Raw genomic sequence first — 57,671 nt, 5'->3', positions numbered from 1 at the left:
ATCCGCGCCAACGCGGTCGCGCCGGGCACCGTGCGCACGCAGGCATGGGAGGCGCGCGCCGCCACCAATCCCCAGGTCTTCGAGGAAGCCAAACACTGGTATCCGCTGCAGCGTATCGTCAGACCCGAGGATGTGGCCAATGCGGTTGCCTTTCTGGCCGGTCCGCAGGCCGGGGCCATCAGCGGCGTATGCCTGCCGGTCGACTGCGGGTTGACGGCGGGGCAGGCGCCGCTGGCCCGGACTTTTTCGCAATCCGAACATTACTGACCGAAACCCTCTGACGGGTTCAATGCGCAATAAGGGGAGCATCATGGCGCTCGCACACTATCGTCTCGAAAATTCATGGCATCCGCTCGCAGAGTCCGCATCCGGCGGCTTCACCTTCACGCTGGTCAATCTTTCCCGCGAACCGCTAAAGGATTTTCGCATCGTCTATACGTCGCTGACACGAACAGTGGACAAACCGGTGTGCGGCAATGCCATCTATCTGCGCCGCAACGCCAATTTCCATGAATTTGCCCCTCCGTCCGGTTTCGTGCTGGAGCCGGGCAAATCCTGGCGCTTCACCGTCGATGGCCTGTTGAGACCCGCCCGGCATCGCACGGATGGCGCGAAATCCGCCTATGTCAGCCTTGCCGATGGCACACATCGCGCCGTGGATGTGGGTGACCTGATGCTGGATGGGCGCCACAGCGAGCCGGCGCCGGTGCTGCTTCCCGAAGGCAAGCTCGATCTGCCCTTCGCCATCCAGCCCTGGCCCGCTGAAATCGATGCTGAGCCGGGCGAGGGCTTTCCCGTCGCACTTTTCCCGACGGAAGACGCCAGGGCGGAGGAAGTGCTTGCGGTGGAAACAGTGCTGTCGCTGTTCCGCAGGCTCTTTGCCGTCGGGCATATGCCTTTCAGCCTTGCACCGGTGCATGAGGGAAAACCGTTGCATTTCAAGCAGCATAGCGGGCTGGAAGCGGAAGGTTATCGCATCACCTTCTCCAACAACGCTGTCACCGTGGAATATTCGGCCGCTGCCGGCCTACAATATGGCCTGACGGTTCTGGCGCAGCTGCTGCATGGCGTACGTATCGATCCGAAGTTCCGTTTCCCGGCCTCCGGCACGATCAGCGATGCGCCGCGTTACAGCTGGCGCGGCTGCCATCTGGATGTTTCGCGGCAATTTTATCCAACCGATGATGTGCTGCGGCTGATCGATATTCTCGCATGGCTGCGCATGAACCGCTTCCATTGGCACCTGACGGATGATGAGGCGTGGCGTCTCGAAATCAAGGCCTATCCGCTGCTGACCACCGTTGGCGCGACGCGCGGGCCGGATGCGCCGCTTCTGCCGCAGCTCGGTAATGGTGCGGAACCGGTTTCCGGCTATTACACGCAGGATGATGTGCGTCTGGTCGTGGCGCATGCGGCGGCGTTGAATGTCGAAATCGTGCCGGAGGTGGATATTCCCGGTCACAGCACCGCGGCTCTTGTTGCCTATCCGGAGTTGACGGACGGGCAGGAAGCACCGGACAGCTATCGTTCGGTGCAGGGATATCCCAATAATGCGCTCAACCCGGCCATCGAGCCGACCTATGAATTCCTCGGCAAGATCTTCGATGAGATGGTGGAGCTGTTCCCGTCGCGGCTCATCCATATCGGCGGCGACGAGGTTGCAGATGGCTCGTGGCTCGCCTCGCCCCTCGCCAAGGCGCTGATGGACAAGGAAGGGCTGGACGGCACCTTCGGCATTCAGTCCTATTTCATGAAACGTATTCAGACGATGCTGCATGAGCGCGGCCGCCAGCTTGCCGGCTGGGATGAGGTTTCCCATGGTGGCGGTGTCGATCCGGCCGGAACATTGCTGATGGCATGGCAGAAGCCGGAAGTCGGGCTTGAGCTTGCTAAGCAGGGTTATGATGTGGTGATGACGCCGGGTCAGGCCTATTATCTCGACATGGTGCAGGACGAAGCTTGGCAGGAGCCCGGCGCAAGCTGGGCCGGCACGGTTCCGCCGTCGCACACCTATGCTTATGAAGCTGTCGGTGACTTTCCAGAAGAATTGAAGGAGCGGATGAAGGGCGTTCAGGCCTGCATCTGGTCTGAACATTTCCTCAACCGCGCCTATTTCAACCATCTGGTTTTCCCGAGGCTGCCGGCCATTGCCGAGGCGGCGTGGACGCCAAAGGCCCAGAAGGACTGGCTGCGCTTTTCCGCCATCGTTCCCCTTAGCCCGGTTTATTGAGGGGAGGGCGACATGCGTATTGCCGTTGGCGGAATTCATACCGAATGCAGCACCTATTCCCCTGTTCTGATGGAGCAGGAGGATTTTCGCGTCTTTCGCGGTGCGGAGCTTCTGGAGGCCGAATATTTTAACTTCCTCGGCGAAGGCGGGGCGGACGTATTGCCGCTTCTGCATGCGCGGGCGGTGCCGGGCGGCCCGGTGTCGCGCGTGACCTATGAGGCGTTCAAGGCTGAGTTTCTCGAACGCCTTACGGCGTGTCTGCCGCTCGACGGACTTTACCTTGCCATGCATGGCGCGATGAATGTCGAAGGTATGGACGATGCTGAAGGGGACTGGATTTCCAGTGCCCGCGCCGTGGTCGGAACGGATGTCGTGGTCTCTGCGAGCTATGATCTGCATGGCAATGTCAGCCAGACGATCATCGATCAGCTGGATATATTTGCCGGCTATCGAACGGCGCCGCATATCGACGTGCGCGAGACGATGGTGCGGGCGTGGACGATGTTGTTGAGAGCCCTGAAAACCGGTGAAAAGCCGGGCGTGGCCTGGGCGAAAATTCCCGTTCTGCTGCCGGGTGAAAAGACGTCAACGGAAGATGAACCGGCCCAAAGTCTCTATGCGGTTCTGCCTGACTATGATGCCCGACCCGGCATATGGGATGCGAATTTCATGATCGGTTACGTCTGGGCGGACGAGCCACGCGCAACGGCCTGCGCCGTGGTGACGGGAACGGATAAAGCGGCAGCGCAAGCTGTCGCGACCAAGATCGCACAATCCTACTGGAATGCCCGGCGGGATTTTCGTTTCGGCCCCGTGACCGAGCCGCTTGAGGTCATTCTGGATATTGCGGAAAAAACCGCAAGCCGGCCGGTCATCCTTGCCGACTCGGGCGACAATCCGACGGGAGGCGGGGTTGGAGATCGCGCCGATGTTTTGGCTGCACTGATTGCGCGCAACTGGCAGGGTGCGCTGCTGGGCGGCATCACCGACAAGCCGGCGGTCGAAGCCTGTTTTGCAGCCGGCGAAGGTGCGAGCCTTTCCCTGAAGATCGGCGGCAGTCTCGATCCGCAGAGCCCTTCCGTCACCGTCGAAGCCAAGGTTCTGAAACTGGACGATCCAGGTGCGGCCGCTCAGCGGCAGGCGGTGGTCTCCACCGGCGGCATCACGGTCATTCTGGCGGCGCGGCGCAGGCCTTATCACATGATTTCCGATTTCACCCGTCTCGGCTTTAATCCAAAGGACGTGCGGCTGCTGGTCGTCAAGTCAGGTTATCTTTCACCGGAGCTTGCGCCGATCGCCAATCCCAACCTCATGGCGCTGACGGAAGGGGTCATCAATCAGGATATCGAAAACCTTCCAAATCGCCGCCGGGACGGCGATTTTTACCCCTGGAAGCCGCATTTCGACTATAGCCCCAAACCTATCCTTTCGGCCCGCTGGCGATGACGGCGGTCCGGTAGCTCCTATCCAGCGATCCGGCGGTGCCGGATCATCTCAGGCGAATATCCATGCCGTCGGCTCTTTCCATCGTCATCAACAATCCGTCGATCCGCATCGGGGCGCTCGCCATCCTGTTCTTCGGATTTTCGAATGCGGCGACCGCGCCCTATCAGGCGGTCATCGGCATTCGTGAAATCGGTCTCAGCAACAGCGTCTATTCCCTGCTGATGCTGTTTGCCGCCGTCATCAATGTCAGCGCCAGTGTCTTGATGGGCATCGTCGCCGACAGGCTGGGTGAATATCGCAAGCCGATGCTCTATATCGCGCTCTTCGGTGTCAGCGGTTATATGCTGGTCTATCTGGCCGGCAACGCTACCGCCTTTGTCGCCGCAAAGCTCGTGCTCCTGCCGATTTTCGGGGCGATGAATTCGTTGATCTTCGCGCATGTGCGTGCCGATGCGCGCAACCTTTCAACGGGCGACATGATCGCGGTGAATTCGATCATGCGGGCGACGATCTCGCTTTCCTGGGTGCTGGTGCCGGGCATTGTCGGTATTTTTCTGGTGAATTCCGGCAATATGCTGATGGCATTCCTGTTTTCGGGCATCTGCGCGCTCGTCTGCTTTCTGCTCGTCGCCTTCTGCCTGCCACGGGCCGCCACGCCGGCATCTGCGAAGACCGAAGCGCGTTTCGGCCTGCGTGCCTCGCTTGCGGAAATCGGATCGCGGCGGGTGCTGCTCAGGGTCATCGCCATTGCGCTCATCTGTTCGATGCTGCACCTCAACGATTCCGTGCGCTCGCTCATCATAACCGGACAGGCAAAGGGCACTGTGGCGGATATCGGTATTGTTGCGGGTATCGTCGCTGCGCTGGAAATCGTCTTCATTCTTCTATGGGGCTGGATCGAGAAGAAGGTTCCGCAGACACTGACACTTGCGGCGGGAGCGGGGCTTTATGCCATCTATCTCATCCTGCAGGGGCTTGCTTCCGCGCCGTGGCATATCTACGCGCAGACGGTCATCAGTGCGCTGGGTGCCGCGGCGATCATCAGCATTCCCATTACCTATCTGCAGGAACTGATCGCGGACCGGCCGGGACTGGGAAGCTCGCTGATTGCCGTCAATATCTTCCTCGGCGCTGGTCTGGGTGCGTTGATTTTTGCCGTTGGAACCCTGGTCTCCACCTATTCGGGGACTTCAATATTGGGAGCGATCGTGGGGCTTGGCGGCGTTTATATGCTTTACGCGCTTGATGGAAAGGGCCGCCGCAGGTAACGGCCACCCAAATGAAAGAGGTTACGATGATTCTCGAAATTTGCGTGGACGACGTCGCCGGTCTGGAAGCGGCGGTCAATGGCGGCGCCGACCGCATCGAGCTCTGCGCGGCGCTGTCGGGCGGCGGTGTCACGCCATCGGCGGGTTTCATGCAACGGGCGGCGTCCTGTGGGCTGCCGGTGAGCGTCATGATCAGGCCGCGGGCGGGTGATTTCGTGTTCACGCGCGACGAAGCGGATGTGATGAAACGCGATATCGACACGGCACGGGCCGCCGGCCTTTCCGGCGTGGTGCTCGGCGCATCGCGTGGCGATGGTTCGCTCGATATCGGCTTGCTTGAAGAACTGCTCAGTCATGCCGACGGGCTGGATGTGACCTTGCACCGGGCGTTCGATGTCGTACCCGACATGGAAGAGGCCCTGGAAGCCGCCATCGCGTTGGGGTTCCCAAGAATTCTCACCTCCGGTGGTGCGCGTTCGGCGTTTGAGGGGATGGAGGCTCTGGCACGCCTGTCGGAGATTGCCGAAGGGCGGATCGTCATCATGCCCGGTGCCGGTGTGCGTCCGCAGAGCGTCCAGACCTTGCTGGATCGCTTTCCGATCACGGAGATTCACGCATCCTGCTCCGCCGTTCCATCCTACGATCCGGATAGCAGGGTGGCGAAGCTCGGTTTCACCGGCGCGGGGCGCAAGGTTACCGATGAGGCGGCGGTTCGCGACTTGAAGACAATTCTCACCGCTCATCAAAAAGGCGGCGCAGAACTCTAGCCGTTCCGGCCGCGCCGTCGAGATCGAGCGTGATCTTGCCGGGTGCCGGCAAGGCCAGCGCCGTCTTGATGGCATCGGCCATCGGCTGCGCCGAAATGTCCTTCTCCTCCAGCACATTCGCCAGCCCCAGCCGCGTCAGGCGTTCGGCGCGGGCGCTTTGCTCTGTTTCGCCACCGGCTGCGAAGGGAACTAGAAGCGAGCGGCATCTGGCCTGAAGAATATCGCAGACTGTATTGTAACCCGCCTGTGACACCGAAAGCCGTGCGCCGGCGAGCAGACTTGCGAAATCCTTGCGGAAACGGAAGACGGATACATTGTCCGGCGCCTCTGCCGAGATCGCATCGAAATCCGCCTGCGGCATGTTTGGACCGGTCACGAGGCACCAGTTCCTGATGCCATCAAGGAGAGGGGCCGCCTCAAGAGCAGCCCGAATGAGTGCGGCACCGACGGCGCCCCCGCCTGCGGAAACCACGATATCGAATTTTTCCGCCGGTTCCGGCGGCGGAAGGGGAGCGACGAGGCCGGTATAGACGATGCGCTGGCTGATCTCGCCGGCAAGCGGAAACGTGTCTTCCAGCCGGGCGAAATCGGGATCGCCGTGCACGAGCACTGCGTCGAAATGTTTCTTCACCAGGGACACGGTCTCTTCGTCCCTGCCGGGCTTGGTCTTTTCCTGCAGGATATCACGCAATGATGTCATCACGAGCGGGCGCGGTTCGCTATCCTCGATCTCATCGAGAAGCGGCAACAATTCGAAGCGCACCTGCCTGCGGCCGAAAGGAAAAGCCTCGATGATAACGATATCGGGTTTGGCACCGTGATAGGCGCCGATCAGCATATCGGTCCTAAGCCTCCTGAAGTCGTCATCCACCGGTTTGCCGGAACTGTCGACCAGACCGGCAAAGCTGCCGTCGCTGACGGCAATGGGCGGCAATTCGACATGGCGGATGCCCTCGCCCGGAAAGCCCGGAACCGGCGTGCCGCCGGTCACCAGCACGACATCGAAACCGTCCGCCTGAAGGGCGCTGGCAATACGGCTGGCGCGGGCGATATGGCCGATGCCGAGAAGATGCTGGACGTAGAAGAAGACGCAGGGGCGTTTTTCCGGATCGGTCATGGCGTTTTTTCCCACTCGGTCTCGAACAGGGCCTTCAACTCGGCAATGCTGGTGCGATGGTCGAAAGCCGTTCGGACGCGGTCTTCGGCGGCAGCGCCCAGACGCTGGCGCAATTGCGGATCGGTGATCGCGGCGCGAAGTGCTTCTGCAAAGGCGGCCGGATTTTCCGGCTCGGTCAGCAGGCCGTTTTCACCACTGACGAAGAATTCCGGAATGCCTGAGATATTGGTGGAGATGCAGGTCAGCGCCTGGCTCGCGGCCTCGACCAGCACATTGGGAAGGCCGTCCCGGTCGCCATCGCTGGTGATGCGGCAGGCAAGGGCGAAGAGGTCCGCTTCCCGGTAGTTCTCCAGCACCTGTTTCTGGTCCATGGCCCCGGTCCAGACGATCCTGTCGGCAATGCCGAGTTCGTCCGCGAGTTTCTTCAGCGCAACCAGTTCGTCACCGCCGCCGATATGGGTGAAACGCCAATGGATATCCTGCGGCAGCGAGGCGAGCGCGCGCAGGAGAATATCGATGCCCTTTTTCTTGACCGCCCGGCCGACGCTTAAAATCCTCACCGGATCATCGGCATCTGAACCATCTCTTGCCGGGCGCGGCGTGTCGAAATGCGGGAAACGGGTGAGATCGAGGCCATGATAGCTCAGATGCACATTCTGTCTGGCCCCGGAAAGGCTCTGCAGATGCCGAAAGCCGCCAGCGGTGCAGGTCACGGCCCAGCGCGCGCTTTGCAGCTTTGCGGCAAGGTCGCGGTCGCTGGAGGTCCAGATATCCTTGGCATGGGCCGAAATCGTCCAGGGCGTGCCTGTCATGAGGTGGGTATAGGCGGCGACCGAGGCCGGTGTGTGGATGAAATGGACATGCAGCCATTCGGCATCTTCAGGCCATTCATGCGCGAGCACCGCCGCCTGGCCAAAACGGCGGAAGCGGTTGCGGCTGAGATCATGCGGCAGATCGCTGAAAAACTGGCGAAGCGCTTTGGTGAAGCCCGGCTTTTTGCGGCAGGCCCAGAGCGCCTTCAAAACCCGCAACGGCTCCTCGTGCAGATATTCCGGCAGGTATGTGACGGGCGCGCGGATTTCATCGTGAACGGGATGGCGTTTTTTATCCGTCGGCCGGCGCATCGACATGAGTTCGAGTTTCAGCCCGGCCTTTTCCAGCCCCAGAAGCTCCTGGGCGATGAAAGTCTCGGACAGGCGCGGATAGCCCTTGAGGAGCACCACGATTTTTTTTGTATCGGTCACGTTGCGCGTGTCTCTTTTGAAGCGGTGTTTGTCGGGGCGCCTGTCACGCGGTCAGCGTGATCGGCGCCTTGTCGCCCTCGGGCGGCAGCCATTCGGCGATCCGGCGCGATATGTTTTCCAGACCGTCGAGCTTCAGCCCGCGCGCATTGACGGAAGGCGGAGCGCGGTTCGGCAGCGCTTTCAGAGCTGCCGCCATTTTTGCCGGGTTTTCGGCATCTTCCGGCAGAAGCATGTCGAAAAGGCCAAGCTCCGAAGCGCGGCTGGCGCGGATGAGCTGCTCTTCCCGCGGCACCGTGCGGGGCACGACGAGGGCGGGCTTGTCGAAGGACAATATCTCGCAGACGGTGTTGTATCCGCCCATGGAGACGACGGCCTGCGCGCCGGCGACGAGATCTTCCATGCGGTTGTCGAATTCAATGATCTCGATATGGGGAATATCGGCAACGCTGCTCATGAAGCGCTGACGCTGATCGGCGGGCATATAGGGGCCGAGCACGACAAGCGCCTTGTGCGTCAGTTCCGGATCATGGCGATAGGCATTGATGACATCGTCGATAAGTTCACTGCCATCGCCGCCGCCGCCGGTGGTGATGAGAAGATAATCGCCTTCCGGCCGATGCGCCACGGTTTCGGCCTGCGTTTTGGATCGTTGCAGAAAGCCCACGAAATCCATCTTGTCGCGCACGGTCTGCGGAACGTCGAGCCCCGTCAGTGGATCGTGGAAATCCGGCGGGCCGTAGACCCAGACATGGTCATAGAACTGGCCGATCTTGGTCATGACATTGTTGCGCTTCCACTCGGCCTCGAGCAGCTGCGGCGCATCCATGACGTCGCGCAGGCCTATGACGAGCTTGGTGCCCTGTCCCTTGAGATAGGCGAGCGTTTCCTCCACCTCGCCGCGCAGGCCCATGGGCTCCTTGTCGACGATGAAGATGTCAGGCTGGAAGCTTTCGGCTGTGTGGTAGATGATGGAGCGGCGCATCTTCAGCGTTTCCTGAAGATCGATATGCCTGTCCATGGACGTATATTCGCCGTTGCGCAGCTTGATGACGCTCGGGATTTTCACGAAATCGACGCGGGCGCGGTAATCGAAAGCGCCGGCAATCGTCGCGCCTGAAATGATGAGGACGTTGAGGCCGCGATAATCCTCCACCAGAGCATGCGCGATGGTGCGACACCGCCGCAGATGCCCGAGCCCGAAGGAATCATGGCTGTACATGAGGATACGCGCGTCGTTCAAACGGGAGGTCATGGGCCACACCTCTTTTTGCCTTTCACAAAAAAGGCGATGGCGGAAGGGCAGTTTATCAAAGGGTGTTCCATTTTATCTGAAGGGATCCGCAGCATCACGTAGTCCGTCACCGAAGAAATTAAAGGCCAGAATGACGAGAACGACCGGGATCGTCGGGATGAGAAGCCATGGATATAGCGCAATGACGCTGACGCTGCGCGCCTCCGTGAGCAGAATTCCCCAACTTGTGATCGGTGGCCTGAGACCGAGGCCAAGGAAGCTCAGTGCGGTTTCGCCGAGAATCATGCCGGGTATCGTCAGGGTGGCCGAGGCGATGAGATGCGACATGAAGCCGGGAATAAGGTGCCTGCCGATGATGCGCGGCGTGCCGGCACCCATCAATTGTGCAGATAAAACATAGTCTTCTTCGCGAAGCGCCAGAAGTTTTGAGCGCACGGCGCGCGCAAGGCCCGTCCAGTCCAGCATGCCGAGAATGATGGTGATGCCGAGATAGACGAGGATGGGGCTCCAGGTCACCGGCATGATTGCCGCAAGCGCCAGCCATAACGGAATGCTCGGGATGGATTGCAGCACCTCGATGATGCGCTGGACGATCAGGTCGAAGGTGCCGCCGCGATAACCCGCCAGACCGCCGATCACAATGCCGAGAACGAAGCTCATGGCGACGCCGAGGAGGCCGATGGTCAGCGAAATGCGCGCGCCATAGATGATGCGAGACAGCACGTCACGGCCGAGACGATCCGTGCCGAGCAGGAACAATTCACCGCCCTCCGCCGGGCAGACGAGATGGGTTCTGCCCTCGAACATGCCCCAGAAACGATAGGTATCGCCCTTGCAGAAGAAACGCAGCGGCTGGATATCCGTCGGCACATCCCGATAGACGCGCCGCAGATTGTCCATGTCGAGCGTCATTTCCCGGCCATAAACGAAGGGGCCGACAAATTTTCCGTCATTGAACAGGTGAATGGCCTGCGGCGGGGCGTAGATATGTTCGATATTGCGGGTGTGGAGATTATAGGGCGCGAGAAACTCGCTGATCAGGATCGAAAGATAAAGCACCACCAGAAAGGCGCCGGACCATACCGCGATCTTGTGCTGACGGAACTGCCACCACATGAGGCGGAGCTGTGAGGCCTTGCTGAAGGCCGCCATTCCCGACGTGTTGGGTTCGATCAGCGACGGGTCGAACGGTGCGGTGGAGACATAATGTGGCAGCGCTTCGCCGGGTTTCGGAATGGATGAAGTCATTTGACGTTACCACCTCCGAAGCGGATGCGCGGATCGAGTATGGCAAGGGCGATATCCGACACCAGAACGCCGATCACCGTCAGGAATGCGAGGAACATCAGGAACGAACCGGCCAGATACATATCCTGGCTCTGTAACGCCCGGATGAGCATGGGGCCGGTGGTTTCGAGCGACAGGACGACGGCGGTGATTTCCGCGCCTGATATGATGGCGGGCAGGATCGAGCCGATGTCCGAGATGAAGAAATTCAGCGCCATGCGCAGCGGATATTTGGTGAGCACCTTGAAGGGGTGCAGCCCTTTGGCGCGGGCTGTGACGACATATTGTTTCTGCAATTCATCCAGTAGATTGGCGCGCAGGCGGCGGATCATGCCGGCGGTGCCCGCCGTTCCGATGATGAGAACGGGAATCCAGATATGTTCGAGGATCGATTTGAACTTTGCCCAGCTCATCGCCTGGTTCAGATATTCCCGGTCCATCAGATGGCCGATGGAGATGCCGAACCAGATATTGGCGAAATACATCAGGATCAGCGCCAGCATGAAGTTGGGAATGGCGATGCCGAGCAGGCCGAGAAAGGTGAGCCCGTAGTCACCCCAGCTGTATTTATGCGTGGCGGAATAGATGCCGATCGGAAAGGCAAGGATCCAGGTGACGATGATGGTGACGAAGGAGACAAGAACCGTCAGCCAGAGGCGGTCTCCCACCACATCGCTGACCGGCAGCTGATATTCGAAGGAATAACCGAAGTCACCGACCAGCATGCCGGTCGCCCAGCGGAAATAACGGATCGGGGCCGGCTGGTCGAAACCGTAGCGGACGCGCAGTTCCTCGATTTCGGCAAGGTTCGCCGTTTCGCCCATGGCGCGCAGCTCGGCGACGTAACTTTCGAAATAATCGCCTGGTGGTAGCTCGATGATGGTGAAAACAAGCATCGAGATCAGGATCAGCGTGGGGATCATTACGAGGATGCGCTTTACAATATACCGCAGCATATCAGGCGTCTCCGTCATACCAGAAGCTATCCGGCATATAGACGCCGAGATAGGATGTGGGCTCGTAACCGAAAAGCGCCTTGTCCGGCACGTTTCGCATGCGTTTGACATGGACGACGGGTTGCAGCGCGCCATTGACGATGCCGATCGAAAATACCTGCTGCGTGTAAATACCGAGCATTTCCAGCCAGATGGCTTCGCGCTCCTGTTCGGTGACGCTTCTGCGCCATTTTTTTAGGAGATCGAGCAGATGCGCCGCCTCCGGCAGATCGGGCTCCTTGCCCTCGCGTCCGCCGGAAAGATAATGCACGCCCCAGACCGGCCATTGCAGCTGGTCATCACCGGTGGGCGCGAGGCCGGAAGGCAGCATGTCCGGCGTCGGCACGCCATTGTCCATGCCCATCCATACCGACATCAGCACCTCGCCGCCCATGGCGCGTTTGCGGAAGACATCGCGCTGGGTGGGGCGGACGGAAACGGCAATGCCGATATGCCGCCAGTGATCCGTCACCAGTTCCATCACGTCGGTTTCGAGCGTGCTCTCGCCTGTCGTTTCGACGATGATATAGGCCGGACGACCATCCGGCAGGAGCCGAAGGCCGGCATTGTCGCGCTTGTCGAGACCGGCTTCATCAAGCAGCCTGTTGGCTGCCGCCCGGTCGAAGGCGCTCCAGGCGTCCGCAAATTCCTGCCGGTAAAGCGGGCTTTCCGGCAGAACGGTATCGGCGCTTTCCTTTGCCAGCCCGTAAAAGCAGACCATGTTGATTTCGTGCCGGTTTATCGCGAGCGACAGCGCCCGGCGCACGCGGACATCCTGGAAAGCGCTGCGCCAGACCGGGTCGGCGCAATTGAGGTTGGGCAGCAGCGCAATGCGCGACCCCTGAGAGCGCTTGTAGAGGTTCACCTTCAGGGGAAAGCGCTTTTCGGCATCCTTCAAAAAGGTGTAATCGGCGAAATCGAGGCCGAAATATTGCAGATCGCTGTCGCCGGACGCCGTCTTGGCCGAGATGATGTCGGACGAGGTGACGTTGAGCAGGAAACGATCGAGATAGGGCAGTTGCAGGCCGTTTTCGTCGACCCGGTGATAATAGGGGTTACGCTCGAAGACGAATTGTTCGGCCGGCGGCGCGGTGGTGTTGCGCCAGGCATCCAGCGTCGGCAGGTCGGGATTTTCAGGACGCACCTGCCGCGACATCTTGATATGCAGCCCGCTCCAGTCATCCGTCTTGTTTTTCTTGATCAGCTTGGCAAGCTTTTCCGGCGTCTGATATTTGACGTGGAACTGTTTCATATAGGCGGCGGGCAAAAATAGGCGCGCCGGCGAAGCGGCGGCGAGTTTCGCCAGAAAATCCGGGTTCGGACCATCCCAGGTGTAGCGCACCGTCAACGGGTCAACGACCTCGATCAGCGGCGGCTTGCTGTTGACCAGAAGTTCGATCGGCGGGCCGCCCTTGTGGATTTCCCTGTTGAGGGCGACGTCCTCCCAGAAATAGCGAAAATCCTCGGAGGTGAAATCGCTGCCGTCGGACCATTTGTGGCCTTCGCGCAGCTTGAAGGTGAAGATGCGTTCTTCCTCTACGTCGTAGCTTTCGAGAATATCCGGATGAAGCTCGAATTTCTCGTCATAGCCGACAAGGCGGGCATAGCTGCTGATCGGCATGAGCCTGATATCGCGCTGGCCGCCAATGAGCATGCGTACCGAGCCGCCATGGTTTCCCGGCTCCCGACCAAGCGCTTTCATGTCGATGACGCGCGGGTTTTTCGGCAGGCGTTCGGCCACGTCGGGCAACTCGCCCTTTTCGCGTTTTTCCTTGAAATAGGTGGGGTCGGTATAGGCGGCGCGGGCATAGGCCGGCAGGAAGACGGAGGCCAGGAGGGCAAGGGTGGTGCGACGCGTGATCAAGGGCGAAGCTCCCGGATATCGGCGTTGCCGTTTGCAAGGACGAAATGGCCTTCGCCGAGATCGGCGGAAATCATGTCGCCATCACCCTCGTCGCGAAACTGTTTGCCCCAGTCGAATTTGCCCGTCGCGCTGATCTTGCCGATGGTGCGGAAATCGAGCGGACGGTCGAGATCTGGGAAAGGCACGGCCGCCAGCAAGGATTTGGTATAGGGGTGAACCGGAGAACGCATCAGGATTTCGCGCGGCGCCAGTTCCACGATACGGCCCTCGCACATCACGGCCACGCGGTCGGCCATATAGTCCACCACCGCGAGATTGTGCGAAATGAAGAGATAGGTGAGCCCGAGGTCCTGCTGCAAATCCTTCAGCAGATTGAGGATTTGCGCCTGCACGGAGACGTCGAGAGCGGAAACGGGTTCGTCGCAGATGACAAGCTCGGGACCGAGCGCCAATGCCCTGGCAATGCCGATACGCTGCCTCTGGCCGCCCGAAAAACTGTGCGGGTAACGGTTCAGCGCGCTTTCTCCAAGCCCGATGGCCCTAACGAGATTGCGCACTTTCTCCGCGCGGTATTTCGCATCGCCCCGTCCGTGGATTTCCAGCGGCTCGCTCAGGATGTTGCCCACGGTCATGCGTGGAGACAGCGACGATATCGGGTCCTGAAAGACCATCTGTATCTTCGACCGCAGCTCCTTGAGGTCTCCGTCCCTGGCATTGAGGACGTCGATGTCGCCCTCAGGCCGGTGAAAGGTCACCGAGCCTTCATCCGGGCGAACGGCGCGCATGAGGATTTTGCTGACGGTGGTCTTGCCGCTGCCGCTTTCGCCCACCAGCCCGAGGCATTCGCCGCGGCGAATTTCAAAACTGACGCTGTTGACCGCCTTGGTGGCGTTGGCGTCACCTTTGCGAAACCAGCTGGACTTTCGGGTCGTGAAGGTCTTGCTGATATTGTCCACGGTCAGAAGCGGGCCGGGGGTCTTGTTCACGGCTGCGGTTTTCTTGCCAACGAGGCTTTCGTGGTCAATGTTGATTTCGCGCAGCGCCTTCAGCCTTTCGCCGGGCTTCATGTCGAAATGCGGCACGGCGGCCATCAGGCCCTTGAGATAGGGGTGGCTCGGCGACTTGAAGATGTCGTCGACCGTGCCGGCCTCCATGATTTCGCCCTGATAGATCACGGCTACCTCGTCGGCGATGTTGGCCACCACGCCGAGATCGTGGGTGATGAGCAGCATGCTCATGTTCAGGCGGCTCTGGAGATCGCGCAAGAGCTTGAGGATTTGCGCCTGTATGGTCACATCCAGCGCCGTCGTCGGCTCGTCGGCGATCAGAAGTGCTGGACGACAGATCAGCGCCATGGCGATCATGGCGCGCTGGCGCATGCCGCCCGACAATTCGAAGGGATACATGTTCACGACCTTCCTGGGTTTGGAAAACCCCACGAGGTCGAGCGTTTCATACATTTTTTCCGCACGTTCGGCAGGCGACAGGATGCTGTGAATCCTGAGCGCCTCGTCGATCTGGTTGCCGACGGTGTGCAGCGGCGAGAAAGATGTCATCGGCTCCTGAAAAATCAGGCCGATGCGGTTTCCGCGTATCGAACGGATTTCCCGGCCGTCCTTCGGCAGTTGCAGCAGATCGACGGGGCGGGCTGCGGCATTTTCCGGATCGGTAAACAGCACGCGACCGTTCACGCGCGCCGTCTTGGGATGAATGCCCATGATGGTCTGGCCGATGACGGATTTTCCGGAGCCGGACTCGCCGACGAGAGCCGTGACTTTTCCCGGAAGAATGCGAAGGCTGGTGCCCCTGACGGCATCGATGGTGCCGCCCATGAGAGAAAACGAGACCCGCAGATTTTCAATACGGAGCAAATCTGCGCCTGCGCTCATGCCAAAGGGTTCCTTGCCGTCTCTTTATCGTTGCCTTGTGACAATTTGTTCAGGAGGGCTTAAATTCACGTTATCGCAGGGTTTGTTGTCTGTCTATGCCTCTGAAACATCGAATTGTTTAGCAAATTCAAAGCCGGCTTCCGAAACACGATGGCTTGCCTGACGCCTTTTGTTTGGCGATATGTTAACGAGCGTTTCTGGATGAGGATCCATGTCCGACAAGAAATATTATGATGCCCAGCTGGATAAAGCCCGGCAGTTGCAAAATGGCGGCCAATATGCGGAAGCCAATGCGCTTCTCTTATCGCTGGTTGCAGCAAAGGACGGCCACCTGATGGGTGAGCGAACGGTGCTCGGCCTGCCGCGCCGGCTGCATGCGGCACGGCTGCGCCTCGCCAAGGCCGAGGGCGATATGGTCGCCAAGATCGGTTATCAATATACGCTTGTTCCACCCCCGCAGGTGCTGGAGAAATATGCGCGGTTTTCCAAGGAAGAACGTCGCACGATCAGCCTCAAGAGTCGTGAGGATGTGCCAAGGCTCATCCACCAGATATGGATCGGGGAAAAAGCCCCGCCGGTGTCGGTTGAGGCATGGGCCGCCCACGCTTCGAAGCATGGTTACGACTATCGGCTCTGGCGGGAGGCCGATCTTGAGCGGGAAGGGGTGTTTTCGAACGGCGTCTTCAAAACCATGCTGGACAAGGGCGATTATCCGGGTGCGGTGGATGTGGCCCGTTATATCCTGCTGGAGCGGTTTGGCGGCATCTATCTCGACTGCGACTGGTATCCGGCGCGGGACGATGCGAGCTTCGATACATTCCTGCCTCTGGCGGGGTTGACGGCGTTTGACGAAAAGACGCCGCGGGACACGGGGCAGGGCAGCATGCTGCTTGCCAATTCCTTCATCGCTGCGCCTGCCGGGCATCCGGTTTTCAGCAGGATGCTGGAAGCCTTTCCCGGGATTATCGAAGACATGCCGCGTGCGCCCGCCTGGTGGTCGACCGGTCCTTTGATCTTCACCATCGTCGCCCGGGCTGGCAGCATCAGCCTCGCGCCGGCGGGGTTCGTTGCCGCGTCCCTTCCCGACCGCGCCCCCTTTGAGACGGTAGAAGCGGTCAGGCGGAAACTTTCCACTGAGGCGAGCGGGCTGCTGATTGCCTGGAAATCATGGTGAGATGTCCTCGACCAGGTCTTTCGAAGAACGCCAGCGAGCGGCCGGATGCTTGGCGGTCACCTCGAAAAGTCGTCCCAGAAAGCGCCAGACATTGTCGTCATGCACGAGATGGTGGGTGAGGATGCCGGTCGTGCCGCCGTTTTCGGCGGCGCTCAGGATGCGGGTGGCGGTTTCGGCGAAAAGCACGTTGTCGTCGCGGCCGCCGCGGCTGCCGTGCCAGTCTATCACATCGACATGGGTGTTCAGGCAGGGCGGCAGGGTGGTTTTCTCCGGTCCGAAAACGGAGAGGGCGCGATATCCAAGGCCCGCCAGTGCCTTCACGATACCGGCATCTATGCGGTTCCACGGCGGCACGAGCATTGGCACCAAACGTCCGCCATGTAAGTCATGGAGTTTATCCAGTCCGGATTGCAATTCATCGAGAACGACGGCCGGATCGCGATGCGATCCGAGTTCCTGTTTCTTTTCCTTCTCGCCGGCATAATTCGTATGGGACCAGCCATGGACGGCGACCTGGGCGATATCAGACTCATCCAGATGCTGCGCGAGCCTGCCTGTCGTTGTCTCGGGAATGACCGCGAGCGTGACCGGAACGGAAAAGCCGCCGCAAAGATCGAGCAGCGTGTCGAGCGCTGGTGTCGGCTCCACGGCATCGTCGTCCCGGAGCCAGAGATCGGCGGATATGCCGCGCCGCCCGCAGTCGTCCAGTGCCGCAACGAGTTTTTCCAGACTCATGATGTTCGCGCCTTTGCTTGCAGCAGGATATGGTTCAGTTCTTTCGCGGCGTTTTCCAGAGACCGTTCGTTCCTGACGAATTGCCGGGCCGCCCGTGCCAGTTCTTCGCGCTGTCTGTCGTTGCCGAGCAGGGTGTTAATCGCATCGGCATAGGCGGCTCTATCATTTTCTGGTGTCAGTAATCCTGTGGCGCCGGATTTTACCACTTCGGGGACGCCGGCCACTTCTTCGGCCACGACGGGCAGGCCGGCGGCCTGCGCTTCGAGATAGGCGAGACCATAGGCCTCGCCATGGCCCGGCCAGACATAGAGAGAGGCTTTTGAAAGAAGCATTGCGATCTCGGCCGCGGTTTTTTCCCCGTGCCAGACGAGACGGTGATTGGGAAACACGCCGAACATGGCCTGCACGGCCGCGCGTTCCGGTCCGTCACCGACGATATCGAGCGCCCAGTCGAGATTCTGCGGCAACAGGGTGAGCGCTTCAGAAAGGGCGCGATAGCTGTCGAGCTTGTCACCCGGCCGCATCATGGCGACGGTGATGAGCCTTGCAGGTGTCGGTCGGGGTGTGTTTCTGAGAAAGGCCTCGGCGTCGATGAAGGGCCGCAACATCGCCCAACGAAGGGCGGGAGAGGCACGCACCAGCCCTTCACGATCCCGCGCGGTGAAGCAGATATTGATGGCGGCGGCGTTCAATGCGGCCAGCAAACCGTCCTGAACCGCCTGCCAGCCCATCCCATTCCGCTTGGGCGAATAGGACGCTTCGGCGGTGACATAGGGGATGCCGAAACGTCTGCCCAGTTCCGGTCCGAGCAAATCCGGGGCCTTGTAGTAGGGGTGGTAACAAAACCAGAGATCCGGCACGCCGTCGCGTCGCCAGCGCCGCGTGATGGTCTCGATTTCGCGCTCGGCCTCATCGGCGAGCAAGGCCCTTGCCGGGTCACCCGCCTGTTTCAGAAAACTGCGCAGTTGCGAGGCGACGGAAACATCGTGACCGCCCATCGTCATCGCTTTCATCAACAGGCGGGCCATCAGCCGGTCACCGGAGGGAACGGGATGGTTGGGCGATTTGAGCGGCGAATAAAAGGCGATCTTCATGGCGATGGTTGTGCGTCGCCGGTGGCGCGGGCGTCAACCGGAATTTGAAAGGGCCGAGCCTTGACAGGTCCGTCATTCTTGCCCAACTGAAAGGCATCTTTTGCACATGCGCGGAGCGTGACACGCTTTGACTTCCTCAGACATTTCCAAAACCCTGCTTTCCAGCATCGAAAACAAAAGCGCCAAAGCGGGGGTGATTGGCCTCGGCTATGTCGGTCTGCCGCTTGCCATGACAATCGCCAAAGGCGGTTTCAAGGTTGTCGGCTTCGATATCGATCCCGGTAAAATTACCGCTATCGAGGCCGGGCGCAGCTACATCGAGGCCGTCTCGGATGAGGTGTTGGCAAGTGTGAGACAGGATGACGGCTTTGTCGCCACCTCGGATTTCTCCAGGCTTGCCGAATGCGATGTCATTGCCATCTGCGTGCCCACGCCCCTGACGAAATATCGCGAGCCGGACCTGTCTTATGTCGAAAAGACCTGTCGCGATATTGCCGCCCATCTGCGCAAGGGACAACTCGTGGTTCTGGAATCGACCACCTATCCCGGCACGACGGACGGGGTGGTGAAGACCATTCTGGAAAGCACCGGGCTCGTCTCCGGTGTCGATTTCTTCATCGGCTTTTCGCCCGAACGGGAAGATCCCGGCAATCGCGATTTTGAGACCTCGACCATTCCGAAGGTCGTTGCCGGCGATGGCGAGGCGGCAGGTAAGCTGATGGCGGCCTTTTACGGTTCGGTGGTCAAAAAGATTGTTCCGGTTTCGACCAATGCCACGGCCGAGGCGGTGAAAATCACCGAAAACGTCTTCCGCGCCGTCAATATCGCGCTGGTCAACGAACTCAAGGTCGTTTACGAGGCCATGGGTATCGATATATGGGAAGTGATCGATGCGGCGAAGACCAAGCCGTTCGGTTTCATGCCGTTTTATCCCGGCCCGGGTCTTGGCGGCCATTGCATACCGATCGACCCTTTCTACCTCACCTGGAAATCACGCGAATATGAATTGCCGACGCGGTTCATCGAACTCGCCGGTGAAATCAATACCGGCATGCCGCGCCATGTCGTCGGGCGGGTCGCAGAGGCGCTCGATATTCATTCCGGCAAGGCGCTCAGCCGTTCGAAGGTGCTGGTCGTCGGTCTCGCCTATAAAAAGAATGTGCCTGACATTCGCGAAAGCCCCTCGCTGAAGCTCATCGAGCTTATTCAGGAGCGTGGCGGCGAAGCGGCCTATTTCGATCCCCACGTGGCCGAAATCCCGAAAACCCGGGAATATAGCCACCTGATGGGGATGAAATCCGTATCATGGGACAGACAGGCGATCGGCGCCTTCGACGCCGTTCTCGTTGCCACCGACCATGACAATGTCGATTATGCTGCTCTAAGCGAATGGGCGCCGCTTATCATCGACACACGCAATGTCTTCGCGCGTCGGGATATTTCCGCAAAACACATCATCAAGGCCTGATAACATGAGCCGACTCGATAGTTTCATTCGCCGTCTGACCGCGCAGCGGGATATTCTCAACCATGTCGCAACCGATCTCGATCTGCCGGGCGAAGGGGCGCTTATGGAAATCGGCCTTGGAAACGGGCGCACTTTCAATCACCTGCGGGAGCTGTTCCCCAACCGCCGCATCATCGCTTTCGACAGGGCCATGGGTGCCCATGCCTCCTCCGTTCCGGCGCAGGAGGATCTGGTGATCGGCGAAATATCGCAAACCGCTCCGGCTTTCGTCGGCACGGAAGCGGCGTTCGTGCATGCCGATATCGGCACGGGCTATCCGGAAAAGGATGCGGTCACCCTCACATGGCTGCCCGATCTTGCTGCGGGTATGCTGGCGAAAGGCGGCATCGCGGTCAGCGGCCTGCCTCTGGATCATTCCATGCTGAAACCGCTGCCGGTGCCGGCAAGCGTACCGACGGACCGCTATTTTCTCTATTGCAAGATTTGAAGTCGGTTGCTTCGCCAGGATTGTCGGAGCGATCTCATAAATAGCGCTCGCTCTCTTCTTTCGAGAGCAGGAAGACCTTCATTTGCGAGTTGCGCCCGCGAATGGCGATTTGTTCGCTTCTGAGGTCGGCAATCTCCTGTCCCGCCTGAATGATGGCCGGTTCTGAAACAACGATGGCGGCGCCGAACTCCTTGGCCTTGGATTCGAGCCTGCTTGCCACGTTGACGGTATCGCCTATCGCCGTCAGGGTTTTCGCGGCGCCATATCCCATGACGCCGACGATGGTCGGACCAGAGTGAATTCCAACCACCACTTCCAGCCGGACTGCGAATTGTTTCTCCAGCCCTTCGTTCAGGATCGAAAGCTCCCGCAATATGATTGCGGCTGCTTTCATGGCGTTGCGGCAGGCATTTTCCGCGTCATCGCCCAGTCCGAAAAGGGCCATGGCGCCATCGCCGATAAATTTGTCGAGATGGCCGCCGGCCTGCTCGACGGCCTGGCCGACAATGGTGAAATAGCGGTTGAGGAGAAACACGACGTCGTAAGGCAGCTTGGCCTCGGAAAGCGTAGTGAAGTTGCGCAGATCGCAGAAGAGGATGGCGATTTCCTCTTCCTTGCCGGGCCGGGCCGCCTGTGCATCCGTGGGCAGGTCGCTCTGCTGCGGTGGCGAGACCAGAAGCGCGATCTGGACATCGTGCACAGGGCGCAACTGACAGCCGAGTCGCACGTCCGAATCGGCATGGATGCGTCGCAACGTGGTTTGCTCGATGTCTCCGGGAGGCGGAAGCGGCCCTTTGCTGCCGAGAACCCTCACCCGGCAGGTGGAACAGCGTCCCTTGCCGCCACAGACGGAATAATGCGGAATGCCGGCCAGCCTGCTGGCCTCAAGGATGCTCAGTCCGGCCGGAACGCGCGCCTGTACACCATGTTCATAACGGATTTCGATGGCCGTCGATCTCTGCCGCCAGCTTCGCACGCCGCGCAACACGAAGACGAGCATCACGGCACCGGCGAAAAGCGCCTCTGTCGCGCCGGTGATGAACTGGATCTGCGTTTCCATCTCCCGCTGCAGCGGAATCTCGTCCCTTTGCACGGTTGTATCGGTAAGCCCCGGGGGGAGCGCATATTTTTTATCGACTTCTTCCAGCCAGCGGCCCGCATCGCTGAAGCCCAGCAGCGCCAGAAGTGGCAGCATCACCGCTACCGTCATGAATAGTCCGGCAATTCTCGGATACCAGTCCCGGTATCGCAGCCAGAAATACAGGCCGATACAGCCGTGAACCCATATGACGATCAGGGCGAGGCTTTGCCACGCTCCTCCCACGGGGTTGTTGATCCAGAGCCGGCGAACAACTGAGTAATAGCCGATGTCGATGCCGTAAAGCATGCGCGATACGCGGATATTGACGGCATGACCGATGATCAGAAACGGGATCGACAGGCCGAAGATGACCTGAAGCGCTTCGCGAAGCGGCATGCGCAGCGTTCTGCGCTGATAGAGCGAGCGTAGAACGAGGCAGACGTGCACGACAACCGAGCCATAAAAAAGCAGGCTGCTGACGGGGTTGAGCCAGATCAGGCTGAACCATTTTCGCGCCCGTTCGGCGGTGTCGATGGAGATGAGCGCGAGGGAATGATTGAAAAGATGGGAAAATACGAAAGCCAATATGATGAGGCCGGATAAAATCCGGGCGCGTCTCAAATTGGTCTCCGAAAAGAAACGGATCATGCAAATCCCATCATGTGGTCATTCGGCGCAGAATCATCATGTCGTACGTGATGGCATCCTTGTGCAGGGTGTCTCGTGGCAATATCGTGGAGCAATTGATCGGAAACGGTCAATTGTGCGTGTTCGAATACCCGCATGGCAAAAGATGTTGAATCAGGACTTTAAAAAAACGGTCGAACAGGCCAAACCTTCGCGGGAGCCAATTGCGATCAGAGTTCGATGATCTGGCCGTCCATGGCCGCAAATGCACCGCTGAACAGGGCTTTCGCCTGTTTTTCGATACTATCCAGTTCCTCGTCGCTGCGGCTTGGGGCGTGGTGGATGAAGCCGACATTTTTTGCACCGGCAAGTTTGGCGAGCCGGATTGCCTGTTGCCAGGAGGAGTGGCCGTAACCGCGATAGAGGCCCATTTCGTCATCGGTGAACATGGCGTCGTAAAGGAAAAGATCGACGTCCCTGATCAGGTCGAGCACGGTTTCGTCGATGCTGCCCGGCTCATGTTCGGTATCGGTGATGATGGCCAGCGACTTTCCTTCCCAGTCAAGCCGGTATCCGACGGCGTTGCCAGGGTGATTGAGCATTCCGGTTCTGATTGAAAGGCCAGGATGCACATCGAGTACATCGCCCGCCTTGAAGTCCCGCGTTGCGATCCTGGCGCAGCAAATCTCCAAGGGAACGGGAAACCAGGGCGGGCTCATGAAGTCCTTGAGCATTTCCCGGGTCGTCATGGTGCCGGCGAGGTGCCCCGACCAGATGGCGACATCGTTGGAGCTGTTATAAAAGGGTTTGAAATAGGGAAAGCCGACAATGTGGTCATAATGACAATGCGAGAAAAACAGGTTGACGTCGGTAATGCCTTCCGCCCGCAAGGCAAGGCCAGCCGGATGCAAGCCCGAACCCGCATCGAACAAAAGAACGTGATCACCGCATCTTACCTCGATGCAGATGGTATTCCCGCCGTATTTTCGGAAGTTTTCACCTGAAACGGGAAGCGTTCCCCGCGCACCCCAGATCTTTACCCGAAAATTTCTATTACTTTCCCGACTTCTCGTGTCGGAATCGAACGCCATGGCACACCCCAATAACAACGGAATCTTGCACGCTTTCCTCCCATGAAAGCCCGTTGTTTCTATAGATTCTTATATCCGCACATTTTCAGCGGACGTCTTTACCCCTTATTCAGTCAGCATTTCATTTATATTGCAATAGTACGACATTTATTTTTCCAATATCGCCATTCAAGGTAGCAAGGAATTGTCGTTTATGTCTTTACGCCTGCGCGTGCTTTGCTCAGCTCCGCCGTCGTCTGGGTCAGGCGTTCGGCGAGAACGCGCATGACCTTGATGGTGATGTCGGGGAAGTCGGACATGAGCTTGAAGAACTGTTCCTTGCCGATGCGCAGGGCTTCCACATTGGTGGAGGCGCGGATGGTTGCGGTTCTGACGCTGTCACAGAGGATGGCGATTTCACCGACGATGGCGTTGCCGGTCATCTCGGCCACTTTCAACGTGCCCGATGGGGAATCGACCAGAACATCCACTTTTCCGGTCAGGAGAACATAGGCCGCATCGCCGACATCTCCCTGTCGGAAGAGTATATCCCCGGCGTGATAGGACACCCGGTCGGATGCGAATGCGAGCAGCTTGAGTTTGGACGGTTCCATTTCCGAGAAAAACGGGACCCTTTTCAACATCTGAATTTCGTCTTTAAACAGCATTGCCTTACCCTGTTCTTGCTCCACCTCGGTCACGTTCTTGGACTTATGTTGCGACCATGTCCTTGAATGTACCGTTTTCCTCGGCGAGAGTCTCGTAACTTCCGTCAGCCGTGACCAGGCCCTGATGAACGACGATCACCCTCTCGAACATGCGTGAGAGGTGCGCATTCGACAGGACCCACACGATCGAGGGGTTATTGTTGTTCTGTTTCAGGAGTGTGATGACCCGTTCGACAATTTCCTCCTGCTGTCGAGGGTCGAGACCGGGAAGGGGGCGGTTGAAGACGTAATAATCGGATTTGCGGATCAGCGCCCGCGCGAGATTGAGCTTCTGGCGCTGAAGCGGGCCAAGCCGCTTGCCGCCGGCACCCAGGTTGAAATCCAGCCCCACCGCCAGCACGCGCTCGTAAACGCCCTGCTTGCGCATGACATCCGCGACGATGCGGGTAATGCGTCGCGAGGCGTCGGTATAGCGATGGCTCACCTTGCCGAAGAGAATATTGTCCAGAAGGCTGGTGGCGCTCATATATTTGGTCGGATCGTAGATTTCGATCACGTTTTTCAGGCTGTCAGGCAGGTTCTCGTGGAACATGTGCCGGACTTCGACGATCCGGTCCATGATTTCCGGCGACAGCAGGCCGAAACGCTGGCGGGGCTCGACATAGAAGAAGCTCAGCCGCAGCATCGCGCGTTTTTCGCTCTCATTGGCCTCGTCGAAACTTTTTCCCTGAAGCCGCTGCAGCATCTGTTGATAGACCGGAATGTCATCGGGCGTCATGAAGGTGAGTTGCTGGAAGAAAGGGTGGTCTCCCGGCAGGTCGGCGAAGATTTCCACGATGTTTTCGGCAATCGTATACCCCATTTCGAACAGGGTTTTGACGAGGCCGGTCTCGCGCATCAGCGAACGGAAATAGTCGCTCTCGATGACGACCCTGATCGTCTGGGAGGAGTCCCGCATGGTGCCGAACAGTAGGTTTTCACCGACCGTCGCCTCGCTGTTATAGCTTTCCAGCTCGAAGGGCGCGATGAGGCCGCTCAGATTTTCCTTTTCCAGTTCGGCGCGCAGCACATGTCGCAGTTCCACGATACGGGCGGCCAAGTGCAGGTCGCTCAGAGGATCGATCGTTGAGCGCAGGGCAAATTCCAGAATATCCTGCGATAGTTCCACGCTGTCGAGGACGGCCAGAATGGCCTGGATGAGGTTCTCCGGTTTGCCGTCCCCGGCCGGGCTGGAGGCGTAATCGATCCACTGGCTGTTGATGTCGATCAGCGGATTTCCCGCCATCTTGGCCTCGCGGATTTCCCATTTGCGATGCTCCAGCGCAGCACCCTCGTAGTTCTTGTCTGCGAGTGGTGCGTGTTTGAGACCGTAAAGCAGATTGTCCTTCAGGCTGGCGTGGAAAAAATAACTGTCCGAGGAGACGTAGGAAATGCGCCGTCCGGTCAGCGATTCCGGCAGTTCCAATATGTCGACATCGTTGATGCTGACCTTGCCCGAGGTTGGCCAGAGCGTGCGGCCGATTGCGTCCGCCAGCGCCTCGGCTCCCGAGCCGCCGACGATGGCAATCACCTCGCCCGGCTCGATCTTCAGCGATGCCTGCTCCAGAAGCCGGCTGCCGCTATCGTCTTCGAGCGTCAGATTGGCGATGACGAGCGGCGCGGCGATGGCCGCGACGGTTCCGGGGGATAGTTTCTGCACCTTGTCGTCGATCATGTTCGGCGTATTGAACTGTTCGAAGACCTGCTCATATTTTACCTGGACATCCTGTCGCGCCTGATCCCAGTCGATCAGTTCCTTCAGCGGTCCTGGCAGTTCCTTATAGGCGTTGATGACGGCGACCAGCTGCCCTACATCGAGGCTGCCCTTAAGGGTCAGATAACCGCCGAGCGCATAAAAGAAGAAGGGCGTGAGCTGCGCGAGGAAGTTGTTGATGAATTTGACCAGAAACTTCCACTGGTAGAGATCGTAACGAATCTTGAAGATATCGCCGAGCCGGTGCGAAGCGTCAGCGCGTTCGTAATTGGAGGTATCATAGGCGTGGATGGTGCCGATGCCGTCGACCATCTCGCCGATACGTCCGGCAAGCTGGCGCGCGCTCAACTGCCGCTGGCGGCCGAGTTCGATGAGGCGGCGGCGCATTTTGGGGATGATGCCGACCTGTATGGCGGCCATGAAAGCCGCGATCAGACCGAGCCATAAATTCTGCACGAGAATGAAGAAGAGCGCGGAGAGCGCCTGACCGCCGAGAAGCGCCGGCTGCACGAAGGCGTCGCCGGTAAAACCGCCGAGCGGTTCCACCTCGTCCTTCACCATGCTGGAGATTTCAGCGCCCTTCACCCGCTTGAAATGAGAGGGCGGGAACCGCAGGATCTTGTCGATCAGTTCAAAGCGGATACGCCGCAGAAGCCGTTCGCCAAGGCGGCCCTTGTAGGTATTGATGTAATATTTGAAGAGCCCGTTGATGATGACAAGCGCAAGGAACGTCAGACTGAGTGCCATCAGCATCGACATGCGGTTGAGTTCGAGCCCGGGGAATAAAGTCACGGTGCCCCAATAGGGAATATCGACCGTGATATGCATGAAAAGCTGCGTCGCATTCGCCCCTTCGAAACCATCCCCCTGAATTGGGCCGTTGACGATCTGCTTGGGCAGATCGAAGGCGAGGAAATAGGGGATCATCGACAGGGCCACGATCAGCAGAATGAAAAGCTGCTGCCGCCTCGTGTGCGACCAGATATAACGCGTAAGGCTTTGTTCCATATAAAACTTCTATGACCTGCCGGGCGAGGCTCGGCGTGTTGGTTTGCGCGGTGTCTAGACGATCCGGTGGCCGGGTGGCGCAACCTCCTCCTGCAAATAGGTATGGGACTCGCTATTTATCAGTATATTCAAGCGGTTTCGAGCAAAATAGCGGCCCCGCCGAGACTTGTCCGCCATCCCGACGCCTGTTTTTACAACGTGTGGGTGGCAGGCGATATAAATGCGACTATATTTTTAGACTTCTCTAATGTTGTTGTTTTTATTGTGGAACAGGCGTTAAGACGCTTCGATATAATGATCCCGTAGCGGTTGAGCCAGACACTGGCGTAATGATGGCAAGGTCGATGGCGATAGATATTTCAGAGCGTAAAGGCAGCGATCCGTCTCTTGATGCATTGTCGCTTTCCGGCATTGCCCTAAATGGGGCAGTTGCGCATCCGGTCTCTTTTGACGGGCTCACGGGGATTTTCCATCCGGCGCGCGAAGACGTCAGACAGCGCCATGCCGTTCTTTTCGTCAGCCCATGGGGCATGGAGGAGCTGTGCAGCCGCAAGTTTCAACGCATATTGGCCGAGCGGTTGGCCGCTTGCGGCGTCGCCAGCCTGCGATTTGACTATCTTGGCGCGGGTGATGCCCTTGATCCTGATGATGTGGGCCGTGCGGCGGACTGGGTTTTTGACGCGCGTGCAGCGCTCAACGGTTTGAAGCGTCTTTCAGGCTGCGCTGAGGTGGTTGTTGTCGCTCAGGGCGTCGGCTGCCTGATCGCGGTACAGGCGTTTGCCGATGTCGCCGAAGCGGGTTCCATGGCGCTTCTGGCGCCTGTCGTTTCCGGCCGCGCGTACCTGCGCGAGCTGGCTATGTGGTCGTCCATGATCGATGATGGCCTTGGCCTTCGGCCCGCGCAGCGCATGACGGAGGCGGGATCGATTGCCGGCATGGCCCTGCCTGCGGGTGTTGCGGATGCGATCAGGAAGGCCAATCTTTCAAATCTGACGGCCGCTCCGGCGCGCAGCATTCTGGCTCTTTCCCGACCGGGCCGCGTGACCGATGCCGATTTCGCCAAGCATCTCGCCGCGATTGGCGGTGAGGTGGAGGAGGCGGAGTTTTCAGGCTATGACGATCTCGTCTCTAGCCCTACGCTCTCGAAAATATCCGACGATGTGGTCAACCGGCTGGTCGATTGGATCCTCTCCCGAACCCAGGCCGAGAATTCGGTGACCCCTGAGGAGGATTTCACCCTCAATGCCCCGCAGCGTGGGCGCGGTTTTGTCGAGCAGCCGGTGCAATTTGGAGAAGGCGGACGGCTTTTCGGTATTTTTTGCGGACCGGACGGCCGGCAGGCGGTTTCCTCAGTTCTTCTGCTGGGCGCCGCCTATGATCGACATGCGGGCTGGGGCAGGCTTGCCGTAAAGATGGCCCGTATATTGGCGCGCGAGGGTGTGGCGTCGCTTCGCTTCGACGCGGCCAACATTGCCGACAGCCCTCCGGTCAAGAACGTGCCTGAGCAGGTTCTTTACGATGCCGCGCAGAATGACGACGTGGCTGCCGCACTCGATTTTCTCGGCAAGCGCGGCAAGGGGCCTTTCATTGCGGCGGGCCGGTGCAGCGGCGCGTATCTCGCCTTCAATGGCGCAATCGCCGATGAGCGGATCAGTGCCGTGGTTGCGGTCAATCCGGTTGTCTTCCACTGGCGCAAAGGCCGCTCGGTGGATGAGGCGCTGCATAAACGTCCGCGTTCCTTCGGGGAATACAGCCAGCGCTTTCGACAGGGCGCGACATTCAAGCGTCTCATCAGCGGCGATGTCGATGTGGCAAGTGCGGGGCTGAACATCGTCAAGGCGACGATCAAGAGGCTTTCGACAAAAACAGCAAAGCTGTTTCGCAGGGGCAGTGAAGAGGGGCGCGCCGTTTACGGCGCGTTCGACACATTAAAAGCGAATGATACCGCCGTTCATCTGCTCTACAGCGACAATGACGATGGCCTGGAGCACTTCCAATATTACTTTGACGCCAATGGCGAAGGACTAACCGCCTACAAGAACGTGTCGCTGACCATTATCCCCGATGCCGATCACAATCTTTCAACGCCGGAAGCCAAACAAATCTATATCGACGCGGTGAAGCGGCTGGCTCTCGAGCATTTGCAGTAAAAATGCTGGGCCGCCGTGCCCTAGAAGGAAAATCGCCGGCTGGAACCCAGTGACACGACCTCTCCGGAAGGCGGGGCTTCTGTCGCCGGGGTCTCCGGCAGGAGGCTGATTTTTCTGGTTTCGCCGGGGCCGAGATGGAACCAGTTTTCTGAGGCGTAGTAGCCCTGCACTTCGACATGGACGGATTGCGCCAGCCGGTCCGTGCCGATTTCAAGAGACCAGTTGCCGCTCGTTTCGCTGATCGTGGCCTGAAGGTTGGCGGCGTGCAGCGCCTTTTTCCGGCCGAGAGGGAAATGAAACGCGTCGGCGATCACATGTCCGGTCGCAACGTCGCGAAGCCGGGCGACCGTTACATCATGGGACGGAGGGCCGAAACGATAGGCATAGGTCGTATCGAAAAAGGCGCCGAACAAATCTGTTGCGGCAATGGTCTGGCTCTGTCGCTGCAAAAGCGTGAGCGGTCGTTTGGCGTGGACAACGGGTTGCACGCCTTCGCGCAGGCAGGTCAGTTCCAGCATGGCTTCGAGGCCGCCGCCGGTCTCGTTGACGAGATGGATATCCAGCCCGTTCGTGCCCTCATCGGAAAAAGTAACCTGGATAGGGCGGAACGCCCTTTTCAACGCGTGCCAGACAGATTTGGGCCGGCCAGTGGCATCGATGATACCCCAGCCCGCGCCGGGAACGATATCCTGCAGGGTCCAGACCAGAGCGCCCTGACAGGAGGAACCGCTGCGCCGCCATTCAGCGAAAGTCGCCTCCATGACCTCGGCCGTCGCGGCGCGGGACATGTCCAGATAAAGGCCGCCGTCTTCCCGCCGCAGCACATCCGGTTCGACGTCGTATAGCAGCTTCAGATAATGATCGCGAACATCCTCGAAATCCCAGGACGCGCCGCGATCGCGTGGTGCGCGGGCCTTCCATCGCGGATCGTGCACGGCCAGTCCGGGAAGATATCTGTCCAGCGTTTCCTGTTCGGGAATATTGGCGAAGGCCAGACACTCGGCGGCAAAGCGCAGATCGGCGCGACGCGCATCTTCCAGCGGGCGGCAATAGGCACCCACGCCGTAATAATGGCCGACCCCGGCATTGGGAAAGAACGGTAATGCGCCGCCTGAAGGAGAATTGGCGACATAGGCTGCATCCGGCCGCTTCTCGGCGACGAGTTCCGGCAGGACTGCCTCGGTGAGCGTTCCCTTCCATATCTGTTCCGGCAGGCCGAGCATCGCACCCTGCTGGTACATTTCACTGCCGCCGCAGAAAACGGCGAGCGACGGAGAAAGCTCGGTGGCCTCAAGGAACTGCGAGATTTCCGTGACGATATGCTGGCGCAGGCTCTCATCCTTTGCCGGGTAATCGAAATTGGCGAGCATGGCGTCCTGCCACACCAGAATGCCGAGTTCATCGCAAAGCGCGAAGAATTCCGGCGTCTCATAGGCCATGGTGCCGCCGATGCGGATCATGTTCATACCGGCTTGCGCGGCTTTCCGCAGCCATGGCTCATAGTCCGGTCTCGTTCCCGGCAAGCGCACAATGTCGGCCGTCGTCCAGACCGCGCCGCGGCAAAAGACGGGCTGGCCGTTCACCTTCAGGCCGAAACCATTGCCGTCGTCGCCGTGATCGATCTCAACCCTGCGGAAACCGGTGCGTCCCAGCCTCTGCTGCGAGCCGTCCAGTTCCAGAACTACGGCGTGCAGCGCCGGTCTGCCATGGGTGTGAGGCCACCATGTTTCGACATCGGGTATGCGGAGTTCGCCGGAAAACTTGCCATTCTCAACCTTGGAAAGATCGGCGCTGTAACCCGCGCAGCTCAACCGTACCGACGTTACAGGCCGGTTGGTTTCCAGTGCGATGCCGACTGTCCCCGTCCCTGCCTCGTCCAGTGAAGATCGGAGCGTGCACAGAACCCCGTCCTGCCTTATCAGGCTGATGGGGCGCCATGGGCCGGCGGCGTGGATTTCCGGGCACCAGCCGGGCATATAGCCGAGTGCGGTGGTGCGGATCAGCCGCAACCCCTGTGTATTCATCATCTGCGGCCGCCAGCGGGCGCGGGGGCCGGTTTTTTCAAGTCTCGGCGCAAGCGCCCGGAAGCAGATCGAAAGCTCGTCCGCGCCTGTGAGTTCGACGGGCACTTCCAGCCTTTCGAACATGCTCTGGCTGGCGGCGATCAGCTCGCCGTTGAAGAAGATTTCCGCAATGGTGGAAAGACCATCGAAGCGCAGGGTGGCACGCTCACTGGCATCGGAAATCATCGTCAGCCGGTACCAGGCATCCCTGTCATTGAGGGGCGCCGGGGCAAGGCGGTCGAATTTTCCGGCGGTTTCCAGCGCCTGCGCCACGGTGCCGGGAACGGAGACGTGGAAGCTTTCGAGCGATGCCGGAATATCGGATGGCGTCTCACAGGCATCGGCGGGCGTCAGCGTCAGCGTCCAGCCTTCACTCAGCAATTCCTCGCTTTCGCCGGGAAGATAGATCCTCACGCGGCCTCGCTGGCATCGGTGAGTTTAGCCGCAAGCGCTTTCATCACGCCGTCCCACGCATCCGCTGCTGGATTGAGCACGGTGGCCAGCGCTTCAAATTTGCGGCGGGTGACGGCGCGGGCGAGCTGGAACTGAACGGTTTTGGCAACCTCGGAAATCCTGAGCGCCTGGTCTCTCGCTTCAGAGAAACCGTCCGCGTCCAGCCATTCGAAATGGCTTGCCGCCAGTTCGAAATTGGCGCCGAGCTGGCGCAGCGTGTTGAAGGCATATTTGTGGAAGAAGCCAAAGGGCCTGTCGGCGACCTTTTCCACCTGCGCCGGAAAAACGCTGGCAAAAGCACGGACCGGGTTGGCGGAAGGTCGCCGCGAAAAATGAAATCTCAGCAGCCGTTCGGCCGTCTTGCGAATATGTGCGGGCGAGGAATTGCCGTCCGCGAATTTTGCAAATTCCGTATAGGGCAGGAAAGGCGGGTCGGTCTCGGCCAGGTGATGCTGGAACAGCCCGTCGAAATCCTCGCCGGAGAGATGGAAGAAGCCGGCATTGTGGAAATAATCGAGTTCCCGCTTTTCGAGATCGAGCCGGTTGATGGCGATGGTGGTCTTGCCGTGTTCCTTCCGGTATCCCACCCCATGGGTGTCGGGCATATAGAAGCTGTCCATCTCGATCAGGCAGATGCGGCCGCGCTCAAGCTGTGCCTCGATATGGTTTTCCACCTTATCGAAGATCGCAAGTTCGGTGGCGCGAACGCCATAAAGCGCTTCGAGGTCTTCCAGCGGCACCTTGAAGAAGGTGAACTGGTCGCCTTCGAAATCCTGCGTGAGCGTGAAACCGAACATGGCTTCCGGCGGCAGTCCTTTCGAGGCTAGTACCTCGATCCACAAATCGATGTAGCAATTGGTCTCCGGCCACATTCTTTCAGAGGAATGAAGCGGATGCTGCACATAGTTTTGGGGATCGAGACCCGGAAAAATCTGCCGCATGGATAATCAGCCCCAGAGGGTTTCCACGACCTTTGCAGGCCATTTTTTCACGTCGAGACCGTGATGGGCAAACAGTGCGAGTGCGATGCGCTCGAGGCCAAAACCGACGCAGGCGGTGTGGGCGACATCGCCATTTGCAAGATTGAGGCCCCATTTCTGGCCAAAGGCATCCTGATGGTAATTGAAGCTCATGCAGGCCGTCGGGCTGGTCGCTGACGTGACCGGGATCAAGAGCTCGAATTTCAGGTTCTGGTCGCGCTGGTTGTTGGCCAGCATCTTGCCGGCGCGGCCGAAGAAGGGATCATTGGCGATATCGATGGTGACGTCGAGCCCGACTGCCTTCATCATCTCGACGCCGCGATCCATCCAGGTCTGGCGGAATTCGGTGACGTCGGACTCGGTGCCCATGCAGACATATTCGCGCATGCGGAAAAGCTGCTGGCGGGCCGGATCCTTGGAAGGCTCATGGCGGAAGCAATAGGACTGGATGTCATAGAGACCGCCGCCGGCAGGCAAGGCGCCACGCTTGGCAATCGTCGGATAAAGCGGATAGCAGGCCGCCGGCGTCAGCACGATGTCGGTGGCTTTCTGGTCCTTCGTCCAGTCGCCGCCCTCATCCATGGTCTTCAGCAGGCTGACATGGTCGAGTTCGCAGCCGCAGAAGGAATGGACCGTGCCGGCGAGCTGCGGGAAGCTCTTCATGTAACCGCTCTTTTCGAAATAGGCGCGGTTGATGCCGGGTGGAAAGCGGATCGCTTCGGCGCCATCGGCGCCACCGGTGCGGTCGATCAGCCGCTCGAATGCGGCAATCACATCCTCGAACTGGCCGCTGCGTCCATAAAGACCGTCCACACCCGTTTCAATCAGCAGGCCTTCTTCGAACAGTCGATCGAGAAACGATGTTTGCATGTCCATGGTCTTATCCCAAGAGGCTGGTGTCCTGCCTGTGAACCAGCAGGAGATTGGCGGAATTGCCGAGAATGCGGTCGTTGGAAATCATCAGCCGGGCGGAATGCGCGTCGCGCAGGTGCCGGCCGAGGCTATAGGGCGTGCCGTTCTTGTAACCCATGATGCCGCAGACCAGCATGGCGTGGTCGATGATCTCGAGAATGGTTTCCGAAGAGCAGATCTTCACATTGTTCATGGCAACGGCAAAGGCCATGGACATCAGTTTTTCCGGATCGCTCTTGGTGTCCTCGTAAGCCTTGATGCCGGCGATGATGTTGGATTTGACCACCTGCAGCTTGGTGGAAACCTCGGCAAGACGGATCGCGCCCGGAGGGGCGGTGCCGGGCGATTTGCGGGCCGCGGCTCTGACGAAGGATTGCGCGCGCAGCACCGCGTCGGAGGCGATGCCATACCAGACGGCGCTCCACAGGAGATGCGAGCTTGCAAGCATGGATTGCGCGGCGATTTCCGCGAAAGGTTTCGGGAAAATCTGTGCCGCCGGCGCTTCGCCGCGGAACAGGAAGCCGTCCGAACAGGTGCCACGCATGCCGAGCGTATCCCAGACATGGGTCTTTTCGAGCGTATACTGGTTTTTCAGGAATACGGTCATCACCTGATCGGCGGGCGCGGCATCCTTGTGGGCGCGCGAGGTGATGAGTATCGCATCGGCATTGCTGCCGTAGGAAATGACGGTGGCATCCTTTTCCAGCCGGCAGTTATCGCCTTCGACTTCGATCGCGCAGATGGAGTTGCGCAGATTGCCGCCAATGCCGCCCTCGGTGGTGGCGGAGCCGAGGAGCAACTGTTCGCCGGCAACGCGGCGCATGAAGCCCGGATGCCAGCTGCTCTCAACGCCATGTTCCACCAGGCTGGACAGCTTGATGTGGTGCATGGCGAAAATCATCGCGGTCGCTGAACAGGCCTGGCCGAGCCGGGCGCAGATATCGGCGATCTCCTGAACGGAGGCGCCTTCGCCGCCGAGCGAGGAGGGCACCTGAATGCCGAGCAGACGTTCCTGCCGCAAGGCATCGACGGCTTCCTGCGGGAAGCGGCCGGTGACATCCACCTCATCCGCATGCTTTGCGGCAATGATCGCGACACGGCCCGCGCGCGCGGACAGCGTTTCATCCTGCGGCGCCACGGTCACGTTCATCAGGCTGCCTCTTTACCATCCAGAATGAGCTTAACGGTGTCTTCAATCGCCCTGATGCTCGCAAAGGACTTGCGGTTCAGCAGATTGTCCGGGAATTCGATATCGAAAGCTTCTTCAATACCCAGCATCAATTGCACCGACGCAAAGGAAGAAAGGCCCGCTGCATAAAGATCGGCTTCATCTGCAATCGTATCGACAGGGGTGGGAAGCTGGCCGAATTTTGCCAGTATTTCACGAATAGTCGCATTCATTCCGACGTATCTCCAATGAAATCAACACTAGGAAGGTTTGTGCTTATCGTTATGCCGCAAACGATAATATTCACCTAAACCGTTAGGTTAATTACAACTAACGGCAGCATGCGCCATTCCCGCACCTTTGCCAAGCGTTGATCGGCGGCCTTGACAAAAGCCGGGCGGTGTCTTTTGCTGTGGCCATTCACCAGGGGTGTCCCGTCAAGGGGCTGAGATTCTGCTTTCATGCGCAGTGACCCGTTGAACCTGATCCAGTTCATACTGGCGTAGGGACGGTGCAAAGACCTGATGTCGGCTGGCGTGTGCAATACGCTGTCGGCACTTCGGTATTTTCCATCATTCCGGCTCGAACTGGGTCTCCACAGTCAAACTTTGGAGCCTCAAGATGAATATCGCTGCCAAGACTATCCCGCTGTCGGTTACCACCGGACCGCATGCCGCCTCCACGAAAATCCATAAACCGGGAATCCTTCATCCGCATATTCGCGTGCCGATGCGCGAGATCGCGGTGCACCCGACGGCGGGTGAACCGCCGGTAACGGTCTATGATTCCTCCGGCCCCTATACCGATCCGACCCATCCCGTTCTGATTGAAAAGGGTCTGCCGCGACTGCGTCACGACTGGGTCGTGGCGCGCGGCGATGTCGAGGCTTATGAGGGCCGGCACGTCAAACCGGAGGATAACGGCTTTGCCACCGGCGAGCGGCTGACGCCGGAATTTGGCGTGCGCCACCAGCCGCTTAAAGCGACGGCGGGCAAGGCGGTGACGCAGCTTGCCTATGCGCGGGCCGGTATCATCACGCCGGAAATGGAATTCATCGCCATCCGCGAAAATCTCGGACGCGAGGCTGCGAAGGAAAAGCTTGCGCGTGACGGCGAGAGTTTCGGTGCGCATATCCCTGATTATGTCACGGCGGAATTCGTGCGTCAGGAAGTGGCGGCCGGCCGTGCCATCATTCCCGCCAACATCAACCACCCGGAACTTGAGCCGATGATCATTGGCCGCAATTTCCTGGTGAAGATCAACGCCAATATCGGCAATTCCGCCGTCACCTCCTCCATGGCGGAAGAGGTGGAGAAGATGGTCTGGGCGATCCGCTGGGGTGCCGATACCGTCATGGACCTCTCGACCGGGCGCAACATCCACAATATCCGCGAATGGATCATCCGCAATTCGCCGGTGCCGATCGGCACGGTGCCGCTTTATCAGGCGCTGGAGAAGGTCAACGGCATTGCCGAGGACCTCAACTGGGACGTGTTTCGTGATACGCTGATCGAGCAGGCGGAGCAGGGCGTCGACTATTTCACCATTCATGCCGGTGTGCGGCTGCATTATATTCCGCTCACCGTCAACCGCGTCACCGGCATCGTCTCGCGCGGCGGGTCGATCATGGCCAAGTGGTGTCTGCATCACCACAAGGAAAGTTTCCTCTATGAGCATTTCGAGGAGATTTGCGATATCTGCCGCGCTTACGATGTCTCCTTCTCGCTGGGTGACGGCCTGCGGCCCGGTTCGATTGCCGACGCCAATGACGCCGCGCAGTTCGCGGAGCTGGAGACGCTCGGCGAGTTGACGCAGATCGCCTGGGCTAGGGATTGCCAGGTGATGATCGAAGGCCCCGGCCATGTGCCGATGCACAAGATCAAGGAGAATATGGACAAGCAGCTGAAGACCTGCGGCGAGGCGCCCTTCTACACGCTTGGGCCGCTCACGACAGATATCGCGCCCGGTTACGACCATATCACCTCAGGCATCGGGGCGGCGATGATCGGCTGGTTCGGCACGGCCATGCTCTGCTACGTCACGCCGAAGGAACATCTTGGCCTGCCGGATCGTAACGACGTGAAGGTCGGCGTTATCACCTACAAGATCGCCGCGCATGCCGCCGATCTTGCCAAGGGCCATCCGGCTGCGCAGGTGCGGGACGATGCGCTGTCACGCGCAAGGTTCGAGTTCCGCTGGGAAGACCAGTTCAACCTGTCGCTGGACCCGGATACGGCGCGGTCCTTCCATGACGAGACCCTGCCGAAGGAGGCGCACAAGGTCGCGCATTTCTGCTCCATGTGCGGGCCGAAATTCTGCTCGATGCGGATTTCCCACGATATCCGCGCCGAGGCGCAGAAGGAGGGGCTGGAGGCCATGGCCGCACGCTTCAAGGAAGGCGGCGAGCTTTACATGCCGCTTTCGACGCCCGCGAGTGCCGAATAACATGCGTGTTCTCATCAAGGGAACGGGGGTCGCCGGCTTGACGGCGGCCTTCGAACTGGCGCGGAACGGCATTAGCGTCGAGGTTTGCGAGCGCAATGCCGAACCCTCTCGCGGCGCATCCTGGTATGCGGGCGGCATGCTGGCGCCCTGGTGCGAGCGCGAAAATGCGGAAGCGGCGGTTCTGACGCTCGGCCAGGCGGCGCTCGACTGGTGGGATACAGCGGTCCCCGGCCTTGTGGTCCGCAATGGCACGCTGGTCGTCGCACCCGCCCGTGACAAGGCGGAGCTATCCCGTTTCGCCTCGCGGACCAGCGGTTATCGCTGGATGGATGAGGGCGAAATCGCCGGTCTGGAGCCCGATCTTGCCGGCCGCTTCAGGTCCGGACTTTATTTCCCCGACGAAGGGCATCTCGATCCGCGCCTCGCGCTGCAATCGCTATATGAGCGGCTTTGCCTCATGGGTGTGCGGTTCCACATGGGTACTCCGCTGGACGAACAGCCGTTCGACCGGGTCGTGGATTGCACCGGGCCTGCGGCGGTGGGAACGATTTCCAGCCTTCGCGGTGTGCGGGGGGAGATGCTCTATCTCGGCACGCGGGAGGTTTCTCTTTCTCGTCCCGTCCGGCTGCTGCATCCGCGCATTCCGCTTTACATCGTGCCGCGCGAGCCCGGTCGTTTCATGGTGGGCGCAACGATGATCGAAACCGAGGATGCGGGCGCCATTTCCGCCCGCTCGATGATGGAATTCCTGAATGCCGCCTATGCCGTGCATCCGGCCTTTGCGGAAGCGGAAGTCATCGAGACGGGCACCGGCGTGCGCCCAGCCTATCCGGATAATCTGCCTGATGTCACGCAGGATGGCAGGACCATTTTCATCAACGGCGCGCACCGGCACGGCTTTCTGCTCTCGCCGGCGATGGCGCGGCAGGCGGCTGAAATCGTCTGCCAAACACTCTCTAAAAAGGAAAAGGATCATGAAACTTCTGGTGAATGGCGACGAGCTTGATCTCGCCGCCGAGACGCTGGCCGGCCTGCTCGCCAGCCTCGAATACGAGGGTGAGTGGCTGGCGACGGCGGTAAACGGCGATCTGGTGCATTCGGAAGAGCGTGCCGATTATAAGCTGAAGGCTTTCGACCGTATCGAAATCCTTTCGCCGATGCAGGGAGGCTGAAACCATGCTGACGCTTTATGGCCGTGAGGTCTCGTCCCGTCTTCTCCTCGGCACGGCGCGCTATCCATCTCCCGCCGTGCTTGCCGATGCGGTGCGGGCGAGCAACACGGATATTCTGACGATTTCGCTGCGCCGGGAAACGGCGGGCGGCAAGAAAGGCGGTCAGTTTTTCGAACTGATCCGCGAGCTGGATCGCCACATTCTGCCCAATACCGCCGGTTGCCACACGGTCAAGGAAGCGGTGCTGACGGCAAAGATGGCCCGTGAGGTGTTCCGCACCGACTGGATCAAGCTGGAGGTCATCGGCCACCATGACACGTTGCAGCCTGACGTCTTCGCACTTGTCGAAGCGGCGAAAATTCTCTGTGACGATGGTTTCGAAGTCTTTCCCTATACGACCGACGATCTGGTCGTCGCCGAAAAGCTGCTGGAGGCGGGTTGCAGGGTATTAATGCCCTGGTGCGCGCCGATCGGCAGCGCCATGGGACCGCTCAATCTGACGGCGCTGAAATCCATGCGGGCGCGTTTTCCGGATGCGCCCTTGATTGTCGACGCCGGTATCGGCCGCCCGTCGCATGCGGTCACGGTGATGGAACTCGGATACGATGCTGTTCTGCTCAACACGGCGGTGGCGGGCGCGGGAGACCCGGTCGGCATGGCGGAGGCCTTTGCCCGGGCCATAGAGGCTGGCCACCAGGCATATCTCTCCGGGCCGCTGGAACCGAGGGACATGGCCGTTCCCTCGACGCCCGTGATCGGAACCGCCGTTTTTTCCTGATTACGGCTTGTCGTCGACATCAGGCCCGTCACGTTTTGCGTTGACAGTGCCTGATGGTGGCGGGATACCGGAAAAAAGGGGAAGCGGCATGGCGGCACTCACCAATCTTCTGACGGATATTGACGGCGTTTCGGTCGGCAATGTTACCGATCTCGCCCTTGGCTCCGGTGTTACGGCGATTGTTTTCGAAAAGCCCGCCATTGCCTCCGGCTCTGTTTTGGGCGGCGCACCGGGCGGGCGTGATACCGGGCTGCTCGACCCTGCGATGACGGTGGAAACGGTGGATGCCTTCGTGCTGTCAGGCGGTTCTGCCTTCGGGCTGGATGCGGCTGGCGGCGTTCAGGCCGGGCTGCGCGAAATCGGGCGTGGTCTGCAGGTGGGCTCCACCCGTGTTCCCATCGTGCCGCAGGCGATCCTGATGGATCTGCTGAATGGCGGCGGCAAGGATTGGGGTTTGCATTCGCCCTATCGCGAGATGGGATATGCGGCATTCAAGGCGGCGCGTGCGGCGCCCTTCGCGCTTGGAACGGTCGGGGCCGGAACGGGTGCGACGACCGCCACCTTCAAGGGCGGGCTCGGTTCGGCCAGCGCCGTCAGTTCCGGCGGGTACAAAGTGGCGGCCATCGTTGCCGTCAATGCGCTCGGCTCGGCAACGGTTGGAACGAGTCGCCATTTCTGGTCCGCGCCGTTTGAGGTGCAGGGTGAATACGGCGATTGCGGTTTTCCCGATCGTTTCGAGCCGGATCATACCGCGCTGCGCCTCAAGGGCGTCAATCTCACGGCAACGACCATCGGTGCGGTGGTGACGGATGCCGCGCTCACCAAGGCGCAGGCGCATCGCTTTCCATCATGGCGCATGACGGGCTGGCGCGCGCCGTTCTACCGGCGCATCTGCCGAGTGACGGCGACACCATGTTTGCGGCCGCGACCGGCGAGAAGCCGCTTGAAAGCGGCATTCATTTTGCCGAGCTTTGCCATCTGGCCACCATTGTCATGGCGCGGGCGGTGGCGCGTGGCGTCTATGAGGCAACGGCCTTGCCGGTGGATGGAGCGCAAAAGGCCTATCGCGATCTTCATGGACGGGGCTTTGAACGATGAGTGACGCCTGTTTGCCACTGAAGCCCGTTCTTCGTATCGACTTTCCGCCCGGAGAACGTCTCGGTCATGGCAAGATCGAATTGATGGAGCTGATTGTCGAGACCGGCTCCATCTCCGCCGCCGGGCGGGCGATGGACATGTCCTATCGCCGTGCATGGCTGCTGGTGGATGCGCTGAACCATATGTTCAGGCAACCGGTCATTGAATCGCAGCGCGGCGGCAAACAGGGCGGCGGTGCGGCGCTGACCGCTTTCGGCACTGAGGTGCTGGAGCGTTATCGCGGCATGGAAAAGCGGATGAATGAGGCCTTGCGCGCGGATATCGACTGGCTGGAGACCAACCGCAATCCCGATGCGGCTCTCAATAGGGATCGAGAGCCGCCGACTTTATGATGGCATGCACCGGTTTTCCGGGTTCCAGCTGCAGCCTCTCGCGTGACAGATCGGTGATGCGCGACTGGATGATGTCGCCGCCACAATCCACCTGAACCGTGACCATGCCGTCTTCGCTGGCCGAAACAGTCGCGACCTGTCCCTCAAGAATGTTGAGCGCGCTCAAGCCTTCGGGCTTTACGGTTGCCAGCATCACATCGCGCGCCGGTATGAGCACCCGCGCCGGGCTGCCGGCTGTTCCCCTTTTTGCCGGAACATGGAGCGACAGGGTCTTTAGCCTTACCGTGGCAAGCCCGTGCCGCTCATCAAAGCTTTCAATGTGTCCGGAAAGAATGCTGCCCGCTTCGCGCCGTTCGAGATGCGCGCTGAAATCCGGTCTGGACAGCACCTCGGCCGCTTTTCCCTGCGCTTCCACCTTGCCGTCCTTCATCACCACGATGCGGTCGGCAAGGCGGGCGACCTCCTGAATGGAATGGCTGACATAGACAACGGGGATTTTCGTCTCGTCGCGCAGCCGTTCGAGATAGGGAATGATCTCGGCTTTTCGCTCCTCGTCGAGCGAGGCGAGCGGTTCGTCCATCAGCAGCAGCCTCGGTGATGAGAGGAGCGCGCGGCCGATGGCGACACGCTGTTTTTCGCCGCCGGAAAGCTTGTCCGGCCGGCGCTGCAAGAGATGGCCGATGCCGAGCATGTCGACGATGCGGTCTTCATTCGCGTTCCCGGTTTTGTCCACGGCGAACCATCTGCCGTAACGCAGGTTCTGCGCCACGCTGAGATGCGGGAAGAGCCGGGCCTCCTGAAAGACGTAGCCGAAGCGGCGCTTGTGCGCCGGCAGGAACAGCCTTGTTCCGCTATCGGCCAGAACTTCGCCATCCAGCAAAACCTGTCCTTCATCCGGCCGCAGCAGGCCTGCCATGATGCGGATCATCGAGGTCTTGCCGGAACCGGAGCGTCCGAATAGCGCGGTGACGCCGCCTTCGGAGGTGAATGACGCATCGAGTTCGAAGGAATCGAGGCGGTGGCGGGTGGTGACCGAGAGCGTCATTCCATGCTCACCCGTTTGCCGACGATGCGGGCCAGAAACTCCGAGACGAGCAAGGCGAGCATGGAAATCACGACGGAAACGATGGTCAGGCGCAATGCGCCGGCATCGCCGCCCGGAACCTGGGTGAAGGTATAGATGGCGGCGGACAAAGTCTGGGTCTCGCCGGGAATATTGGACACGAAGGTGATGGTTGCGCCGAATTCGCCCATGGCTTTCGCGAAGGCCAGGATCATGCCGGCGATAATGCCGGGCAATGTCAGGGGAAGCGTGACGGTGAGGAACACCCAGAAGGGGCTTGCGCCCAATGTTCCCGCCGCCTCTTCCAGCTTGCGGTCCACGGCTTCTATGGAAAGGCGAATGGAACGCACCATCAGCGGAAAGGCCATCACCGCGCAGGCAAGCGCCGCTCCCGTCCAGCGGAAGGAAAAGACGATGCCGAACCAGCTATCGAGAAATTGCCCGATAGCGCCCCTGCGGCCGAAGAGGACGAGCAGCAGAAAGCCGGTGACGACGGGCGGCAGAATGAGCGGCAGGTGGACAATGCCATTGAGCAGCGACTTGCCCCAGAAGCGGCCGCGCGCCAGCGCCACGGCAACCGCAATGCCGAAAGGCAGGCTGGCCAGCATGGCGATGGAGGACACCCAAAGGCTGAGCCTGATCGCCGTCCATTCTTCAGCGCTGAGTGTCCACCAATGCAATGCCATATCCTGTAGTCGTCATGTTTCATGGCCCGCCCGGGAGCGGGCCTGAGACAAGCTTATTTCAAAACGGTAAAGCCTTGCTTTTCGAAGAAGGGCGTTGCCTTGGCCGACTTCAGGAAATCCAGATAGGCTTTTGCTGCCGGCGACTTTGCTTCCGAGAGAATGGCGACCGGGTAGATGATCGGCGGGTGGCTGTCTTCCGGGAAGGTGCCGACGATCTTTACGCCCGGATCGGCGGCGGCGTCGGTCTGGTAGACGATGCCATAGGGTGCTTCGCCGCGCGAGACGAGCAGCAGGGCGGCACGCACGCTTTCCGCGCCGGCGACCTTCTTTTCAACCGAAGACCAGGCGCCGAGCTTTTCCAGAGCGGCCTTGCCATATTTGCCGGCGGGAACGGAATCGACCGCGCCCATGGCCAGACGGCCATCACCCACCAGAGCGGCAAGATCGAAGCCCTGCTTGATATCGACCGGCTTCGCCTTATCTGCGGGAGCGACGAGAACGATGCGGTTACCGAGAAGATTGGAACGGCTGTCAGCGTTGATCAGCTTCTTTTCGGCGATATAGTCCATCCATGCAAGGTCGGCGGAAATGAAGATATCCGCCGGCGCGCCCTGCTCGATCTGCTTGGCCAGCGCCGAGCTTGCGGCATAAGAAACGGTCGCCTCATTGCCGCTTTCCTTCGCCCATTCGGTGTTGAGGGCGTCGAGCGCGTTTTTCATGCTCGCTGCGGCAAACACCGTGACCTTTTCGGCGGCATGGGCCGGAACGACCGCAAAGGAGGCCGCCATCCAGAAGGATGTGGCTGCGGCAATGGTTTTGAAGAAGCTGCGACGCAAAAGTCTCATGGTCTGTTACCCCCGGTTCGAGATATTCTGGTGAATATATCGATAGGCCTATAGGGCAATCATTATATTTTCAAGGATATATCGATATGGTGGGGAAAAGAGACTGCTACGGGTGTCTATGTCAGAAGGGTGGTTAAGCTCGAAAAGCTCTCCTCGCCATGCTCGGGCTTGTCCCGAGCATCTGCAACGTCTCCATTTTGTTGCACGTGATTAGACCCTTGCGGCAAACCCAGGATGACATGGTTTCCCTTGAAGCGGCTCTGTGTCCGATCAAAAACGCTCGCCAGCAAGATGGGCGATCTGTGCGCCTGCCGCGTAATAGGCTTCCTTCACCGCCCGGAAAGCCTGCGCTTTCGGCTCGGTCAAAGGCAGGGGCATTTCTGCCTCGGCGATCTCGCCCAGAATATGCTGTGCAATCACCTTGCCAAAGGCTGTGCCCGGTGCGATGCCGCGGCCGTTATAGCCAGAAAAACCGACGACGTTCTCAGCGAATTTGTGAAAGCGCGGCACGGCATTGTCGGTCATGCCGATCTGGCCGTACCATTCACATTCGAATTCCGTATCTCCGAGCTGTGGGAAGAGCCGCTTCAGCGAGCGCTTCGCCCAGGCGCGGTGTATGGCAGCCCCCGTGCCGCGCAGCGCGCCGACACTGCCGAAAACCAGCCGGCCCGCTTTGTCCATGCGGAAGGATGACAGGATTTCCTTCGTATCCCAGCAGCCCTCACGGCCGGGCAGGATGCTCTTTTGCAGGTTGTCGCCAAGCGGTCTGGTCGCGAAGTTGAAATAGGGCAGGTAGATCTGTTCATCGCGAACGATCTGCCACGGTCCGGTGCTGTAGGCTTCCGTGGCCACAACGATCCAGTTGGCGGTTATAGACCCTTGCTGTGTCTTCACCAGCCATTTTCCGTTGCTGCGTTCGGTTGCCACCACGGGGCTTTCGGTGTGCAGGCGCACTCCCGCTTTCTGGGCGGCCGCAGCAAGGCCTCGAACATAAGCGAGCGGCTGTATCGTGCCGGCGCGTGTATCCAGAAGCGCACCGGAATAGCCCGTGCTGCCGGTGCGTCTCGCTGTCTCTTCGGCATCGAGGATGCGGACCGGTGCGCCCCTCGCTGCCCATTGGTCGCAGCGCTCACGGATTTCCGCGAGCCCCTTTTCACCGACGGCGCAATGGAGCGTACCGTTTTTTTCGATCTCACAGGGAATTGTGTGTTTTTCCACCAGTTCGCGCACGAGAAGCGGGGCATTGCCCAGAAGGTGGAGAAGGCGTTCGCCGTAAATCTCGCCCAGAACGCCGGGCAGCTCTTTCGGCATGACCCACATGCCGCCATTGATGAGACCGACGTTACGGCCTGCGCCGCCGAAACCGATTTCCCTTGCTTCGAGAAGAACGACATCCACACCGCGTTCGGCAAGATGAAGGGCGGCGGATTGGCCGGTGAAGCCACCTCCGACGACGACGACATCTGCAATTGTTGCGCCCTGCAAGGCCGGCGTTAAGGGCGGCTGCGGCGCGGTCTTTTCCCAAAGGCCGTGCGAGCGGGGGTCATTATACATCGTTCCACCATGTTCCGGGCTAGTTCATTTGTTCTTAGTATGAGTAGCAAGCCCTTGTTTATAAGACTTTACAAGCGGTCCTGCCTGTTGAATATCGACATATCGTCAAGAGTTCATTCCAGGAGGGAATATGGTCCTGCCGCCACGCCGTTTTCTGCCGTCACTTTCGCTGCTGGCGGCCTTCGAAGCCGCTTCTCGGACGGGCAGCGTCACCGCCGCGGCGCGGGAACTAGGGCTAACGCAGGGTGCGGTCAGCCGTCAAATCCTGGCGCTTGAAGAGCAGCTTGGCGTGGCGCTGTTCCTGCGCGAGCGGCAGACGATCCGGCTGACAAGGGCGGGGGAGGGGTATGCGCGGGAAATTCGCGAAGCCCTGCGGCGCATATCGACGGCCTCGCTTAATCTGCGCGCCAATCCGGATGGCGGCACGCTCAATCTCGGTGTTCTGCCGAGCTTCGGCACGCGTTGGCTGGTGCCGCGTCTTCCCGATTTCATCGCCAGGCACCCGGGCGTTTCGGTCAATCTTCTGACGCGATCATCGCTGTTCGATTTCCGCACCGATACCGTCGATGCGGCGATCCATTTCGGATTGCCGCATTGGCCGGGCACCGAGCTGGTTTTCCTGATGCATGAAAAGGTCATTCCGGTATGCAGCCCGTCATTCAAGGCGCAATACGGACTTTCAAAGCCGGACGATCTGCTGCATGTCCCGTTGCTGCACATGACAACCCGGCCGGATGCCTGGGAGCAATGGTTTCGCAGCCACGACGTTGGTTTCGACAATGTGCACGGCATGCTTTTCGATCAGTTCACGACGATTGCCGAGGCGGCGAGCGCAGGGGTTGGGGCGTCGCTCATTCCTTCTTTCATGATCGAGGAGGAGTTGCGAAGCGGCCGTCTGGTCGCGGCTGTTGCGGGGGAAGTGGAGAGCGAGGAAGCCTATTATCTCGCCTGCATGCCGGATCGCGCCGGTTATGCACCGCTGGAGAGTTTCCGCCGGTGGATTGTTTCCGAGGCTGCAATGGGGGCGAACGGCAGGGCGGAGGAGTTTTCGGCGTAAACCGGTGACCGGTCTTGCAAGACGGACGCAGCTCAGCCAATAGTGCGCCATGACGCCTGGCACGAGCAGCCATGCACCGAAAGTTCCAATACGGGAGATGTCCGTGAAGCCCATTTTTGTTCAGCTTCAATGTGAGCCCGGCAAGACCTATGATGTCGCCGATGCCATCTATAAAACGGAACTGGTTTCCGAGCTTTATTCCACCAGCGGTGAATATGATCTGCTGCTGAAAATCTACCTGCCGCAGGAAGAAGATATCGGCAAGTTCATCAACCAGAACATCGTCAATATTCCGGGAATCGTGCGCTCGCTGACGACGCTGACCTTTACTGCATTTTGAAGCGGATAAGCCTGCATACCCGGTCGATATCATCACCGTGAAGGCGATGATCGGATCTCGGTGTTAAGGGTCATTTCAACTTGATTTGAGACGAATATCTTTGGGGGAGGGCTTTGTCGGGCTTTTCAACCCATCAGATCGGAGTGTCTTGATACACCCTGGACGGGCTGGACCATGGCAGCAGACGAATTGTCATGCAAAATAAAAGCGCGCCATCGGCCCGCGATTTGGGGTCCGATATTGGGCGCGCTTTGGTTTTGACGGTTCCATGAGCGGGCGAAAATTTTCCCGCATCAGGCGACCGCGGCCAGATTCCGGTTGCGCACGAGATCGCGGATCGCAATCCGCACGTCGTCGGCGCTGTCGAACTTCTGTTCGTCCAGGTCGTGAACGTGGAACTTCACCGCGATGAACTTCAACCGGTCATTATCCGGGATGACGATGCCGACGGGCTCGCCAGCGAATTCAATAACTTGCTTCTGCATAGATATACTCCCGCTGTGGCTACTTCACACAGCATGTTGTCGAACTGATTTTCAGGAAATTGAGACCGTTAAGTCACATTCGACAGCAGCGGGAACACGTGGATTTAAATCCAGCGTTCCAGGACTCAAGACCAAGGATTGCGTTGATGCTGATATGTTTTGACATGACACACTCCCTGTATTGGTGTTGGCCCGGAATCAGGAGACTCGTTCTCCAGTTCCACACTGATAATCCAGACCAGCACTAAAATCAATGCTGATTGTTATAGGTAGAATATTTTTCTTTATGATGACAGGAGAGGGGCGGAAATGTGAAATTTTTGTTTTCGTCTGCGGCCGTCTCGAAAAGCCCGGCGTAGCGGGCTTTTTATGTATTTTTTAATCGTCGCCGGTGGTGGGCGGTGGGTAAATATGATCGTTTCCGTTGAAATCAGAAACGGAATAGCAGCCATCGCGGGTCTTTTCGGCCGCATTTCTGCCAATTGCAGCTTTGCCGTGGCCGCCCGGGATGTCGAGAACATAGGTCGGCTGGCAAAGGCCGGAGACATGCCCCCGCAAAGCGGAAACGATTCGCTGGCCCTCTTCTATCGTCAGCCGGAAATGGCTGGTGCCCGGCGCAAGATCGGCATGATGCAGGTAATAGGGCTTGATACGGGTCTCGACAAAGGCGCGCATCAACGCGGCAAGAACAGCCGGATCGTCATTGACGCCCTTCAAGAGTACCGTCTGGCTGACCATGGCTATGCCGGCATCGATGAGGCGCGCCGAAGCCTGCCTTGCGGCTTCGCCGAGCTCCCGGGAATGATTCGCGTGCAGGGCCACATAGGTGGTTTTACCGCTGGCCTTCAGCGCATCGATCAGCGCCGCGTCGATACGGTCGGGATCGACCACCGGCACGCGGGTATGGAAGCGGACGATCTTCACATGCGATATGTCTTTCAGGCGCGTCATCAGGTCGGACAGGCGCCTGGGGGAAAGCACCAGCGGATCGCCACCGGTCAGGATGACCTCCCATATGGCAGGATTGGCCTTTATGTAGTCGAATGCGGCGTCCAGCTCCTCCGGGCTCATCATGCCGTTGCCCTGCGGTCCGACCATTTCGCGGCGGAAACAGAAACGGCAATAGACGGGGCAGACATGCACTGCCTTCAAAAGCACCCGGTCGGGATAACGGTGGACGATGCCATGGACGGGGCTGTGCGCGTCGTCTCCGATGGGATCGTCCCGTTCTTCGGGAAGGTGAACAAGCTCGGCTGGATCCGGTACGAATTGCCGGGCAATGGGATCCTGCGGGTCGTGGCTGTCGATCAGCCCGGCAATCGATGGCGTGATGGCGAGCGCATAACGCTCCGTGACCGCGCGCAGACCGTCGAGCGTGTCGGCCTCGATCAATCCAGCTTCGACAAGTGCTTCAGGTGTCTTGATGGTCTCAAGCCTTGTCATCGTCCATATTCCGGCACTGGAGCCCACATGACGAGATCGATACGGGGCGCGCCGGTCGCCAGCATCACCAGCCGGTCGAAACCGAGTGCTATGCCGCTTGCCGGCGGCATGATTGCCAATGCGGCCAGAAAATCCTCGTCCAGCGGATAGGTCTCGCCGTAAACACGCTGCTTCTCGGCCATTTCCATTTCGAAACGACGCCTCTGCTCGGCGGCGTCGGTCAGTTCCCCGAAGGCATTGGCAAGTTCAACGCCGCAGGCATAGAGCTCGAAACGCTCCGCCACCCGCGCATCCCCGGGGGATTTGCGGGCGAGGGCCGCTTCACAGGTCGGATATTCATCGAGAATTGTTGCCCTGCCGAAACCCAGTTCCGGCTCCACCCGCTCCACGATGACGCGGCTGAACATATCCGCCCAGGTATCGTCATCGGCCACGCGAATGCCGGCATTGGTGAGGTTCGCCGCAAGATGGCGGGCGTCGGTTTCGCCGTTTCGGCTGATGGTGGCCAGCAGGTCTATGCCCGCATAGCGCTCGAAGGCTTCGGCGACGCTTACCCGCTCCGGTTCGAGGAAAGGATCGACGCTGCGGCCGTGATAGGTGAAATTTTTCGTCTTTGTGGTTTCGGCCGCGAGCGCCAGAAGGTTGGCGCTGTCCTTCATCAGGCTCTCATAGGTTTCACCGGCCCTATACCATTCCAGCATGGTGAATTCCGGATGGTGCAGGGGGCCTCGTTCCCGGTTTCTGTAAACATGGGCAAAACAGGCGATGCGTTTTTCACCGGCAGCGAGCAGCTTCTTGCAGGCGAATTCAGGTGAGGTATGGAGATAAAGCGGCACGGCGTCGCCAGCCGGCGTCAGGCCCTGTGTGGCGAAAGCATGCAGATGCGCCTCGTTGCCGGGGGAAATCTGCAACGTCGCGGTGTCGACCTCAAGAAAATCGGCTTTGGCAAAGTGGCCGCGAAAAGCCGACTGGATCGCATTGCGGCCAATGAGGAACGCGCGGCGGTCGGCATGGACGTCGGGCGTCCACCATGGCGACATTGTCTCGTTGCTTGCGCGCATTCTCTGTTCTTTTCCGTCTTCTCTGCGGCGCTCAATTGCGGATAAACGGCCCGCAAAACGCCTTACCGCGTCATTTAAAGCTATTCCGGGCGGAAAACCGCTAGGCACTCTTCCGCGAATTGCTGTAGAAGGCTGGCAATTCGTGCGGATTTAAGGTAGTTGCGCCCCAGAAAAAAGACAAAACGTCTGCCGGGGCCGGTGCTGCCGCGCAGTCCTTTACGACGCATTTCATCGAGTTACAAGGAAGTCATATGGTCAAGGTTATCGCCTCATCCGTCCGCAAGGGCAATGTTCTCGACGTGGACGGCAAGCTTTACGTCGTTCTTACCGCGCAGAACTTTCACCCCGGCAAGGGCACGCCGGTCACGCAGGTGGACATGCGCCGCATCGTTGACGGCGTGAAGGTCTCCGAGCGCTGGCGCACCACCGAGCAGGTCGAGCGCGCTTTCGTCGAAGACCTGAACTTCCAGTTCCTTTATGAAGATGGCGAAGGCTTCCACTTCATGAACCCCGAGAACTACGATCAGGTCGTGGTCGACACTGAGACGATGGGCGATCAGAAGGCCTATCTGCAGGAAGGCATGACCTGCATTCTTTCCATTCATGAAGGCAATCCGCTTGCTGTCGAACTGCCGCGTCATGTCACGCTGGAAATCACGGAAACCGAACCGGTCGTCAAGGGCCAGACGGCGTCTTCGTCCTACAAGCCGGCTATTCTTTCCAACGGCATCCGCACCATGGTGCCGCCGCATATCGATGCCGGCATCCGCGTGGTTATTGCGACGGAAGACAATTCCTACGTCGAGCGCGCCAAGAACTGAGCCTGATTGCCGGCTCGAAAAAAGCACCGGGTGACCGGTGCTTTTTTGTATCCTGAACAGCAAAAAGCCCGCGTCGAGACGCGGGCTTTTTTAATTTCCTTGTGGGCCGTTCTTACATGCCCTTTGCCGCGGCCACGGTCGGGCCGGCAGACTTCTTCGGGGTAGGCTGGCCAACGGCATAGCCGCCGCCGAGCGCCACGTTCAGCGACACAAAGTCCTGCGCGGTCGTTTGGATCGCCGTGGCAAGGTTTGCCTGCGCATCCGAGACCGAGCGCTGAGCATCCAGAACATCGAGCAGAGACGATGCGCCATCACGATAGCTGGCGGTGGAGAGCTGCAGTGCTTCCTGGTAGGAGGCGACGGTCTTTCTCAATGCGTCGACGGTACGCTGGTCGCGATTGATGGCGGCCAGTGCGTTCTCGACTTCTTCCACCGCATTGAGAACGGTCGCCTTCCAGACGAGATATTGCTCGCGTGCCTGTGAGTTAGCGATGTCAACATTGGCGCGGAGTCGGCCACCGTCGAGGATCGGAAGAGTGAGGCTCGGGCCGAAGGACCAGCTATTGGCCGTTCCCCTGCTGCCGCCGCTCAGGAAATTATAGCTCGGGGTGATCGCGCCACCAAGCTCGATGCTCGGATACAGTTGGGCCTCGGTTACACCGATCGTGGCGACCGCAGCGGCGAGATTACGCTCGGCGACGCGGATGTCCGGACGGTTGCGGATCAGGTCGGCCGGGATGCCGGCGCGGGGAATTGCGCGCGCAACAGGCTGGCGTGCGCCCTTCTGCAACTCGGTAATGAGCGATGAGGCCGGCATGCCGAGCAGGGTTGCGATGCGATGCGCAGCCTTGCGGAAGCTGGTTTCGAGGCCAGGGATCTGCGACAGGGTCGAATTGACCAGACCTTCGGACTGGACGACATCGAGGCGCGAAGCAGCGCCCGCTTCGAGCTGCAGCTTGGTCAGGTCAAGCGTCTCGCGGCGGGAGCTCAGGTTCTGGCGGGCAATCGCCAGACGTTCCTGATAATAGCGCACGTCGATATAGGCGGCGGCGACGGACGAAATCAGCGTCAGGCGCTGGACGTCGACCGTGGAGTAAGCCGCATCGAGCGATGCATTGGCGCTTTCGGTTGCCCGGCGATAGCGACCGAAGAGGTCGAGGAACCAGGAAACGCTGAGGCCGCCGGAGGATACGTTGGTGACGGGAACGTCACGGTAGCTGCCCTTGGTTTGGCTGGTGGTGTGGCTGCCACTGCCCGTCAGGCTTGGCAGGCCGCCAGCGCCGTCCACGATCACCTGGGCCTGCGCCTGATTGATGCGCTCGATCGCCTGCATCACGGTGAGGTTCTGCGCCAGGCCGGTGGAAACGTAGCCATTGAGGCGGCCATCGTTAAAGGCCGTCCACCACGCAACGCTGCTGATGTCGCCATTACTGGTTTTTCCGGCTTCCGCAAACTTTCCCGGCAATTGGATTTCCGGCGTCTTGTGGTCGGGTCCGACAACACAGCCTGAGAGCAGCAGCATTGTCAGGGGAAGAGTGGCGCGAATAGACAGCATGTAATTTTCCCAATTCTCTGGTTGGCTTACCGAGCGCGGCTTGCTGACAAACGGGCTGCGCGGTCGATATGCCGTAGAAACGTGCATTTGCCAAATCGGCAACATTTCTAGCAGCGTATTAACGGTTGGCACAGCCCATTTTTGTTTTGTTAACGCCTTGAAAGGCGACGAATGATGACGAAAAAGGACGGAACGAAGAAAATTCCGAGGAGTGTTGCAGAAAGCATACCACCCAGAACCCCGATGCCGATTGCATTTTGCGCTGCAGAACCCGCTCCGGTTGCGATTGCGAGAGGCACGACACCCAGGATGAAGGCGAGCGATGTCATGATGATCGGACGCAGGCGCAGCTTCGCCGCCTCCAGCGTCGCTTCCATCAGGCTCAGTCCATGCTCCTGCCTTTCCTTGGCGAATTCGACGATCAGGATCGCGTTTTTCGCCGCAAGGCCGATGGTCGTCAGAAGGCCCACCTTGAAGTAGACGTCGTTCGACTGACCGAAGAAATGCGCCGCGGTCAATGCGCCGAGGACGCCCACCGGCACGGCCATGATGACCGAGAAGGGGATCGACCAGCTTTCATAGAGGGCGGCAAGGCAAAGGAAGACGATTAGCACCGAGAGCGCATAGAGCATCGGCGCCTGCGAGCCGGAAAGCCGTTCCTGATAGGAAATGCCCTGCCACGCCACCGTGTAACCACCCGGCAGGCTTGCCGTCAGCCGTTCCATCTCGTCCATCGCATCACCGGATGCAACGCCTGCGCCGGCGGTCCCTTCGAGCGAGATCGCGCCCGTGCCGTTGAAGCGGGCGAGAGACGGCGGGGCGTTGATCCACTTCACTTCGCTGAAGGAAGAGAATGGCACCATTTCGCCGCTGGTATTGCGGGCATACCAGAATTTGAGGTCGTCCGGCTGCATACGGTAAGGCGCATCGCCCTGAACATAGACGGGCTTGAGCTCGCCATTCAGCGTGAAGTCGTTGACATCCCGGCCGGCAAAGATCGTCGACAGCATGAGGTTCACGGAGGAGAGATCGACCCCCATGGCTCCCATCTTTTCCTGATCGAGAATGATCTTCATCTGCGTTTCATTGTCCTGGCTGTCGCTTCGAAGCGAGCTGATCTTCGGATTGCCGGTGGCAAGCGCGATCAGCTCCTTGGATGTGGCGGTCAGAGCATCGGTGCCGTTGCGGCCGCTATCGACAAGATACATCGAGAAACCGCTCGATGTGCCCATGCCCTGAATGGCCGGCGGCAGAAGCGGAAACACCTGCGCATCGCGGAAACCGAAGAAGGTGCCCATCGCACGCTGCACGATGGCGCCGGCGTGTTGGTCGGGGGCAGTTCTCTCGGCGAAATCCTTGAGCTTGGTGAAGACGATGGCGTTGTTCTGGCCCGAACCGCTGAAGCTGAAGCCGAGAACGCCGAAAACCGATTCGACATTGGCGGCTTCCTTTTCACGGAAGTAGTTTTCGACCTGCTTCACCACCTCGTTGGTTCGCTCGATATTCGAACCGGTCGGCGTCTGGATGATCGTCAGCAGCACGCCCTGGTCTTCCTGCGGCAGGAACGAGCTGGGCAGCTTGCTGAAGAACCAGGCGCAGCCGCCGATGACAATCGCGAACAGGATCATCACGCGCAGCGGCCGTTTCAGCAGATAACCGATGGAGGAAACGTAACCGTCCGTCGTCTTGCCGAAGCCGCGGTTGAACCACGCGCCCGGTCCGCGCTGCTTCTTGTGATGGTCGATCGGCTTCAGCATCGTGGCGCAGAGCGCCGGCGTCAGAACGATGGCGACCACTGCCGAAAGCAGCATGGCCGAAACGATGGTGATCGAGAACTGGCGGTAGATAATGCCCGTCGATCCACCGAAGAAGGCCATCGGAATGAACACGGCGGTGAGAACGAGCGCGATGCCGATGATAGCACCGGTGATCTCGCCCATCGATTTTTCGGTCGCCTCGACCGGCGACAGACCCTCTTCCGACATGATTCGTTCGACGTTTTCAACAACCACGATGGCGTCGTCGACGAGGAGGCCGATGGCCAGAACCATGGCGAACATGGTGAGAGTGTTGATCGAATATCCCGTCAGCGCAAGAATACCGAAGGTGCCGAGAAGCACGACGGGAACCGCGATCATCGGAATGAAGGTGGCCCTGAGATTCTGCAGGAACACCAGGAGCACGACGAAGACGAGGATGATCGCCTCGATCAGCGTGTGCACCACTTTTTCGATCGACAGCTTCACGAAAGGCGTCGTGTCATAGGGGTATTCGATCGAGACGCCTTCGGGCAGCGAACCTTCGACGGCCGAAAGCGCCGATTTGACACGGGCTGCCGTGTCGAGCGCGTTGGCGCCAGTGGCGAGGTTGACCGCAAAACCGGCGGAAGGACGACCATTGGAGCGGGAATCGCCGCCATAGGTTTCCTGGCCGATCTCGATGCGGGCCACATCGCTCAGGCGAACGGTCGCGCCGTCCTTTTCGACTTTCAGGATCACGGATTCGAAATCTGCGACGGTGGTGAGCTGGCTCTGCGCCGTCACCGTCACGTTGAGCTGCTGGCCCTTTACCGCAGGCACGGCGCCGAGCGAACCGACCGAAACCTGGGTGTTCTGGCTTTCGATGGCGCTGGTCACGTCAGCCGTGGTCAGCTGGTATTTGTTGAGCTTGAACGGATCCAGCCAGATGCGCATTGCATATTCGGAACCGAAGACATTGATGCTGCCCACGCCTTCGAGGCGCTTGATCTGGTCTTCGACGCGCGAGGAGAACACATCGCCGAGATCGGCCGAATTGCGCTTGCCATCGGTCGAGATCAGCGCGCCTACCATCAGGATGCTCGATGTGGAGCGGCTGACCTGGATACCCTGCTGCTGCACGGTATCGGGCAATTGCGACTGGACGAGCTGCAGTTTGTTCTGCACCTGAACCTGCGCGATATCAGGCAAAATGCTGTTGCCGAAGGTCAGCGTCACTTCGGCGCTGCCCGTCGAAGACGACGAGGTCATATAGGTGAGGTCGTCAAGGCCGGTCATGCCGTCCTCGATGATGGTCGTCACCGATTTTTCCACGGTTTCGGCGCTGGCGCCGTTATAGGTTGCGCTGACACGCACCGTCGTCGGCGCAATATCGGGATATTGCGAGATGGAGAGCGTCGCGATCGCCAATGCGCCGCCCAGCATGATGACGATGGCGATAACCCATGCAAAAACGGGGCGCCTGATAAAGAAATGGGCCATGGCAGTCCTGCCTTACCTTTTACGAGCTTCGACCGAGGGTTTCGTGCTCATGCTTATTTCGAGGGGGCGGCGGCAGGCGGAGCTTGCTGCGGCAGAACGACGATACCGCGATCGTCGATGGTCACTTCAACGGGCGCAACCGTCGCGCCGTCGGCAATCCACTGGAAACCGTCGACGATGAGCTTGTCGCCATCCTTGACGTTCTCCGTCACCAGCCAGGCGTTGCCCGACTGCTGGCTGGACGGGAAGGTGCGGGTTTCCACCTTGTTTTCCGCCGTCACGAATTTTGCGGTCAGTTCGCCGTTGGCGTTGCGGCTTGCGGCGCGCTGCGGAATGCGGAAGCCTTTTTCCTTGCCGATGGTCAGCGTGGCGCGGACATAGGTGCCGGGAAGCAGAAGATCATCAGGGTTTTCGAAGAGGGCGCGGATGGAGAAGGTGCCGGTGGTTTCGCTCACCGCCATGTCCGACATGTCGATCTTGCCGTCATGCTTGTATTCCGTGCTGTCTTCCAGCGTCAGGTGAATACCGGTCTCCTTCGTATCGCCGCCGAGCTGGCCGGACGAGATCGCCTTTTTCAGACGCAGAAGATTGATGCTGGACTCCATCAGATCGATATAGATCGGGTCGATACGGCGCAGGGTGGTGAGAGCCGTCGTCTGGTTCGCCGTCACCACGTTGCCGATGCTGTAGGCGGTGGCGCTGGTGATGCCGTCGAAGGGAGCTCGGACCTTGGTGAGATCGAGGTTGATCTCAGCCGTTTCCAGAGCGGCCTTGGTCTGGGCCACATCGGCTTCGGCCTGGAGCAGCGTTACCTTGGCGTTTTCATATTCGATCTGGGTCGCGCCGCTGTTGACCAGCCGCTCGTAGCGGGCAAGGTTCGCCTGGGCGCTCGGAATGCTTGCTTCGGCCTTCGCCACGTTTGCCTTGGCCTGGGCCACTTCCGCCAGATAGGTATTGTCCTCGATCTGGTAGAGAATATCACCCTGCTTGACCTCGCTGCCTTCCTTGAAGGGAATTTCGCGGATGATGCCGGTGACGCGCGGACGGATTTCCGCCGTCTGGAACGCACTGGCGCGGCCGGGAAGAACAGTGGTCAGGGGGTATTCGCTGGTTTTCATCAGGATGATGCTGACTGGCGACGGCGGACGCTCAGCGGTCTGGGCGGTCTGGCTGCTTTCGCCGCCATCGCTGCAGCCCGCCAGAATTGCGGTCATGCACAGAGAAGCGAATAGGGGTAAAATACGTCGGCTCATTGTTCTTCCCTGCGTATCGATCGCATTCAACTATAAGCGCAATGTCGCTCGGCGGATGCGCGTCCGGAGACAGACACGACAGGCGAAGGCCTTGGTAGGGACCCGATTCGCTCATTCTGTCCGGACCGCCAAGCGCATAGAAGCGCAGGCTTTTGCGCTTCGCAAGCAATTGCGAGAAGGTGACGTAAATTGGGAATCGTCACTTAGCAAGCGGATTGCGCAATCCCGCGTCGATTAAATCGACGAGTTGATCGCAACGTGTTGCTAAATTGCCGATATCTTCCCGGGCAATGAGGACGGGATGAATAACACTCGTCAGCGCGTGGAGCACGGTTTCCGCCAGAGGAGGAATGTCGGCCGGCGCGTAGATTCGCGCATCGATACCGTCGCGGATAATGTCGGCCAGCAGGTTGGCAATGACGGCTTTATAATAGTCGCCGCACTTCATGTCCTGCTTGGCCGTCATCAGGATCATTTCGAAAATATAGGGATTGTCGTTGAGATCCCGATGATGCAGCTCCATCAGGGTGCGGGCGAGATGGCGCAGTCTCGAAAGCGGCGGTTCGCCTTTGTCCAGCGGCTGGATGTTCCTCTCGAATACGGAAATCTGCTCGAAGGCTATGGCGTCGACGAGCGCGTTCTTGGAGCTGAAATTCTTGAAGACATTGGCGGGCGACATGCCAAGTGCTGCGGCGATATCAGCAATCGCCACCGCATTGAAACCCCGCTCCCGGAAAAGCTCCTCGGCCTTGGCGAGAATGTCCCGCCGGGTTTCCTCGGCGGAACGGCGAGGCCGGCGCCTGACAGGACGGTCATTTTTCCTGTCGCCCTTTCTCGCCTGTTCAATCATTTTGCTCACGGTCAGACTCCGGGGAAGAACGGCTCCAGATTCCGGCGTATTCTTGCAAGCGGCGTCTCGCCGCTATCGTCGGGAACGAAGCTCTGTCCGGTGATGCGCTGGTAAGCATCAATATAGACCTTCGAGGTCTGCAAAACGAGATCCTCAGGAATTTCAGGAACGTCGTCCTTATAGGGATCGCAGCGTTCGGCAACCCAGGCTCGCACAAAATCCTTGTCGAAGCTCGCCGGCCGTGTTCCGTTGCGAAAGCTTTCCTCATAGCTGTCGGCCATCCAGTAACGGCTGCTGTCCGGTGTGTGGATTTCGTCGGCCAGGATGATCGTACCGTTTTCATCCGTCCCGAATTCATATTTCGTGTCGACGAGAATGAGGCCCTGCTTTGCGGCAATTTCCTGCCCGCGCTTGAACAGTGCCAGCGCATAACGGGACAACGTGTTCCACTGCTCCTGCGTCAGGAGTTTTTTCTCCACGATCTCCGCCGGTGTCAGTGGCTCGTCATGGCCGCCATCGAAGGCCTTGCTTGTCGGTGTGATCACCGGCTCGGGCAGAATCTGGTTGTCTTTCATCCCGTCGGGCAGGCTCATGCCGTACATCTGTCGCTCGCCCTTCTTGTAAAGGGTCAGGATCGATGTGCCGGTGGTGCCGGCCAGGTAACCACGAACCACCACTTCGACCGGCAATATATCCAGCCGCTTGCCTATGACGACATTCGGGTCGGGATAGCTGACCACATGGTTGGGGCAGATATCCTTTGTCTGTTCGAACCAGTAGCGCGCCGTCTGGGTCAATACCTGTCCCTTATAGGGGATGCAGGTGAGGATACGGTCGAAGGCGCTCAGGCGATCGGTGGATATGATGATGCGGTTGCCGTCGGGCAGGTCATAATTTTCCCGCACCTTGCCGCGGTAATAATTCGGCAGTTCGGGAATGACGGCTTCATCAAGAATGCGCACGGGCTCTCCAGTTCTTGGCTTTATAGGGGACGTGGGACGCCCCGATCTGACTAAAACTCCTGTCCGTTCCTATTGCATGTTTCCCGAAGCAGGGCCAGCCGCCAGCGAGAGGAGGCATTTGGCGCCGTCCACAAGCAAAAAACCGAAACTATCTAAGAAAATCAGCAAGTTAGTAAAAATGTCAGTTTTTTGACGGAGGGTGTGTTGACTTGATTGAGGGGATGGATTTATAAGTCCGCTCACTGAACGAGGGCGGCGGCGCTGCTGGCGACGAAGTCTTTCGTTCTAAATAAATCAGGAAGATGAGCTGCTTGCTTGTTGG

General features: G+C 59.4%; 47 protein-coding genes, 1 pseudogene and 1 riboswitch (1 of these 49 running past the window's edge). Of the genes and pseudogenes, 18 read left to right on the top strand and 30 right to left on the bottom strand.

Annotation, left to right across the window (positions count from 1 at the left end):
* The 5 genes from ACIQUH_RS16740 to ACIQUH_RS16720 form a co-directional block, all read left to right on the top strand.
* Positions 1–267: the 3' portion of an SDR family oxidoreductase gene (locus tag ACIQUH_RS16740; RefSeq protein ID WP_400817046.1), read on the top strand. Its footprint begins 516 nt before the window's first position; 267 of the gene's 783 nt are visible here — the last part of the coding sequence; its start codon lies off the left edge, out of view; it ends in the stop codon at positions 265–267.
* A 43-nt stretch (positions 268–310) separates the two neighbouring features.
* Positions 311–2,230, top strand: a complete 1,920-nt coding sequence (locus tag ACIQUH_RS16735; RefSeq protein WP_400817044.1) for a beta-N-acetylhexosaminidase — start codon at positions 311–313, stop codon at positions 2,228–2,230.
* Positions 2,231–2,242: 12 nt separating this feature from the next.
* Entirely contained in the window at positions 2,243–3,676 is a 1,434-nt protein-coding gene (locus ACIQUH_RS16730; RefSeq protein ID WP_400817042.1) for a M81 family metallopeptidase, read from the top strand.
* A gap of 62 nt (positions 3,677–3,738) precedes the next feature.
* Positions 3,739–4,944, top strand: coding sequence for an MFS transporter (locus ACIQUH_RS16725; protein WP_400817040.1), 1,206 nt, complete (start codon positions 3,739–3,741; stop codon positions 4,942–4,944).
* Positions 4,945–4,970: 26 nt separating this feature from the next.
* Positions 4,971–5,711 carry a copper homeostasis protein CutC gene (locus tag ACIQUH_RS16720; protein WP_400817038.1) on the top strand — a complete coding sequence of 247 codons (741 nt, stop codon included), beginning with the start codon at positions 4,971–4,973 and terminating at the stop codon, positions 5,709–5,711.
* Here the strand turns inward: ACIQUH_RS16720 and ACIQUH_RS16715 are convergent.
* The 7 genes from ACIQUH_RS16715 to ACIQUH_RS16685 all read right to left on the bottom strand — a co-directional run bounded on the left by ACIQUH_RS16715 (position 5,677) and on the right by ACIQUH_RS16685 (position 15,359).
* Positions 5,677–6,828 (bottom strand): glycosyltransferase family protein, encoded by a 1,152-nt coding sequence (locus ACIQUH_RS16715; RefSeq protein ID WP_400817036.1) that lies wholly within the window; start codon positions 6,826–6,828, stop codon positions 5,677–5,679. The genes ACIQUH_RS16720 and ACIQUH_RS16715 overlap by 35 nt on opposite strands.
* A complete protein-coding gene (locus ACIQUH_RS16710; RefSeq protein WP_400817034.1) occupies positions 6,825–8,072 on the bottom strand; it encodes a glycosyltransferase in 1,248 nt (415 codons plus the stop codon). Before ACIQUH_RS16710 ends, ACIQUH_RS16715 begins: the two co-directional genes overlap by 4 nt.
* A gap of 43 nt (positions 8,073–8,115) precedes the next feature.
* Positions 8,116–9,324, bottom strand: a complete 1,209-nt coding sequence (locus ACIQUH_RS16705) for a glycosyltransferase family protein (RefSeq protein ID WP_400817032.1) — start codon at positions 9,322–9,324, stop codon at positions 8,116–8,118.
* 72 nt (positions 9,325–9,396) lie between these two features.
* Positions 9,397–10,572, bottom strand: a complete 1,176-nt coding sequence (locus tag ACIQUH_RS16700; protein ID WP_065656984.1) for an ABC transporter permease — start codon at positions 10,570–10,572, stop codon at positions 9,397–9,399.
* Complete coding sequence (locus tag ACIQUH_RS16695; RefSeq protein WP_400817029.1) at positions 10,569–11,567, bottom strand: ABC transporter permease; 999 nt, start codon at positions 11,565–11,567, stop codon at positions 10,569–10,571. Before ACIQUH_RS16695 ends, ACIQUH_RS16700 begins: the two co-directional genes overlap by 4 nt.
* 1 nt (position 11,568) lies before the next feature.
* Complete coding sequence (locus tag ACIQUH_RS16690; RefSeq protein WP_400817027.1) at positions 11,569–13,470, bottom strand: ABC transporter substrate-binding protein; 1,902 nt, start codon at positions 13,468–13,470, stop codon at positions 11,569–11,571.
* Positions 13,467–15,359 carry an ABC transporter ATP-binding protein gene (locus tag ACIQUH_RS16685; protein ID WP_400817025.1) on the bottom strand — a complete coding sequence of 631 codons (1,893 nt, stop codon included), beginning with the start codon at positions 15,357–15,359 and terminating at the stop codon, positions 13,467–13,469. The genes ACIQUH_RS16690 and ACIQUH_RS16685 overlap by 4 nt, the downstream gene beginning before the upstream one ends.
* 211 nt (positions 15,360–15,570) lie before the next feature.
* Between ACIQUH_RS16685 and ACIQUH_RS16680 the strand changes: the two genes are divergently transcribed.
* The gene (locus tag ACIQUH_RS16680) at positions 15,571–16,533 is read left to right on the top strand and encodes a glycosyltransferase family 32 protein (protein WP_400817023.1); all 963 of its coding nucleotides are present in this window, start codon (positions 15,571–15,573) and stop codon (positions 16,531–16,533) included.
* On the opposite strand, the gene ACIQUH_RS16675 is transcribed toward ACIQUH_RS16680, so the two are convergent.
* Together ACIQUH_RS16675 and ACIQUH_RS16670 are read right to left on the bottom strand one after the other, a co-directional pair.
* Positions 16,525–17,268: a polysaccharide deacetylase family protein gene (locus tag ACIQUH_RS16675; RefSeq protein ID WP_400817021.1), complete on the bottom strand. Its 744-nt coding sequence runs from the start codon at positions 17,266–17,268 to the stop codon at positions 16,525–16,527. The genes ACIQUH_RS16680 and ACIQUH_RS16675 overlap by 9 nt on opposite strands.
* The gene (locus ACIQUH_RS16670) at positions 17,265–18,362 is read right to left on the bottom strand and encodes a glycosyltransferase family 4 protein (RefSeq protein WP_400817019.1); all 1,098 of its coding nucleotides are present in this window, start codon (positions 18,360–18,362) and stop codon (positions 17,265–17,267) included. Before ACIQUH_RS16670 ends, ACIQUH_RS16675 begins: the two co-directional genes overlap by 4 nt.
* A 127-nt stretch (positions 18,363–18,489) precedes the next feature.
* Between ACIQUH_RS16670 and ACIQUH_RS16665 the strand changes: the two genes are divergently transcribed.
* Complete coding sequence (locus ACIQUH_RS16665; protein ID WP_400817017.1) at positions 18,490–19,830, top strand: nucleotide sugar dehydrogenase; 1,341 nt, start codon at positions 18,490–18,492, stop codon at positions 19,828–19,830.
* Positions 19,831–19,834: 4 nt separating this feature from the next.
* The gene (locus tag ACIQUH_RS16660) at positions 19,835–20,317 is read left to right on the top strand and encodes a class I SAM-dependent methyltransferase (protein WP_400817015.1); all 483 of its coding nucleotides are present in this window, start codon (positions 19,835–19,837) and stop codon (positions 20,315–20,317) included.
* 34 nt (positions 20,318–20,351) lie between these two features.
* Here ACIQUH_RS16660 and ACIQUH_RS16655 read toward each other — a convergent pair whose 3' ends face one another.
* The 4 genes from ACIQUH_RS16655 to ACIQUH_RS16640 all read right to left on the bottom strand — a co-directional run bounded on the left by ACIQUH_RS16655 (position 20,352) and on the right by ACIQUH_RS16640 (position 26,524).
* Positions 20,352–22,046: an adenylate/guanylate cyclase domain-containing protein gene (locus ACIQUH_RS16655; protein ID WP_400817013.1), complete on the bottom strand. Its 1,695-nt coding sequence runs from the start codon at positions 22,044–22,046 to the stop codon at positions 20,352–20,354.
* Between the two features lie 209 nt (positions 22,047–22,255).
* Complete coding sequence (locus tag ACIQUH_RS16650) at positions 22,256–22,957, bottom strand: MBL fold metallo-hydrolase (protein WP_400817255.1); 702 nt, start codon at positions 22,955–22,957, stop codon at positions 22,256–22,258.
* A 350-nt stretch (positions 22,958–23,307) separates the two neighbouring features.
* Entirely contained in the window at positions 23,308–23,763 is a 456-nt protein-coding gene (locus tag ACIQUH_RS16645; protein ID WP_400817011.1) for a cyclic nucleotide-binding domain-containing protein, read from the bottom strand.
* Positions 23,764–23,806: 43 nt separating this feature from the next.
* Entirely contained in the window at positions 23,807–26,524 is a 2,718-nt protein-coding gene (locus ACIQUH_RS16640) for an ABC transporter transmembrane domain-containing protein (protein ID WP_400817009.1), read from the bottom strand.
* A 344-nt stretch (positions 26,525–26,868) separates the two neighbouring features.
* On the opposite strand from ACIQUH_RS16640, the gene ACIQUH_RS16635 reads away from it, so the two are divergent.
* Complete coding sequence (locus tag ACIQUH_RS16635; RefSeq protein ID WP_400817007.1) at positions 26,869–28,674, top strand: serine aminopeptidase domain-containing protein; 1,806 nt, start codon at positions 26,869–26,871, stop codon at positions 28,672–28,674.
* A 20-nt stretch (positions 28,675–28,694) separates the two neighbouring features.
* On the opposite strand, the gene ACIQUH_RS16630 is transcribed toward ACIQUH_RS16635, so the two are convergent.
* From ACIQUH_RS16630 to ACIQUH_RS16610, 5 genes are read right to left on the bottom strand one after another with little or no spacing between them, the layout of a single operon-like run.
* On the bottom strand, positions 28,695–31,151 hold the full coding sequence (locus ACIQUH_RS16630; protein ID WP_400817005.1) for a glycosyl hydrolase 2 galactose-binding domain-containing protein: 2,457 nt from the start codon (positions 31,149–31,151) through the stop codon (positions 28,695–28,697).
* The gene (locus ACIQUH_RS16625) at positions 31,148–32,131 is read right to left on the bottom strand and encodes a DUF1839 family protein (RefSeq protein ID WP_400817003.1); all 984 of its coding nucleotides are present in this window, start codon (positions 32,129–32,131) and stop codon (positions 31,148–31,150) included. Before ACIQUH_RS16625 ends, ACIQUH_RS16630 begins: the two co-directional genes overlap by 4 nt.
* Before the next feature lie 6 nt (positions 32,132–32,137).
* Positions 32,138–33,046, bottom strand: coding sequence for an amino acid--[acyl-carrier-protein] ligase (locus ACIQUH_RS16620; RefSeq protein WP_400817001.1), 909 nt, complete (start codon positions 33,044–33,046; stop codon positions 32,138–32,140).
* Positions 33,047–33,050: 4 nt separating this feature from the next.
* Positions 33,051–34,232 carry an acyl-CoA dehydrogenase family protein gene (locus ACIQUH_RS16615; RefSeq protein ID WP_400816999.1) on the bottom strand — a complete coding sequence of 394 codons (1,182 nt, stop codon included), beginning with the start codon at positions 34,230–34,232 and terminating at the stop codon, positions 33,051–33,053.
* Positions 34,232–34,483, bottom strand: a complete 252-nt coding sequence (locus tag ACIQUH_RS16610; RefSeq protein ID WP_003521307.1) for an acyl carrier protein — start codon at positions 34,481–34,483, stop codon at positions 34,232–34,234. Before ACIQUH_RS16610 ends, ACIQUH_RS16615 begins: the two co-directional genes overlap by 1 nt.
* 182 nt (positions 34,484–34,665) lie before the next feature.
* A riboswitch (TPP riboswitch) is annotated at positions 34,666–34,777 on the top strand.
* A 94-nt stretch (positions 34,778–34,871) separates the two neighbouring features.
* Between ACIQUH_RS16610 and thiC the strand changes: the two genes are divergently transcribed.
* The 6 genes and pseudogenes from thiC (at position 34,872) to ACIQUH_RS16580 (ending at position 40,135) form a co-directional block, all read left to right on the top strand.
* Positions 34,872–36,695, top strand: a complete 1,824-nt coding sequence (thiC, locus tag ACIQUH_RS16605) for a phosphomethylpyrimidine synthase ThiC (RefSeq protein ID WP_400816996.1) — start codon at positions 34,872–34,874, stop codon at positions 36,693–36,695.
* A 1-nt stretch (position 36,696) separates the two neighbouring features.
* Positions 36,697–37,701: a glycine oxidase ThiO gene (thiO, locus tag ACIQUH_RS16600; RefSeq protein ID WP_400816994.1), complete on the top strand. Its 1,005-nt coding sequence runs from the start codon at positions 36,697–36,699 to the stop codon at positions 37,699–37,701.
* Positions 37,670–37,867 carry a sulfur carrier protein ThiS gene (gene thiS / locus ACIQUH_RS16595; protein WP_003521310.1) on the top strand — a complete coding sequence of 66 codons (198 nt, stop codon included), beginning with the start codon at positions 37,670–37,672 and terminating at the stop codon, positions 37,865–37,867. The genes thiO and thiS overlap by 32 nt, the downstream gene beginning before the upstream one ends.
* Before the next feature lie 4 nt (positions 37,868–37,871).
* Positions 37,872–38,645, top strand: a complete 774-nt coding sequence (locus ACIQUH_RS16590; RefSeq protein ID WP_400816992.1) for a thiazole synthase — start codon at positions 37,872–37,874, stop codon at positions 38,643–38,645.
* Between the two features lie 88 nt (positions 38,646–38,733).
* Positions 38,734–39,743 (top strand): annotated as a pseudogene (locus ACIQUH_RS16585) (P1 family peptidase).
* Complete coding sequence (locus tag ACIQUH_RS16580; RefSeq protein WP_400816990.1) at positions 39,740–40,135, top strand: winged helix-turn-helix domain-containing protein; 396 nt, start codon at positions 39,740–39,742, stop codon at positions 40,133–40,135. Before ACIQUH_RS16585 ends, ACIQUH_RS16580 begins: the two are co-directional and overlap by 4 nt.
* Here the strand turns inward: ACIQUH_RS16580 and modC are convergent.
* The 4 genes from modC to ACIQUH_RS16560 all read right to left on the bottom strand — a co-directional run bounded on the left by modC (position 40,104) and on the right by ACIQUH_RS16560 (position 44,283).
* Positions 40,104–41,180, bottom strand: a complete 1,077-nt coding sequence (gene modC, locus ACIQUH_RS16575) for a molybdenum ABC transporter ATP-binding protein (RefSeq protein ID WP_400816988.1) — start codon at positions 41,178–41,180, stop codon at positions 40,104–40,106. The genes ACIQUH_RS16580 and modC overlap by 32 nt on opposite strands.
* Positions 41,177–41,884: a molybdate ABC transporter permease subunit gene (gene modB / locus ACIQUH_RS16570; protein WP_400816986.1), complete on the bottom strand. Its 708-nt coding sequence runs from the start codon at positions 41,882–41,884 to the stop codon at positions 41,177–41,179. Before modB ends, modC begins: the two co-directional genes overlap by 4 nt.
* A 53-nt stretch (positions 41,885–41,937) precedes the next feature.
* Positions 41,938–42,729: a molybdate ABC transporter substrate-binding protein gene (gene modA, locus ACIQUH_RS16565; protein ID WP_400816984.1), complete on the bottom strand. Its 792-nt coding sequence runs from the start codon at positions 42,727–42,729 to the stop codon at positions 41,938–41,940.
* 270 nt (positions 42,730–42,999) lie between these two features.
* A complete protein-coding gene (locus ACIQUH_RS16560) occupies positions 43,000–44,283 on the bottom strand; it encodes an NAD(P)/FAD-dependent oxidoreductase (protein WP_400816982.1) in 1,284 nt (427 codons plus the stop codon).
* Positions 44,284–44,413: 130 nt separating this feature from the next.
* Here ACIQUH_RS16560 and ACIQUH_RS16555 point away from each other — a divergent pair, with 130 nt between their 5' ends.
* Positions 44,414–45,340 (top strand): LysR family transcriptional regulator, encoded by a 927-nt coding sequence (locus ACIQUH_RS16555; RefSeq protein ID WP_400816980.1) that lies wholly within the window; start codon positions 44,414–44,416, stop codon positions 45,338–45,340.
* A 103-nt stretch (positions 45,341–45,443) separates the two neighbouring features.
* On the top strand, positions 45,444–45,680 hold the full coding sequence (locus ACIQUH_RS16550; RefSeq protein ID WP_003521320.1) for an Lrp/AsnC ligand binding domain-containing protein: 237 nt from the start codon (positions 45,444–45,446) through the stop codon (positions 45,678–45,680).
* Positions 45,681–45,973: 293 nt separating this feature from the next.
* Here the strand turns inward: ACIQUH_RS16550 and ACIQUH_RS16545 are convergent, their stop codons facing one another.
* The 3 genes from ACIQUH_RS16545 to epmA all read right to left on the bottom strand — a co-directional run bounded on the left by ACIQUH_RS16545 (position 45,974) and on the right by epmA (position 48,669).
* The gene (locus ACIQUH_RS16545) at positions 45,974–46,165 is read right to left on the bottom strand and encodes a hypothetical protein (protein ID WP_003492264.1); all 192 of its coding nucleotides are present in this window, start codon (positions 46,163–46,165) and stop codon (positions 45,974–45,976) included.
* Between the two features lie 378 nt (positions 46,166–46,543).
* Entirely contained in the window at positions 46,544–47,608 is a 1,065-nt protein-coding gene (locus tag ACIQUH_RS16540; RefSeq protein ID WP_400816976.1) for a lysine-2,3-aminomutase-like protein, read from the bottom strand.
* On the bottom strand, positions 47,605–48,669 hold the full coding sequence (gene epmA, locus ACIQUH_RS16535) for an EF-P lysine aminoacylase EpmA (protein ID WP_400816974.1): 1,065 nt from the start codon (positions 48,667–48,669) through the stop codon (positions 47,605–47,607). Before epmA ends, ACIQUH_RS16540 begins: the two co-directional genes overlap by 4 nt.
* A gap of 251 nt (positions 48,670–48,920) precedes the next feature.
* On the opposite strand from epmA, the gene efp reads away from it, so the two are divergent.
* The gene (efp, locus tag ACIQUH_RS16530) at positions 48,921–49,490 is read left to right on the top strand and encodes an elongation factor P (protein ID WP_003521324.1); all 570 of its coding nucleotides are present in this window, start codon (positions 48,921–48,923) and stop codon (positions 49,488–49,490) included.
* A gap of 112 nt (positions 49,491–49,602) precedes the next feature.
* On the opposite strand, the gene ACIQUH_RS16525 is transcribed toward efp, so the two are convergent.
* From ACIQUH_RS16525 to ACIQUH_RS16505, 5 genes are all read right to left on the bottom strand, one after another.
* The gene (locus ACIQUH_RS16525) at positions 49,603–51,045 is read right to left on the bottom strand and encodes an efflux transporter outer membrane subunit (protein WP_400816971.1); all 1,443 of its coding nucleotides are present in this window, start codon (positions 51,043–51,045) and stop codon (positions 49,603–49,605) included.
* 149 nt (positions 51,046–51,194) lie between these two features.
* Positions 51,195–54,284: an efflux RND transporter permease subunit gene (locus ACIQUH_RS16520; RefSeq protein ID WP_400816969.1), complete on the bottom strand. Its 3,090-nt coding sequence runs from the start codon at positions 54,282–54,284 to the stop codon at positions 51,195–51,197.
* A gap of 53 nt (positions 54,285–54,337) precedes the next feature.
* Entirely contained in the window at positions 54,338–55,537 is a 1,200-nt protein-coding gene (locus ACIQUH_RS16515; RefSeq protein WP_400816967.1) for an efflux RND transporter periplasmic adaptor subunit, read from the bottom strand.
* A gap of 199 nt (positions 55,538–55,736) precedes the next feature.
* A complete protein-coding gene (locus tag ACIQUH_RS16510; protein ID WP_400816965.1) occupies positions 55,737–56,396 on the bottom strand; it encodes a TetR family transcriptional regulator in 660 nt (219 codons plus the stop codon).
* 2 nt (positions 56,397–56,398) lie between these two features.
* Entirely contained in the window at positions 56,399–57,349 is a 951-nt protein-coding gene (locus ACIQUH_RS16505; RefSeq protein ID WP_400816963.1) for a phosphoribosylaminoimidazolesuccinocarboxamide synthase, read from the bottom strand.
* Positions 57,350–57,671: the final 322 nt, after the last annotated feature.

Source organism: Agrobacterium sp. NPDC090283 (genome assembly GCF_044769685.1).
Lineage (GTDB): Bacteria > Pseudomonadota > Alphaproteobacteria > Rhizobiales > Rhizobiaceae > Agrobacterium.
This window is presented reverse-complemented; position numbering and strand designations above follow the sequence as displayed.

Coding starts and splice junctions, on each gene's coding strand:
- ACIQUH_RS16645 (WP_400817011.1), bottom strand. CDS start 23,763: ATGCTGTTTAAAGACGAAATTCAGATGTTGAAAAGGGTCCCGTTTTTC.
- ACIQUH_RS16720 (WP_400817038.1), top strand. CDS start 4,971: ATGATTCTCGAAATTTGCGTGGACGACGTCGCCGGTCTGGAAGCGGCG.
- efp (WP_003521324.1), top strand. CDS start 48,921: ATGGTCAAGGTTATCGCCTCATCCGTCCGCAAGGGCAATGTTCTCGAC.
- ACIQUH_RS16580 (WP_400816990.1), top strand. CDS start 39,740: ATGAGTGACGCCTGTTTGCCACTGAAGCCCGTTCTTCGTATCGACTTT.
- ACIQUH_RS16680 (WP_400817023.1), top strand. CDS start 15,571: ATGTCCGACAAGAAATATTATGATGCCCAGCTGGATAAAGCCCGGCAG.
- ACIQUH_RS16555 (WP_400816980.1), top strand. CDS start 44,414: ATGGTCCTGCCGCCACGCCGTTTTCTGCCGTCACTTTCGCTGCTGGCG.
- thiC (WP_400816996.1), top strand. CDS start 34,872: ATGAATATCGCTGCCAAGACTATCCCGCTGTCGGTTACCACCGGACCG.
- ACIQUH_RS16655 (WP_400817013.1), bottom strand. CDS start 22,046: ATGATCCGTTTCTTTTCGGAGACCAATTTGAGACGCGCCCGGATTTTA.
- thiS (WP_003521310.1), top strand. CDS start 37,670: ATGAAACTTCTGGTGAATGGCGACGAGCTTGATCTCGCCGCCGAGACG.
- ACIQUH_RS16670 (WP_400817019.1), bottom strand. CDS start 18,362: ATGAAGATCGCCTTTTATTCGCCGCTCAAATCGCCCAACCATCCCGTT.
- ACIQUH_RS16625 (WP_400817003.1), bottom strand. CDS start 32,131: ATGCGGCAGATTTTTCCGGGTCTCGATCCCCAAAACTATGTGCAGCAT.
- ACIQUH_RS16715 (WP_400817036.1), bottom strand. CDS start 6,828: ATGACCGATCCGGAAAAACGCCCCTGCGTCTTCTTCTACGTCCAGCAT.
- ACIQUH_RS16675 (WP_400817021.1), bottom strand. CDS start 17,268: ATGAGTCTGGAAAAACTCGTTGCGGCACTGGACGACTGCGGGCGGCGC.
- ACIQUH_RS16590 (WP_400816992.1), top strand. CDS start 37,872: ATGCTGACGCTTTATGGCCGTGAGGTCTCGTCCCGTCTTCTCCTCGGC.
- ACIQUH_RS16685 (WP_400817025.1), bottom strand. CDS start 15,359: ATGAGCGCAGGCGCAGATTTGCTCCGTATTGAAAATCTGCGGGTCTCG.
- ACIQUH_RS16700 (WP_065656984.1), bottom strand. CDS start 10,572: ATGACTTCATCCATTCCGAAACCCGGCGAAGCGCTGCCACATTATGTC.
- ACIQUH_RS16620 (WP_400817001.1), bottom strand. CDS start 33,046: ATGGACATGCAAACATCGTTTCTCGATCGACTGTTCGAAGAAGGCCTG.
- ACIQUH_RS16615 (WP_400816999.1), bottom strand. CDS start 34,232: ATGAACGTGACCGTGGCGCCGCAGGATGAAACGCTGTCCGCGCGCGCG.
- ACIQUH_RS16730 (WP_400817042.1), top strand. CDS start 2,243: ATGCGTATTGCCGTTGGCGGAATTCATACCGAATGCAGCACCTATTCC.
- modC (WP_400816988.1), bottom strand. CDS start 41,180: ATGACGCTCTCGGTCACCACCCGCCACCGCCTCGATTCCTTCGAACTC.
- ACIQUH_RS16735 (WP_400817044.1), top strand. CDS start 311: ATGGCGCTCGCACACTATCGTCTCGAAAATTCATGGCATCCGCTCGCA.
- ACIQUH_RS16695 (WP_400817029.1), bottom strand. CDS start 11,567: ATGCTGCGGTATATTGTAAAGCGCATCCTCGTAATGATCCCCACGCTG.
- ACIQUH_RS16705 (WP_400817032.1), bottom strand. CDS start 9,324: ATGACCTCCCGTTTGAACGACGCGCGTATCCTCATGTACAGCCATGAT.
- ACIQUH_RS16525 (WP_400816971.1), bottom strand. CDS start 51,045: ATGCTGTCTATTCGCGCCACTCTTCCCCTGACAATGCTGCTGCTCTCA.
- ACIQUH_RS16540 (WP_400816976.1), bottom strand. CDS start 47,608: ATGACAAGGCTTGAGACCATCAAGACACCTGAAGCACTTGTCGAAGCT.
- ACIQUH_RS16610 (WP_003521307.1), bottom strand. CDS start 34,483: ATGAATGCGACTATTCGTGAAATACTGGCAAAATTCGGCCAGCTTCCC.
- ACIQUH_RS16635 (WP_400817007.1), top strand. CDS start 26,869: ATGGCGATAGATATTTCAGAGCGTAAAGGCAGCGATCCGTCTCTTGAT.
- ACIQUH_RS16520 (WP_400816969.1), bottom strand. CDS start 54,284: ATGGCCCATTTCTTTATCAGGCGCCCCGTTTTTGCATGGGTTATCGCC.
- thiO (WP_400816994.1), top strand. CDS start 36,697: ATGCGTGTTCTCATCAAGGGAACGGGGGTCGCCGGCTTGACGGCGGCC.
- ACIQUH_RS16560 (WP_400816982.1), bottom strand. CDS start 44,283: ATGTATAATGACCCCCGCTCGCACGGCCTTTGGGAAAAGACCGCGCCG.
- modB (WP_400816986.1), bottom strand. CDS start 41,884: ATGGCATTGCATTGGTGGACACTCAGCGCTGAAGAATGGACGGCGATC.
- ACIQUH_RS16725 (WP_400817040.1), top strand. CDS start 3,739: ATGCCGTCGGCTCTTTCCATCGTCATCAACAATCCGTCGATCCGCATC.
- modA (WP_400816984.1), bottom strand. CDS start 42,729: ATGAGACTTTTGCGTCGCAGCTTCTTCAAAACCATTGCCGCAGCCACA.
- ACIQUH_RS16660 (WP_400817015.1), top strand. CDS start 19,835: ATGAGCCGACTCGATAGTTTCATTCGCCGTCTGACCGCGCAGCGGGAT.
- ACIQUH_RS16640 (WP_400817009.1), bottom strand. CDS start 26,524: ATGGAACAAAGCCTTACGCGTTATATCTGGTCGCACACGAGGCGGCAG.
- epmA (WP_400816974.1), bottom strand. CDS start 48,669: ATGCGCGCAAGCAACGAGACAATGTCGCCATGGTGGACGCCCGACGTC.
- ACIQUH_RS16515 (WP_400816967.1), bottom strand. CDS start 55,537: ATGAGCCGACGTATTTTACCCCTATTCGCTTCTCTGTGCATGACCGCA.
- ACIQUH_RS16545 (WP_003492264.1), bottom strand. CDS start 46,165: ATGCAGAAGCAAGTTATTGAATTCGCTGGCGAGCCCGTCGGCATCGTC.